We start from the raw sequence: 53,894 nt of genomic DNA on the forward strand, positions 1-53,894 counted from the left end.
GACGTTGTGCGCTGGATACTGGTGGCCTTCACCGGCGCGATCGCGGCGGGCGTGGCGGTGTGGATGACGCGCGAGCCCAAGGCGGGGGATCGCGCCGCGCTGGGCCTCGTGCTCGGCGGCGCGCTCGGCAACATCGTCGACCGCATCCGCTTCGGCTATGTCGTCGATTTCGCCGACCTGCACTTCGGCGAGTGGCGCCCGTTCCTCGTCTTCAACGTGGCCGATGCCGCGATCACGATCGGCGTGCTGATTCTGCTGGCACGCGCGCTGCTGATAAGAGAGAAGCCCGCCGATGGTTCGGAGAATGTCCATGCGTAAGTTCGCTGTCGTCGCCGCGGTCGCGGGTGCGATGCTGGTATCGGGTTGCGGCAAGAGCGGGTTCGACCGCGCCCGGCCGGACGAGTTCGCCGTCGCGCGTCAGGCGCCGCTGGTGATCCCGCCCGATTTCGCGCTGGTGCCGCCGCAGCCGGGCGCCGCGCGCACGCAGGGCGCCAACCCGCAGGCGCAGGCGCTCGACGCCCTGTTCGGCGCCGCGCCGCGCAGCGCGAGCGAGACGGCGGTGGTGGACCAGGCCGGCGGTACGGGCGCGGTGGCGCCCGGCATCCGCTCGCAGGCGGGCGACCCGCAGACCAACGTGATCGAGAAGGGGCAGACCACCCGCGATATCGTCGCCGCTCCCGAGGGCGACGGCCAGGGCGCCCGCGCGGTCGCCGGGTCCGCGGCCCCCGCCGCCGCGGCGACGCCGACGCCGTAAGCGGCGCAACCGGGCCGCGCCCCTCGGTCCGGCCCGGCGAAGCTGATCGGGCGAGGCCAGTCCTAGGCCGCCGTCCTTCACCGTCGACGGCGGCGCGTCAGCCTCGATCGCGCGCCGCGCGGAACGCCGCCAGCCCGCGCTCCAGGTCGGCGATCAGGTCCGCCGGCTCTTCCAGCCCGATCTGCAAGCGCACCAGCGGCCCGGCGAAATCAGGCGTGGTGACGGTGCGGTAGCGCGCCGGGTCGACCGGCAGCGCCAGGCTCTCGAACCCGCCCCAACTGTAGCCGATCCCGAAATGGTGGAGCGCGTCGATCAGCGCGGCTCGCGACGCCTCGTCCCCGCCGTCCAGCACGAAGGAGAACAGGCCCGAACTGCCGCGGAAATCGCGCCGCCACACCTCATGGCCCGGGCAGGAGGGAAGCCCTGGGTGAAGCACCTGCGCCACCTCGTCCCGCGTCTCCAGCCATCGCGCGATCTCCAGCGCGGCCGCGCCGTGCTGCTTCAGCCGCAGCGCCATGGTGCGCAGGCCTCGGCTGCCGAGCCAGGCGTCGTCGGGACTGACCACCTGCCCCAGCTGGAAGCTGGTGTCGCGCAGGCGGGCGAAGCGGCCCGGCGCGGCCGTGACCGCACCCAGCATCACGTCGGAATGGCCGACCACGTATTTCGTGCCCGCCAGCACCGCATAGTCGATCCCGTGCGCCATGGCGGGAAACAGCAGCGGCGTCGCCCAGGTATTGTCCAGCACCGTCGCCACCCCGCGCGCCTTCGCCGCGGCGACGATGGCGGGCACGTCCTGCACCTCGAACGTCAGGCTGCCGGGGCTCTCGAGAAAGATCGCGCGCGTGCGCTCGCCGATCAGCGCGGCGATGCCGCCGCCGATCATCGGGTCGTAGAAGCGGGTAGTGATGCCCATCCGCTTCAGCAGTCCCGTGGCCAGCGAGCGGGTGGGATCATAGGCGCTGTCGGGCAGCAGCAGCTCGTCCCCCGGCGAGAGGATCGCGAGCAGGGTCGCCGCGATCGCCGCCACGCCGGAGGGATAGAGGAACGTCCCCTCCGCGCCAGGCTCCAGTTCGGTCAGCGCGTCCGCCAGGCTCCACTGCGTCGGCGTGCCGCGGCGTCCGTAGAACAGGCGGTGGTGCGTGTCGCGGCCGGCCGCCGCGCGCAACTGCGCAACGTCGTCGTACAGGATCGTGCTCGCGCGCCACACCGGGGTGTTGACGATCCCGCCGGTCCATTCGCGGCGGCGGCCCGCGGCGACGACCTTGGTCGCGGGGCTGGGTTCGTCCGTCATGCGTTCCCCGTCGCCTTGGGCGTGGCGGGGTCCGCGCCCCACTCGCTCCAGCTGCCGTCGTAGACCGCGGCCTCGTGGCCGAGCAGGTGTGCGCCGAACGCCAGGACGCTCGCCGTGATGCCCGAGCCGCACGTCATCGTCATCGGCCGGCTCGTGTCCACCCCTGCCTCGGCGAAGGCGGCGGCCAGCGCCTCGCCCCGCTTCCAGTTGCCGTCCGCGTCGAACAGCCGCGTGTAGGGCAGGTTGCGCGAGCCGGGGATGTGGCCCGGCGCCACTTCGGGGCGGGGATCGGCCTCCGCACCGGTGAAGCGCGCGGTCGATCGGGCGTCGATCACCTGCTCCCCCGCGGTCAGGCGGTGCGCGACCGCGGCCTGGTCCACGATGCCCGCTCCCGCCGTACGCGGCGTCGCATGGCGGGGGGAGGGCGCGGCGGGGCCGCGCTCCAGCGGGCGCCCCTCCGCCCGCCAGCGCGGCAGCCCGCCGTCGAGGATCGCGACCTCGGCGAAGCCGAAGGCGCGCAGCATCACCCAGGCGCGCGCCGCCGTGTGATGGGGCGCGTCGTCGTAGAGGACGATGCGCGTGCCGTCGCCCAATCCCAGCTTCGCCATGCGGCTGGCGAATTGCGCTGCGCCGGGCAGCATCGACGGGAGCGGGGAGGCGGAGTCGGCGAAGGCGGCGAGGTCCAGGAACACGGCGCCGGGAATATGCCCCGCCTCGAACTCGGAGCGCGCGTCGCGCGGGGCGTCGCCGGGGAAGTTTGCGTGCAGGCTGGCGTCGGCGACGCGCAGGTCGCGCGCGCCGATCTCGCCGGCCAGCCAGGCGGGGGTGACGAGGGGCTCCATTCCCGCGGCATAGCGGGCGGGGCAGGACGCGTCATGCCTTTCGCGCGGCCGTCCGACCGCCTATTTGCGCCGGCATGACACCCAAGCACCTCGGCCAGACGAGCACGCTTCCCGCCTCTCCCGAGCAGGCGGTGCTCGATTACGTGCCCAATCCGCGGCCCGGCCACCCCTATCTCGTCCGGTTTACCCAGCCCGAGTTCACCTCGCTCTGCCCGGTGACGGGCCAGCCGGATTTCGCGCACCTGGTCATCGACTACGTGCCCGACGCCAGTATCGTCGAATCCAAGTCGCTGAAGCTGTTCCTCGGCTCCTTCCGCAACCATCAAGCGTTCCACGAGGATTGCACCGTCGGCATCGGCGAGCGCCTGTTCCGGGAGATGGCACCGACCTGGCTCAGGATCGGCGGATATTGGTATCCGCGCGGCGGGATGCCGATCGACGTGTTCTGGCAATCGGGTGCGCCGCCAGCGGGGGTGTGGCTGCCCGACCAAGGGGTCGCGCCGTACCGCGGGCGGGGTTGATCGACATCAGGCGTTCTGCGCTACCGCACTGCAACATGAACGCAACCTTTCGATAGGCCATCGGTTTTCCTTTGGAAGACAGCCGGAAGTGCATTCCGCGCTGCACCAGCGAAGGCGACGGGATGAGCACCACGGTTACGACGGATGGCGTCAAGCACATCGCATTGCTGGGGAACTTCCTTCCCCGCAAGTGCGGCATCGCCACCTTCACGACCGATACGTACCAGGCGCTGCGCACCCGTTTTCCGGACATGCAGGTCGATGTCTACGCGATGGACGACCATCCCGGCCGCTACGACTATCCCGCCGCGGTGGTCGCCGCCGTCGACCAGCATGACCGCGCCGCCTATGTCGAGGCCGGACGCGCCATCGCGGACAGCGGTGCGCAGGCGCTGTGGGTGCAGCACGAATATGGCATCTTCGGCGGGGAGGCGGGCGCGCACGTCCTGGCGCTGATCGACCGTGCCGGCCTGCCGCTGATCGTCACCCTCCACACCGTGCTGGAGAAGCCCAGTCCGCAGGAGCGATCGGTACTGGAAGGCCTGTTGCGTCGCGCCGGCCGGGTGATCGTGATGGCCGAGCGCGGACGAGACATCCTGCTGCGCACCTACGGCGTCTCGCCCAAGTCGGTCGCCGTCATCCCGCACGGCGTGCCCGACCGACCGTTCGCGCATCCCGATCTGTTCAAGGGCCGCTTCGGCTGGACCGGGCGTCGCGTCATCCTCACCTTCGGTCTGCTGGCGCCGGGCAAGGGCATCGAGACGATCATCCAGGCGATGCCCGCGGTGGTCGCGAAGCATCCCGACGCGATGTACGTCGTGCTGGGCGCGACGCATCCCAACCTCGTCGCGCACGAGGGCGAGAAGTATCGCGACGGGCTGAAGGCGAAGGCGGCCGATCTCGGCGTCGGCGACAACGTCGCATTCATCGACGCCTTCGTCGATCACGACGACCTGATCGACTATCTGCAGGCGGCGGACATCTACGCCACGCCCTACCTGAACCCCGCACAGATCACGAGCGGCACGCTGAGCTACGCCGTCGGCGTCGGCAAGGCGGTGATCTCCACCCCCTACGTCCATGCGACAGAGATCCTGGCGGACGGACACGGCGTACTGGTCGACTTCCGCGACGCGGAGGCGTTCGCGCGAGAGATCAACGACCTGCTCGGCAGCGATCGCAACATTTCCCGCCTGTCGGAGCGCGCCTACGCCCGCGGGCGCACGATGATCTGGCCGCGCGTCGCCGAGGAGGCGATGGAGGAGGTCGTCGCCGCGGTCGCGGCACGACCGCGCCGTATCGCCAGCCCCGCCGCCGCCGACAAGGTCCTGCCGCCCGACATCGCCGCCGTCGAGCGGATGAGCGACAGCACGGGGATGCTCCAGCACGCGATCTATTCCGTGCCGGACCGCCGCCACGGCTATTGCATCGACGACAACGCCCGCGCGCTGATGTTGATGACGGCGATGCCCGATCTCGATCCGACGGTGCGCGACAAGTGGACGACGATCTACGCCTCGTTCATTCAATACGCCTGGAATCCGGAAAAGCGCCGCTTCCGCAACTTCATGAACTTCGACCGCACGTGGTGCGAGGACGAGGGATCGGAGGATTCGAACGGCCGCACCATCTGGGCGCTGGGCGTCGTCGCGCGCGATGCGCACGAGGCGAAGCATCGCGACTGGGCGACGGCGATGTTCGATTCGACCGCCAGCCTGGCGCTCGACCTCGGATCGCCGCGCGCACAGGCGTTCGCCATGCTGGGCGCGGCGGCGATGCTGCAATCCTCCCCCGGCCACCGGCTGGCGACGGAGATACTGAAGCGCTTCCCCGATGAGCATCTTGCGCTGCTCGACGCGGCCCGGCGGCCGGAATGGGGCTGGTTCGAGATCGTGCTGGCCTATGACAATGCGCGCCTGCCCGAGGGGCTTCTGCGCGCGGGGCTGGCGCTGAACCGCGACGACCTGATCGCCTGCGGCCTCTCCACGCTGGAGTGGATCATGGAGAAGCAGACGGCGCCGCAGGGCCATTTCCGCGCGGTGGGATCGGAGAGCTTCGGCCGCGTCTACGCCGAGCCGCTGCCGTTCGACCAGCAGCCGCTGGAGGCGGTGGCGACGGTGGATGCCTGCGCCGCGGCCTATGACGCGACGGGGGACGACCGCTGGGTGGCGGAGGCGAACCGTGCCTATCAGTGGTTCCTCGGCGCCAACGACCTGGACCTGCCTTTGGCGACGCAGCGCGACGGCGGCTGTTTCGACGGGCTGATGCCCGGCGGGTTGAACCGCAACCAGGGCGCCGAATCGATCCTGGCGCTCCAAATGGCCTCGTGCGCGATTTCGGGGCTTTCGCATCGCGTAGGAAAAGTGGCAGGGGCGGACCCGCGTCGTCGGGCGGGCTGATCGGGTCCGCCGCCGCGACGCCTCGGGACGAACAAGCGCGGGGCCTTCCTTGGAACTGTTCAACCACCCGCTGCGGCTGCACGCGGACCCTTCGCGCGTCGTGGTGCGCCCGTTCCACATCGGATGGGTCAGCCAGGCGAACGGGATCAGCCGGTCGGAGCGCCTCATCAACGAGGTGCTCCAGATGACGCGCGAGCAGGCGCGCGATCAGCTGGACCTCGTTCTCAAGGATTTCGAGGCCCGCCATTGGCAGACGCGGCGCGTCTTCATGACCCGCTACGACGAGATCGCGGCGGCGCACGGGCTGGACGGCGACGCGATCGGCGACGAGAAGCGCCAGCTGATCGGCGCCTATTTCTGCCACGAGTACAGCTACGCCGCGGCCGCGCTGATGAACCCGAGTGCAGTGCCGCACTTCGACCAGTCGGGCATGCCGGAGGGATCGCAGCGCATCCTGATGTCGCTGCGCTCGGTAGGAGAGGGGCACATCTCCTCCGTCGCGTTCCGCGAGGGCATCATCACCTCGGCCAACGAGCTGAAGCTGGCGCCCGAGCCGCCGTTCGCCACCGCCGCCGACACGGTCGGAACCGGCGAGGACGAGGCGCCGGTCGGCCCCGTCACCGTCTATCGCCACCGCGACAGCACGCTGTCGGGGACCGTCATCTTCCCGATCACGCAGGCGCAGTCGAAGGGACTGGAAGACCTGCGTCTGGTGCAGTTCCGGCACGACGACGACGAGCTGGAGTGGCTGGGCACCTATACCGCCTACAATGGCGATACGATCCAGTCGGAACTGCTGCGCACCAAGGATTTCCGCGCGTTCGATCTGGTGCCGATGACGGGCAGCGCCAGCCGCAACAAGGGAATCGCGCTGTTCCCGCGCAAGGTCGACGGCCAGTACATGTCGATTGGCCGGCAGGACGGCGAGACGCTGTACCTGCTGAAGAGCGACCGGCTGAATCATTGGGACGAGGGGACGCAGATCCTGGCGCCCGAGTTTCCGTGGGAGTTCGTGCAGATCGGCAATTGCGGCCCGCCGATCGAGATCGACGAGGGCTGGCTGCTGCTGACCCACGGCGTCGGCGCGATGCGCAAATACTCGATCGGTGCCGCGCTGCTCGACAAGGACGATCCGTCGAAGGTGCTGGGACGCACGCGCGAGCCGATCCTGGCGGCGGCCGACCAGGACCGCGAAGGCTACGTGCCCAACGTGGTCTATTCCTGCGGTGCGATGCGCCACGGCGACCGGCTGTTCATGCCGTACGGGATCGCGGACAGCTCGGTAGGATTCGCCTTTGTTGAGATCGCGGAGATGCTGCGGGCGATGTGACGGGCGGGCGGCAATGTCAGTCCGACGCCGCGCGCCGCGTCCGTCGGTACAGCCACCACGCCAGCGCGACGTAGACGGCGAGGCCGACGACCAGTGCCGGCGTCTCGAATCCGTCGACCAGCGCCAGCGGCGAGTCGCTCCCGCTCTCGTAGACGATGCCGGCGAACAGGACGTTCCACAGGCTCTCGCCCACGATCATGCCCGTGGCGGTCAGCACGCCCAGCCGGCTCGCCGCTTCGGGATCGGGCGTGCGCGCGGCCCAGCGCTCGTACAGGTGGCCGACGATCGTGCCGACCACAACGGTCAGCGTCGCCCCCATCGGCAGGTAGATGCCGAGCCCCACGCCGAGCGGCGGCAACCGCATCCGCCCCAAACGGCCCAGTACCTCGTCCAGCACGATCACGCCCGCGCCCGTCGCCGCGCCCCAGCCGATCATCGCCCAGTTGAGGTCGCCGCCCAGCACCCCGCGCGCCAGCGCGGAGATCAGCGCGGCCTGCGGCGCGGGCAGCGCGTTCGCGCCCGCGTTCGGCATTCCGGCGAAGCCGAAGGACATGTAGAGCAGCTGGAGCACCGGCGGCACGACCATCGCGCCGAAGCAGACGCCGATCACCAGCGCCACCTGCTGCTTCCACGGCGTCGCGCCCACCAGCTGGCCGGTCTTCAGATCCTGCAGATTGTCGTTCGAGATGGTGGCGATCCCGAAGACGATGCCGGTCACGATCAGCGCGTAGGCGACCAGCGCCTCGGTCTGCCCCGCCTCGCCCCCGCGACCGAACCAGCCCACCAGCATCAGCGACGCGGCGATGACGGCGAGGATGCCGATGCCCGACACCGGTGAGTTGGACGCCCCGATCAGCCCGGCCATGTAGCCGCACACCGCCGCGATCACCAGGCCGATGACGGCGACGAAGAGCAGGCTGGCGGCCACCAGCAGCAGCGCGCTGCCCGCCAGCGGGCCGCCCGCCAGCACGGCGTGGAGCAGGAACGCGATCGGCACCAGCGCGGCCAGGCTGCCGCCCGCCACCGCCGCGACGGGCAGGTCGCGCTCCTCCAGCGCCAGCGCGTCGCCGCGTGCCACGCGCGAGGCGGCGAGCGAGGCGTTCAGCCCGCGCACCACCGGGCCGGCGATCCGCAGCAGCGTGTAGATGGCGGCGATGCCGATCACGCCCGCGCCGAAGAAGCGCACGTCGTCGCGGAAGACGCCCTGCGCCCAAGCGGCGACGTCGCCCGTCTGCGGCGCGGCTGCGGTGAGGACCGGCAGCACGATCCACCAGCCGATCGCGATGCCCAGCAGGATCGCCATGCCCGCCGACAGGCCGATCAGGTGCCCGGCGCCGAGCAGCGCGAAGGACAGGCCGCCGATCACCCCGGTCGCGCCCGGTCCCACGCGGAAGAACGCCGCCGCCTCCGCCGCGGCGAGGCGCGTCTGCGTCAGCAGCGCGAAGGCGGCGGAGGCGGCGGTGCTGGCCAGGATCGCGCGCAGGCCCTTGGCGCTCTGCGCGCCGCCGTGCCGGCTCTCCTCGCCGATCTTCAGGACCTCCGCCGCCGCGCGCCCTTCCGGAAAGGGCAGCGTGCCGTCCACCACCAAGGCGCGGCGCAGCGGCACGGAGAACATGACGCCCAGGATCCCGCCCAGGGCGGTGATCGCCGCCGTGGTGACGAAGGGGAAGCCCCGCCAGTAACCGACCATCACCAGCCCGGGCAGCACGAAGATGATCGCCGCCAGCGTGCCTGCGGCGCTCGCCACGGTCTGCACGATGTTGTTCTCGAGGATCGACGAATCGCGGAACGCGCGCAGCACCGCCATGGAGATGACCGCGGCGGGGATCGACGTGGCGAAGGTCAGCCCGATCTTCAGGCCGAGATAGACGTTGGCCGCGGTGAAGACGAGCGTGATGGCGCCGCCCAGCAGGATGCCGCGAAGCGTGAGTTCGAGAGGTCTGGCCGTCATGCGCGTCTGCATGGCACGGCGCGGCGCGCTGAAACAGGGGCTGTGCGAGGGCGGGTGGCCGGTCCTTCTGTCCAAGGGCCTGATGCGGGGGGCGGCGACTGCTCCCGTCGCCTGCCCCCTGCCGCTGCCGGGTCGACCGGCGCATCCTGTCCCGCGAACGTATCTTTTCTTATGGCGCTCGCCGTAGAGCAAAGCCGGGCCAAAAAAAAGGGCCGGCAGAGCCGACCCGGGAAGTTTTTAGGAGAGGATGCCTGAAAGGCCCGATCCTTGTGCATCGCAGCAATTGCGATCGCAAGTGCAATGTAATCGGTTGCAGATTGCGTTTTGTGCAATCGTGCGGTGTCTCGACTCCGCGACAGCGGAAGCCTAGCCAGCCCGGCGAACGAGGAGGCAGGAATGGGCGGGACGGGTTCACGGGCACTGCGCATCGCGCTGGCGGGGTTGGGGACGGTGGGCGCAGGAGTGATCCGCGTACTGGACACGAATCGCGAGCTGATCGCCAGGCGCGCCGGTCGGCCGATCGAGGTGGTCGCCGTCACCGCGCGCGACCGCACGAAGGACCGCGGCGTCGACCTGGGGCGCTTCGCGTGGATCGACGACACCACCCGGCTGGCCGAGGCAGAGGTGGACGTGGTGGTCGAACTGGTCGGCGGTTCGGATGGCCCCGCACTGGCGCTGGCGCGCGCCACGCTGGCCGCGGGGAAAGGCTTCGTCACCGCCAACAAGGCGATGCTGGCGCATCACGGGCTGGAGCTGGCCGAGGCGGCGGAGGCGGCGGGCGTGCCGCTGAAGTTCGAGGCGGCGGTCGCCGGGGGCATCCCCGTCATCAAGGGCCTGCGCGAGGGGGCGGCGGCGAACGAGCTGGCGCGCGTGACCGGCATCCTCAACGGCACCTGCAACTTCATCCTCAGCAAGATGGAGGCGGAGAAGCGCGACTTCGCCGACGTGCTGGCCGAGGCGCAGGCGCTGGGCTTCGCCGAGGCGGATCCGTCCTTCGACATCGACGGGGTGGATGCCGCGCACAAGCTGGCCATCCTTGCCAGCCTTTCGTTCGGCACGAAGCCTGCCTTCGATCGCGTCGGCATCGGCGGTATCCGCCACATCCTCGCCGCCGACATCGCGGAGGCGGCGGCGCTGGGCTATCGCGTGCGGCTGGTCGGCGTGGCGGAGGCGGGGGCGCACGGCCTGTTCCAGCGCGTCCACGCGCATCTGGTACCGCAGGACCATCCGCTGGCGCACGTCACCGGCGCGACGAACGCGGTGGTGGCCGAGGGCAATTTCGTCGGCCGCCTGCTGTTCCAGGGGCCGGGCGCAGGCGAGGGCCCGACCGCCAGCGCGGTGGTGGCGGACCTGATCGATATCGCGCGCGGGGAGGCGGGGCCGCCCTTCGCCATGCCCGCCGCGGCGCTGGCGGACGCGGGCGAGGCGGACGGCAGCGATCGCCGCGGGCGTGCCTACCTGCGCTTCGCCGTGGCCGACCGGGTCGGCGTGCTGGCCGAGATCGCGGCGGCGATGCGCGACGCCGGCGTCTCGATCGAGAGCCTGATCCAGCGCGGCGCGACCGCCGACGGCAGCGTGCTGGTGGCGATCGTCACGCACGAGGGGCCGGAGCGCTGCGTGGCGCAGGCGCTGGAACGGTTGCGCGGCTCGCAGAGCCTGACCGGCGAGCCGTTGTGGATGCATATCTTGGGGTGACGGGGCAGCCGAGGTCGCCCGCGAACGGCTAGGGAGCGACCCGCCCGCTCGTGACCGGCTCCGACAGGTCGATCGCGACCCGCTCGCCCGCTGCCGGCTTGCGCTTGCCCAGGCTCTTCGCCCCTTTGGCCACGTCGCGCACCAGCAGGAAGGGGTTGGTGGCCTCCCCCGCCTCCTCGCAGCAGCTGTTCGGCGCGACCAGCTTCTGCACGCCGCGGATCAGCGCGGTGCCCATGCCGAACACGTCGATCCCCGCCTGGCATCCGCCGACGCTCGCGGCGCACGGCGTCGCCTCCGCGTTCAGCGCGCCGACGCCGTCCGCCCGCGGGTTCACCGCAGTGGGGAAGGGCGACACCGCCTCCGCCGGCAGCGGCAGCGCCTGTTCGGGCAGCGGATCGGCGCACACGACGATCTCGTCCGCGGCACGCGTGCGCGTGCACGGCTGGCTCTTGACCGGGACGAGGATGGAGAACCGCTCGGGCGCGGACCCGGTAGAGGGCGGCGGAGCGACCGCCTGCAGTGCGAGGGCGAGGAGCAGCATGGGCACAACCCTGCGCCCCGTGGCACCGCGGCGTCAACGCCGGGTTAAGACGCGCCGGGTTATGCCGCGACCATGCTGTTCTCGCGCCTCTTCCGCAATCGCTACGCCGCGCTGCTTTGGGCGGGCGGCGTGTTGTGGTTCGCCTACGACGTGGCGGAGAACCTTTCGCGCATCCGCTGAGCGCTTGACTACGGCCGTAAACGATGTGACTACAGGCGTAGTCGGATCAGGAGCGAGTCGTGGCGGAAAACGCAAAGCCGGAACGGATCAGCGAGGCCGAGCACGCGGTGATGGAGGTGCTGTGGCAGGATTCGCCGCTCACCGCGCAGGACGTGGCCGAACGGGTCGATCCCGACCGCGCCTGGACCGCGGCGACCGTCAAGACGCTGCTCGGCCGTCTCCTCACCAAGCGCGCGGTCGCGCATGAGGTCGACGGGCGTCGCTATCTCTATCGCCCCGCCGTCGCGCGCGAGGAATATGTCGCGGGCGAGTCGCGCCGGCTGATCGACCGGCTGTTCGGCGGCAAGCTGACACCGCTCGTCGCGCACCTGGCCGAGCGGGACGAGATCAGCGCGGCCGATATCGCCGAGATCGAGGCGCTGCTGAAGGCGCTGAAACAATGATCTGCTGGATCGCCGAGGCGCTCGCCGCCTCCGCCGCGCTGATGCTGGCGGTGCTGGCAATGCGCGGTCCCGTGCGGCGCGCGTTCGGCGCGGAGCTGGCCTATGCGCTGTGGGCCATCCCGGTATTGCGCCTGCTCATGCCGCCCCTGCCGCAGGAGTGGCACGCCGCGGCCACCGCTCCCATCGCGGAGATCGGCCGGCAGGCGAGCGCGGTGATGATCGCACCGCTGAGTGACATCGCTACCCCGGCCGCCGGCGCGCCGGCCACCGACGCCGCCATCGCCATGGTGGAGCAGCCCGGCTGGCCCGACCTCCTGCCGCTCGTGCTCGCCGGCACGTGGATCGCCGGGGCGATGCTGTTCCTCGCGTGGCAGCTCGCCCGCTACGTCCGCTTCCGCATCGCACTGATGGCGCGGGCGGTCCCGCTCGACCGGCAGGGACGGGTCGCCATCGTCGAGAGCGCGGGGGCGACCGGGCCGCTGGCGTTCGGCATCGTCCACCGCGTCGTCGCCTTCCCGCCCGATTTCGCCGCCCGCTACGACGCCGACGAGCGCGATCTGGCGCTGGCGCACGAGCTGGGCCACCACGCCCGCGGGGACCTGATCGCGAACTGGATCGCGCTGGCGGTGTTGGCGCTGCATTGGTTCAATCCGGTGGCGTGGATCGCCTATCGCGCCTTTCGCGCGGATCAGGAGATGGCGAACGACGCCGGCGTCATGGCGCGGCTGGGGCCGGGCGCGCGCCACGCCTATGGCTGCGCGATCGTCAAGGCGGCGCACGGCCGCGCGCTGACCCCGGCGTGCCACCTGCACACGATCAAGGACCTGAAAGGGAGACTGAGGATGCTGGCACGCGGGCGCGCGTCGCGGACGCGCATGGTGGCGGGCGCCGCGGGCGCGATGGGGCTGACGGTCAGTGCGTTGGCGCTCACCGCGTCGGGCACCCAGGCCGCGGAGCGCGTGCGCGCGCGGGTGGAGAAGGCGACGGGGGTGGAGATCGCCGCGATCGATCCGGTCGCCGCGATCCACCCGGCAACCGCCGCCGTCGCCACCCCCGCCGCCGGCGCCCAGGGGAAGACGCGGGTGACGGTGAACCGCGACGGCCGCACCGAGACCTACGAGGGCGAGGCCGCGGACGCCTATCTCGCCGCGCATCCGCTCCCCGCGCCGCCGGCGCCTCCGGCCCCGCCCGCCGACGTCGCCGACCGCGACGGTTACCGCGGCGCGATGCCCGCCTTGCCGCCCGCCGTTCCCGCCGTGCCGATGCCCCCCGAGCCGCCGGTGGTGGCCGAGCGGAACTGCGGCAAGGGCGAGCGCGGCTCCGCCTTCGTCGTGGAGCGTCGCGACGGCGCGCGTTCGGTCACGGTGATCTGCACCGACAGGATCGAGGCGCATGCCCGCGCCGCCGCCCGTGCCGGGGCCAGCGCGCGGCTCGCCGCCGACCGCGCGCGCATCGCCGGCGAGCGCGCGCGCGTGGCCGGGCTGCGCGCGGGGCAGAGCGGCATGGCGACCGCGCTCGCCAGCCTGCGCGAGACCCGCCGCGCCATGGCCGCCAACCACGCCATTCCCGACGAGGATCGCGCCGAGGCCCTGCGCGAGCTGGACGAGGCGATGGACGAGGTGCGCCGCGAGCTGCACGACATCGGGCACGACTGAGCGGCGGGGCCGCGCGGCGCTTGCGCCGGTGCGGCGCGCCCGGCATGGCGGGGGGATGGACGAGACGCCCGCGCCGCCGCCACCGCCGACCGGTCAGGTGATCGTGCTGGAGCCCCTGGTCGCGCGCGTGCTGGCGCCCAATCCGTCGCCCTTCACCTACACCGGCACGCAGACCCATCTGGTCGGCACCGCCGACCTCGCCGTGATCGATCCCGGCCCCGCCGATGCGGCGCATCACCAGGCGCTGCTGCGCGCCATCGCCGGGCGGCCGGTGACGGCGATCGTCGTGACGCATCACCATCGCGACCATTCGCCCGGCACGCGGGCGTTGCAGGCGGCGACCGGCGCGCCGATCGTCGGCGCCGCGCCCGTCTTCCTCGCCGACGACGGCCCGCGTGCCGACGCCGCCTTCGACACCGACTATTCGCCGGACCGCGTGCTGATCGAGGGCGACACCGTGGCGGGGGAGGGCTGGACGCTGGCGGCGATCGCCACGCCCGGCCACACCGGCAACCACCTGGCCTTCGCGCTGCCGGAAACGGGGGCGCTGTTCTCCGGCGATCATGTGATGGGCTGGTCCACCAGCATCGTCTCGCCGCCCGACGGCGACATGGGCGACTACATGGCGAGCCTGGAGAAGCTGCTCGCGCGCGAGGATCGCGTCTACTACCCTGGGCACGGCGAGGCGGTGGAGCGGCCGCAGCGGCTGGTGCGCGGGCTCCTCGGCCATCGCAGGCAGCGCGAGGGGCAGATCCTGCGCCTCCTCGCCGATGTGCCGCGCGGCATCGCCGCGATGGTGGAGAAGATGTACGTCGGCCTCGATCCCCGGCTGCTTCCCGCGGCGGAACGATCGGTGCTGGCGCACCTGATCGACCTCGAACGCCGCGGCCGCGTGCGCCGCGACGGCGCGGTGTGGGTCGCCGCCTGACCAACACAGGTGTTTGTCCGCGGCGCCGATCGGGCGTATCGTGGTCGCCTGGTCGATGGGCAAGGGGGGCTTGCAATGGCGACACGGGCGATGACGGGCGCGCGGGTGCGCGCTTTTTCGGCGGAACGGCGGCTCTTTGTCGGCCTGGCGATCGCGATGGCCTTCACCATCGTCGCCGGCTTCTCGCTGCAATGGCTGATGGGACGGTCCAGCTTCACCGAGTCGCCGGCGCGGCTCCACGTCCATGCGATGCTGTTCATGGGATGGGTCGGATTGTACCTGGCGCAGACGCTGCTGGGGGTCGGGGCGGCCGGGCCGACATCGATCGCGCTGCACCGGCGGCTCGGCTGGATCGGTGCGGGCTGGGCGATCGTGATGGTCGTCGTCGGCGTCTACGTCACGGTGGGGATGGTCCGGCGCGGGGCGGTGCCGTTCTTCTTCACCCCCGCCTATTTCCTGTTCATGGACCTTCTCGCGGTGCTCGTGTTCGGCGGGCTGGTCGCGGCGGCGATCGTGCTGCGTCGGCGCACCGCGTGGCATAGCCGGCTGATGGTGTGCGCGATGGCGGTGCTGACCGGCCCCGCGATCGGGCGGATGGTTCCGGTGCCGCTGGTGATGCCGTGGGTCGGGCTGTCGGTGTTCGCCGTCGTCATCCTGTTTCCGCTGGCGGGCATGATCGCGGATCGCCGCCGGTACGGTACCCACCCGGCATGGCTGGCGGGACTGGCGACGCTGGCGGCGATGCAGCTCGCGATCGAGCTGCTGCCGCGCTCGGCGGCGGGGCTCGCCCTCTATCGCGCGGTCGCCGCCGGGTCGCCGGGCGCAGCGGTTGCACCCGACGCCTACCCGCCACCCCCCTGGGCGACGGCGCCGAGGGCCGGGTAGGGCGGCTGATCCCGCGCGCCGCCGATGCTGGCGCCTTGATCCCGGCGCCCCGCCGGGCCATCTGCGGCGCATGGAACAGCCGCTGAACCTCAAGGGCCTCGACCTGCGCGCCGAGATCGACCGCCTCCGCAAGGAGCGCAATGCCGTGATCCTGGCGCATTACTATCAGAAGCCCGAGTTGCAGGACCTCGCGGACTTCGTCGGCGACAGCCTGGACCTCAGTCGCAAGGCGGCGGAAACGGATGCGGACGTCATCGCCTTCTGCGGCGTCCGCTTCATGGCGGAAACGGCGAAGATCCTCTCGCCGCACAAGACGGTGGTCCTGCCCGACATGGACGCCGGCTGCTCTCTGGAGGACAGCTGCCCGCCCGAGCAGTTCGCCGCGTTCCGCGCGCAGCACCCGGATGCGATCGCGCTGACGTACATCAACTGTTCCGCCGCGGTGAAGGCGCTGAGCGACGTCATCGTCACCAGCTCCTCGGCGGAGAAGATCCTGTCGCAGATTCCGAAGGACCAGCCGATCATCTTCGGCCCCGACCGCAACCTCGGCGGCTATCTCGCGCGCAAGACGGGGCGGGACCTGATCCTGTGGCCGGGCGTATGCATCGTGCACGAGGCGTTCAGCGAGACGGAGCTGCTGAAGCTGAGGGCGCAGTACCCCGCTGCCCCGATCGCGGCGCATCCGGAATGCCCCGCGATCATCCTCGACCATGCCGATTATGTCGGGTCGACCCGCGGCATCCTGGAATACGCGCAGGCGATGACGGCGGACACGCTGATCGTCGCCACCGAACCGCATATCATCCATCAGATGGAGAAGGCGCTGCCCGGCAAGACCTTCATCGGCGCGCCGGGCGCGGACGGAAACTGCAATTGCAACATCTGCCCGTACATGGCGCTGAACACGATGGAGAAGCTGTACGTCGCGCTGCGCGACCTGGAACCGCGGATCGAGATCGAGGAGGACCTGCGGCTCAAGGCGAAGAAGAGCCTGGACGCGATGCTGGCCATGGCGAGCGCGACCCTGGGGCAGGGGGATCTGGGACCGGCCAGGGTGACGGGCGACTGACCTCGCTTCGACGTGATGGGGAGATGAAATGACGATGGCCATGCAGGGTGGAGTGCTCGCGCTCGCCATCGGATTGGCGATGCCGGCGGCGGCGCAGGACGCGAGCCTGTCCACGCGCGTGCCGCAGGCCCATGTCGATGCCTTCGTCAGGGACTGCGCCGTCAACGCGCCGATCGCGTCATGCACCTGCATCATCGGGAACCTGAACGACAGCGCGGACGGGCAGGTGTCGATGGACATGGTGGGCTTGATGCGGCTGAAGCCGCAGCCGTCCAAGCCGGACGTGCTCGCGCTGCTCAACCGCCACGGGCTGCGCCCCGGCCAGCTGACGTCTGCGCTCGAACGCGGGCAGAAGATCCTGGCCGCCCTCGCGCCGACCTGCGACTGACGCCCGCCGGAGCAGCCACGTCCTGTAGGCATCAAACCGACCGACGCGCGGGCGACGCGACGTCCGCTAGCGCGCCAGGCGCCCGTCCTCCAGCGCCGCCATCTCGAACGGGAACAGCACCTCGGGCTTTGGCGCCTTCACCTCCGCCGCCACCTCCGCTGGGGCGAGCGTGCGCAGCAGATGGCGGATCACGTTCCGCCGGGCGCGCTTCTTGTTGTCGGCGCGCACGCAGATCCAGGGGGCGAGCGGGATGTGCGTGCGCGTCAGCATGGCGTCGCGCGCGGCGGTGTAATCGTCCCACTTGTCCTGCGCGACCGCGTCCAGTGCGGAGACCTTCAGCGCTTTCAGCGGGTCGGTGCGCCTCCGCTCCAGCCGCTCCGCCTGCTCCTCCTTCGAGATGTCGAGCCACAGCTTGACCAGCGCGATCCCGCTCTCGACCAGCATCGCTTCGAACCCCGGCACATCCGCCAGGAACCGCGCCTGCTCCGCCGGCGTCGAGAAGCCGTTCACCACCTCCACGCCCGCGCGATTGTACCAGCTGCGGTTGAAGATCACGAGCTCGCCCGCCGCGGGCAGATGCGCGACGTAGCGCTGGAAATACCATTGCGACCGCTCGCGGTCGCTCGGCTTGGGCAGCGCGACGACGCGGGTGTTGCGCACCGACAGATGTTCGGTCACGCGCTTGATCGTCCCGTCCTTGCCCGCGGTGTCGCGCCCCTCCAGCACGACGATCGCGCGCGCGCCGCTCGCCGCCATGGCCTGCTGCATCCGCACCAGCCCCAGCTGGAGCGCGTCTTCCTCGGCGGCGTGATCGGACATGAATGCTCCTGCTTGTGACGGCCTGTGCCGACCGTTACGCACCTCGGTCATGAAACGTTTCATTGCGCTCGCGTTCCTGCCCCTTCTCGCCGCCGCCCCCGCCGCCGACCGCTACCTGTGGCTGGAGGAGATAGAGGGGCCGCGCGCGCTGGAGCAGGTGAGGGCGTGGAACGCCGAAACCGAGGCGCTGCTGACGAGGGATCCGCGCTACGAACCCGATCGCGCGCGCGCGAAGGCGATCCTCGACGACGAGGCGCAGATCGCGACGCCCGACGCGGTGATCGGCGACCGCGTGCTGAACCTGTGGCGCGACGCGAGGAACCCGCGCGGGCTGTGGCGCGCCTCGCCGCTCGACGCCTATGCCGCGGGCAAGCCGAAGTGGACGACGCTGATCGACGTCGATGCGCTCGGCAAGGCGGAGGGGCAGAGCTGGGTCTGGCACGGCGCGCGCTGCCTGGAGCCGGCCTACACGCGCTGCCTGGTCTCGCTCAGCCCCGGCGGCACCGACGCCGACACGGTGCGCGAGTTCGACCTGACGACGGGCAAGTTCGTCGCCGGCGGCTTCGTCCTGCCGCAATCGAGCCAGTCGGCGGCGTGGATCGACCGGGACACGCTTCTCGTCGCACGCGACTGGGGCGCGGGCTCGCTGGGTCGCACCGGTCGCCCGCGCATCGCGAAGGTGTGGAAGCGCGGCACGCCGCTGTCGGCGGCGACGACGGTGTACGAGCAGGACGCGGCGCGCACGCCGATCGGCGTCTCCGCGCTGGTCGACGCCACCATGCGGCGGCCGATGATCCGCGCGGGCAAGACGTTTTTCGACACCGACTATCTCTTCCGCGTCCCCTCGGGCCGCTTCGTTCGCCTGCCCGTGCCCGCGCGCGCCGACGTGGTGGACGTGATCGACGGTCGCGCCATCGTGCGCCTGAACGATGCCGCCGGCGGGCAGCCGGCGGGATCGCTGGTGGCCTATTCGCTGGCGGCGCTGGACCGCGGCGAGACGCCGCGCGCGGAGCCGGTCTTCGCGCCGTTGGCCAGCCAGGCGGTCGAGGAGGTGGAGGCGACCGACCGCGTCTTGTTCGTAAAGGTGCTGGACGACGTTGCCGGAAGGCTGCTGGCGCTATCGCGGGGCGCCGACGGGCGCTGGGTCCAGCGGTCGATCGCGCTGCCCGCGAACAGCACCGTGCACATCGCGGGCGTATCCGGCGGACGCGACCTCGCCTTCGTCACGGTCGAAGGGATGCTGACCCCGCCGACGCTCTACGCGGTTCCCGCCGCGGGTTCAGTGACGAAGGTCCAGTCGCTACCCGCGCGCTTCGACGCGCGGCAGTTCGACGTGGCGCAGCGTTTCGCGACATCCCGCGATGGCACGAAGGTGCCCTATTTTCTCGTCACGAAGAAGGGCGCGAAGCGGCCTGCACCAGCGCTGATCCACGCTTATGGCGGTTTCCGCAACGCGCAGACGCCGACCTATCTCACCGACCAGCCCTATCGCGCCGGCCCGCTCGCGCTCAGCTTCGTGGAGCGCGGCGGTGCCTATGTCCTCGCCAATCTGCGCGGCGGGGGCGAGTACGGCCCGCGCTGGCACGAGGCGGGAGTGCGTGAGAAACGGCAGAACGTGTTCGACGACCTGCACGCGGTCGCCGACGACCTGGTGCGCACCGGCGTCAGCGCGAAGAAGCGGATCGCCATCTCGGGCCGGTCCAACGGCGGCCTGCTGGTCGGCGTCGCGATGCAGCAGCGGCCGGACCTGTACGGCGCGGTGATCGCCGGATCGCCGCTGGAGGACATGCAGCGCTATACGAAGATGTCCGCGGGGGCGCTGTGGATCGACGAATATGGCGATCCCGACGTGCCCACAGACTGGGCGTTCATGCGCCGCTACTCGCCCTATCAGAACGTGAAGGCGGGCGTGCGCTACCCGCCGGTGCTGTTCTACCTGTCGACCAAGGACGACCGCGTCCATCCCGGCCACGCGCGGAAGCTGGCGGCGTTGCTGAAGCAGACGGGCAACACCGTCTACTATCACGAATATCTCGAGGGCGGCCACTCGGTCGGCGCGGACCACGCGGAAGACGCGCGGCGCGCGGCGCTGCTGCAGGCGTTCCTGGCGCGGGAGATCGGACCGTTGGACGAAGGCAGATAGACGCTCCGCTCTGGGCGGAGCGTGGCAGGCTATCCTGCGTCTGCTACCAGCACGTGCGTCCGTCGGTCGAGATGTTGATGTAGAGGAAGTTCCTCGCCTTGCCCGCCGTCTCCAACGCGTTCACGCCGTGGTAGCTGTTGTTCGAGCACGGAAAGAAGACGCCCAGGTTGGGCTTCGGCTTCAGCGTGGCGACCACGTCGACCAGCGCCGGCTTGGGATGCCGCTCGTGCTCGGCCGGCGACTTGTCGCTCTTGTGCGCGTAGATGTTCAACTCGCCGCCCTCGATGCCCTCTGCCTCCAGATCGCTGAAGTAGAGAATGAGCGAGCACAGACGGTTGCTGCGGTCGCAGTGCGGCGGCTTGGCGTAGCCGGCGAAGCTCTTCTCGACGTCGAGGCGGGTGAACAGCGTCGGGATCCTGTTCCGGTTCCGGCCGAGACCGTCGACGATCCTGCCGAGCCGTTCCCCGATCGTCTGCCGCGCCGTCAGCGTCGAGCGCGATTCGACCATGTCGCGCCGGTACGCGGCGGGATCCACCGTGATCGAGCAGCCCAGCCCGGCGAGATCGTCGCCGAACACATCGAGGAATGTCGTCACGAAGGCGGCGGAGTTGATATAGGCGTCCAGCTCGGCCCAGGCGGCGGAGCCGGCGACCAGCCGGTCGTAGGCGAGATCGCCCCGATAGATGTCGAAGCCGGTGCCGGCCCCCACCCGGCTTCCGGTCGCCCCCGTCTGCGAGAACTGATCCTCGAACGATGCGGATGTCGGGAAGTCGGCGCTCAGTCGCGCGAACAGATCAGGCGGCAGGAAGTCCATTTTGGCGACATGCGGAAATGGCGTCGCGACGACGTCCGAACGATCGATCTGAAGCACTGTCTTCCCCCCATCGTGCCCGGCATCGGACAAGATTCCCCGCTCGCAGGATTCTTCGGGCGAAGCATCGGGGTCAAGGGGTAACTGTCGGGCGGGTGGTCAGATCTTGGGACTCGCCGATCCGATGAATGCTGCCCATGTTGTCGGAAGCGCACCGCTGTTCGACTTCCCGACGTTACTGCTTTCCTTGAGAAATCATGATGATAAACGGATCGCAGCGCGATCCACGCTTCTTGTCGCGGGTGGATGCGCTCGGCAGCGCCAGGAGCGGCGTGATGACCGTCCGGTATCCACCACGCCGCGACCTTCCCGTTCTGGTGCGGCCGATGCCGCTCAGTCGACCAGTTCGACCGCGAGCGCCGTCGCCTCGCCGCCGCCGATGCACAGCGACGCGACGCCCTTCTTCAGACCACGATGCTTCAGCGCGGCGACCAGCGTGGTGATGATACGCGCGCCCGACGCGCCGATCGGGTGGCCGAGCGCGGTGGCACCACCGTGGACGTTGATCTTGTCGTGCGGGATGCCGAGGTCGTGCATCGCGAACATCGCGACGCAGGCGAACGCCTCGTTCACCTCGAACAGGTCGACGTCGCCGATCTGCCAGCCCGCCTTGTCCAGCAGCTTCTGGATCGCGCCCACGGGCGCGGTGGTGAAGGCGGACGGCTCCTGCGCGTGCGCGGCGTGCGCCACGATGCGCGCGACCGGCTTCTGCCCCTTCGCCGTCGCCACGCTCTCGCGCGTCAGCACCAGCGCGGCGGCGCCGTCGCTGATCGAGCTGCTGGTCGCCGCGGTGATCGTCCCGTCCTTGGCGAAGGCGGGCTTCAGCGTGGGAATCTTGTCGGGCATACCCTTGCCGGGCTGCTCGTCGGTGTCGACCGTCACGTCGCCCTTGCGGGTCTTCACGGTGACGGGGACGATCTCCTCGGCGAAGGCGCCCGACCTGATCGCCTCCTGCGCGCGGCGCAGCGATTCGATCGAGTAATCGTCCTGCGCCGCCCGCGTCAGCTGATACTCGTTGGCGGTGTCCTGCGCGAAGGTGCCCATCGCGCGGCCGGCCTCGTAGGCGTCCTCAAGTCCGTCGAGGAACATGTGGTCGTAAGCGGTGTCGTGGCCGATGCGCGCGCCGGAACGGTGCTTCTTGAGCAGGTACGGCGCGTTCGTCATGCTCTCCATGCCGCCCGCGACGATCAGGTCGGCGGAGCCCGCCGCGATCGCCTCCGCTCCCATGATGACCGTCTGCATACCCGAGCCGCAGACCTTGTTCACCGTGGTCGCCTGGACCGACTTGGGCAGGCCCGCCTTGATCGCCGCCTGCCGCGCGGGCGCCTGGCCGAGGCCGGCGGGAAGGACGCAGCCCATGTAGATGCGCTCCACGTCCGCGCCGTCGACGCCGGCACGCTCGACCGCCGCCTTCACCGCGGTGGCGCCGAGGTCCGTGGCGGAGACGTCGGCGAGCGCGCCCTGCATTCCGCCCATCGGCGTGCGTGCGTAGGACAGGATGACGACGGGATCGGTTGCCATGGTGCTCCACTCCGGATCGGTTATTAGGGGGTCGGTTATGCTGCGCTGCATCTAGATCATGGTCAGTCGCTTTTCAAACCGGGCCGAATTGCCGTGCATCAGCCGGCCTCCTACGCCCGCGTCCGTGCAAATCGTCGATCTTTTCAAATGGTACGCCGCCGCCAGCGGCACGATCGCGGCCTTCATGGTGTCGCTCGACTCGGGGCGCCGAGTGACAGGATGGGGGATGGTGCTGTTCGTCACCTCGTCCGTCGCTTGGATCACCGGCGCCTTCCTGACGAAGGACGAGCCGCTGGGCGCGCAAAATGTCGTGCTGCTCGGCATCAATTCCTTCGGCGTCTATCGCTACCTGATCCGCAAGCGCGGTGCCTGAGGCGCTCGCCTGGCCGCTCGCGCTCGCGCTGCTGGGCGCGGTGATGGGCAGCTTTCTGTCGACGCTGGCGATCCGCTGGCCGGCAGGGCGCGCGATGGGCGGACGATCGGCGTGTGACGGATGCGCGCGGCGACTGACCGCGATCGAGCTGGTGCCGGTGCTCGGCTGGATCGCGGGGCGGGGACGGTGCCGCACCTGCGCCGCCGCGATCGATCCGCGCCATCCGTCGTTCGAGCTCGGCTGCGCGGCGATCGGCGCGCTGTCGGGCGTGGTCGCGCCGGGGCCGGTGGGCGCGTCCGGCGCGGCGTTCGGCTGGCTGCTGCTGACGCTGGCGGCGATCGACGCGGCGGAGCTGTGGCTGCCCGACCCGCTGGTGCTGGCGCTCGCGCTGCTCGGGCTGGCGAGCGCGGCGGTGGCGCCACCCGATCTTGCAGCGCGACTGATCGGCGGCGCGGCAGGCTTCGCGTCGCTGTGGCTGGTGGCCGCCGGCTACCGCGCGGCGCGCGGGCGCGAGGGGCTGGGCGGGGGCGATCCCAAGCTGTTCGGCGCGATCGGGCTGTGGCTCGGCTGGCGGCTGCTGCCCGCGGTGCTGCTGCTGGCGGCCCTCGTCGGGCTGGGTCTCGTTCTCCTGCAGCGGTGGCGCGGGCGGACGGTCGCGGCCGACGACGCGGTGCCGTTCGGCGCGTTCCTCTGCGTGGCGGCTTACCCCGCGTGGGTCGCGATGGTAGGGGCGGGCGGATGATCGCCGTGCTGCTCCTCCTTGCGCTTCAGGCCGCCACGTCGATCGACGGGCTGCCGATCGGCGGCCTGCCGCGCCAGGCGCTGCCGGCGAGGGGGTGCGCCGCCTATCTGTTCACCACCGGCACGACGCGCACCTTCGCCGCGATGGCGGCGCCGACGTCGCTGCGCATCGCGGTGAACGGAAAGCTTGTGGACCTGCCGCGCGTCGCCGGCCAGGGTGCTGAGGTGCGCGGGCTGGCGCGGGAGGGCGAGTATCGTGTCGACGGCATCACCGCGCGCCTGTCGATGACGATCGTCGAGCGGCAGGACCTGGCGCAGGGCGCCGCAGTGACCGAGGCGGTGCTGACGCTGGAACGCGCCGGCAAGGACGCCGTGGCGGTCCCGCTCGCCGGACTGGTGGGCTGCGCGGCATAGCCAATCGCTCCGGTTCGTGCTTCAGTTGCCGATGACAACGCAACGGCGACGGGGAGAGGGCGGATGAGGGCTTTGCTGGAGGCGCAGCGCGCCGCGTTCATGGCGGCGCTGCCGGAGCCGCTGTCGGTGCGCAAGGATCGGCTGACGCGCGCCGCCGCGATGGTGGGCGACCATGCCGACCGCTTCTGCGACGCGCTGAGCGAGGATTTCGGCCACCGCAGCCGCGAACAGTCGATGATGACCGACATCGCCGGATCGATCGCGCCGCTGAAGCACGCGCTGAAGCACGTGGATCGCTGGGCAAGGGCGGAAAAGCGCAAGGTGCAGTTCCCGCTCGGCCTGCTTGGCGCCAGGGCGCGGGTGGAATACCAGCCCAAGGGCGTGGTCGGCGTGATCTCGCCGTGGAACTTCCCGATCAACCTGGTCATGTCGCCGCTGGCCGGCATCTTCGCCGCGGGCAACCGCGCGATGGTGAAGACCAGCGAGTTCACGCCCGCGACGTCCGCCCTGTTCGAGGAGGTGGTCGGCCGCTACTTCGCCGCGGAGGAGCTGGCGTTCGTGTCGGGCGGGCCGGAGGCGGGGAAGGCGTTCGCCGAGCTGCCGTTCGATCACCTGATCTTCACCGGCGCCACCGGGATCGCGAAGCATATCCTCCACGCCGCGGCGGACAATCTGGTGCCCGTCACGCTGGAACTGGGCGGGAAGAGCCCGGTGATCGTGGGCAGGGATGCCGATATCCGCCAGGCGACCGAGCGGGTGGCGATCGGCAAGATGCTGAACGCCGGGCAGATCTGCCTCGCGCCCGACTATATGCTGGTGCCGGCGGAGCAGCAGGCGGCGGTAGTCGAGGGGCTGAAGACCGCGGCGAGCGCGATGTACCCGACGCTGCTGTCCAATCCCGACTATACGGCGATCATCAACGACCGCCACCACCAGCGGCTGGCCGAGTGGATCGACGACGCCCGCGCGAAGGGCGCCACGGTGGAGGTGGTCAATCCCGCCGGCGAGGATTTCGCCACCGCGAACTCGCGCAAGATGCCGCTCCACATCGTCACCGACGTGACCGACGACATGACGATCATGCAGGAGGAGATCTTCGGCCCCGTGCTGCCGGTCCGCCGCTACGAGGCCGGGATCGATGCGGCGATCGCCGAGGTGAACCGTCGCGACCGGCCGCTCGCCGTCTATTATTTCGGCAAGGACGAGGGCGAGAAGCGCCGCGTGCTGGACCGCACCATCTCCGGCGGGGCGACCGTTAACGACGTGATCTTCCACGTCTCGATGGAAGACCTGCCGTTCGGCGGCGTGGGTCCGTCGGGCATGGGCGCATACCATGGACGCGACGGGTTCGTGACGTTCAGCCACGCCAAGGCGGTGTACCAGCAGCCGAAGATCGACGTGGCGAAGCTCGCCGGGCTGAAGCCGCCCTACGGCGCGGCGACGAGAAAGGCCGTGGCGGCGCAGATGAAGCGCTAGCGGCAGCAAAAAGCCCGGCGGTGGATCACCGCCGGGCCGCAGGAGACCGGACCTCAATGGGTAGAGGCGATCTCTTCCTTCAACTTCAGCTTCTGCTTCTTCATGTCGGCGATCGCGATCGAGTCGGGCAGCGGGCGCTGCGATTCGATGGAGATGCGCTCGTCGAGCACGGCACGCTTGGCCTCAAGGGCCGAGATGTGTGCAGACTGCATGGGCAGATGCCTCCTAAAGCGGTTGACGGGGTAGGGATTGAACCACGAACGCGTGAAAAAGTCGCGCAGGGAATTGCTTGGGCGCGGCCGATCGTCGTGTATGCGCGATGATGTGTGTTAGCGTTCGTTGCCGGCGCTCCGGCCCAGGGGGAACATGGACGAGGGAAAGATCCTGGCGCGGCTCAACCTGCTGCGGATCGAGCATCGCGACCTGGACGCGTCGATCGTCGCGCTGGGCGAGGGCGGGGCGCCCGACCAGCTGCGGCTGGCCCGGCTGAAGAAGCGCAAGCTGTCGCTGCGCGACGAGATCGCGCGGCTGGAAGACATGCTGATCCCCGACATCATCGCCTGATCCCAGCGGGCCGGGGGGGGCGCGCGGGATAAAGAGGGTTAACGCGCAGGTCGCATTGGAAACGTCGGCGCGGCTGTGGCATTCATCACCCCGTGCTGCCCGAAGAACCCACCACCCGCCTCCACGAGCGGCTGATCGACACCTTCTACGTCGATGCCATGCTGCTGGCCGACGAGGCGCGCAGCTATTTCGACGAGGGCGGGCGGATCGAGCGCGAGTCGCTCGCGCCAATGACGCGCGTGGCGTTCAGTTGCGAATCGCTGAAGGTGACGACGCGGCTGATGCACGTCATCGCCTGGCTGCTGACGCAGCGCGCGGTCCACGCGGGCGAACTGAGCCCGCAGCAGGCGCTGGAGCCGTCGCGCCGGCTGGGCGAGGCTCCGGTGACGGAGGCGGGGCTGCTCGACGTCCTGCCGCACCAGGCCCGCGCGCTGGTGGCGTCGAGCATCGAGCTCCACCGCCGCGTCGCGCGGCTGGACGAGGCGCAGGCCGGCGGGCCGCGCGCGGCGAGCCCGGCGCGCTCGATGCTCGACCGGCTGGCCACCGCTTTCTAGGGATTGCGCAACACTTCCGCCCGCCGTTCGACCTGAGCGCAGTCGAAGGCTACTCGCACAGCACCACGGGCGGCGGCAATCGTCGTCACGGCGGCCCGCAGCAGACCGCCGACAACGAAAAGGCCGGGTCATCGCTGACCCGGCCTCGTCCACGTCCTGCGTGGTTTTCCAATGGCGCGCCCGGAACGATTCGAACGTCCGACCCTCAGATTCGTAGTCTGATGCTCTATCCAGCTGAGCTACGGGCGCCCTTTGGAGCGGCGCTGTTAGACGGGCTTTTTTGATCGCGCAAGGGCGTTGCGTCGCTTTTCTGCGCGGCTTACGCCCGGCGGCGATGATGCGTCGTTCCGCTGTGCCCGCCCTTTTCTCCGCCGCGCTGCTGGCGGCGTGTTCCACCGCTGGCGACGGCGACTTCCCCTCGCTCGCGCCGCGACCGCAGGAGAAGCTGGGCTTCGCCGAACCGGAGGCGCCTCCCGCGGCGCCGGTGGCGGCGGACCCCGCGCTCGACGCGCGGATCGCTGCGGTGGCGCGCGACCGTGCGGCGGCCGACACCGCGTTCGACGCGGCGGCAACGCGGGCGGAGCGGGCGGCGGCACGCGCAGGGGCGCGGGGAAGCGACGCGTGGCTCGACGCGCAGACCGCGATGGGAGCGCTGGACGTGGCGCGCGGGCAGCAGCGCGACGCGGCCGACGCGCTGGAGGAGCTGGCGGCGGCGCGGGCGGGCGCGCTCGCACCGGAATACCCTCCGCTCACCCGCGCGCTGGCGGCGGCGCGTGCCGGGATCGAGGCGCAGACGCGCCGCGCCGACGCGATCGCGGCGCGGCTGCGCTAGGCGTCAGATACCCAGCCGAAGCGTCACACGCAGGTCGCGGCCGGCCAGGGGCGCGAAATCCTTCAGCACGCTGGCGTGGCGGCGCGCCTCCACGTCGAAGATGTTGTTCGCACTCAGCAGGATTGAGCGGCGATCGCCATCGCCCCACGGCCGGAAGGCGAGCGAGGCGTTGACCAGCGTGTAGCCGTCGGTCGCCGTCTCGAACGCCGCGGTGCGGTCCTGCTCGAAGGCGTGCTCCACCTCCACGCGCGCCGTGGTGGCGGGGCCGGCGGCCTCCACCGCGCCGAGCAGGCGAAGCGGCGGAATGCGGGGCACAGGTCCGCGGTCCACCACCGTCGCGCGGACGTAGTCGCCGATCAGCTCGGCCGTCAGTACGTGGCCGGCGACGGTGCCCAGCCGCAGGGCGGCATCAGCCTCCAGGCCCCAGTAGCGCGCGTCGGCCTGCTGGTACTGGAAGCAGGGAAGCTCGACCTCCTCGCCGCCCGCCGCTGCCTGGCACACCGCGCCGTCGACCTGCGTGTCGTAGATGAAGCCGTCGAACCAATTGTGATAGGCGGACGCGTCGAGGCTGAACGGCCCGCTGTGCGCGTGGAACGTGGCCTCCAGTCCCCAGCTCCGCTCTGTGCGTGCGTTCGGGTTGCCCAGCTCGTACGCCTGCGTGCCGGCGTGCGCGCCGTTGGAGAACAGCTCCTCCGCCGACGGAGCGCGCGCCGTGCGCGAGCCGTTCACGCCGATGCGGACTCCCTCGCCCAGCGCGTAGGAGGCGCCGAGCGAGCCGGAGAAGGCGTCGTAGCTGCGCGATCCGGCGAAGAAGCGCGGTGCGTCGGCGACGGGGCGCGCGGTGAGGCTGGTATGTTCGTAGCGGACGCCGCCTTCCGCGCGGAAATCGCCGAAGTTGAACTGCTGGAGGGTGAACACGCCGACCTGCTCGGTCTCGCTGGGCGGCAGGAACGCCTCCTCTCCGATCGCCTCGAAGTCGCGGCCGAGATATTGCACGCCGCTCGCCCCGGTCCAGCCGCCGCGGGTGGCCTGTACCACTTCCAGCCGGCCCTCGGTCCCCTTGTTGAGGAAGGTGGTGCCGATCGCGCCGTCCTCCTCCAGCTCGTCGTGGCGATAGTCGGCGTGGCCCAGCCGCAGCCGGATCGCGTCGAGCAGGTCGCCGCCGGTCTTCACCTCGGCGCGCAGGTCGACGCGGTCCTGCCGCACGTCCAGCCGCGGCGCCTCCGCCTCCTGTCCCGGCGCGATCGCGTAGCGGATCGGCACGCCGTAGAGGCTGTCGTAATGGCCGTAGGAAATGCCAAGCGAGCCACCGTCGGTGACCAGCGCGGCGCCGACCCCGGCCGTCCACGTCTCCACCGCGCTGTTCGGCAGGCGATCGCGCAGCTGCGTCGCGGGTACCAGTTCGGCGTCGCCGGTCGCCAGCGCTGCGGCGCGCGCCTCGCGCGACAGCACGTGCCCGCCGATGCGCAGGTCGTCCGCCTTCAGGTATGAGCCGTTGACGTTCACGACGAATCGCGGCCCGATCGCCACGTCGGCGGAGGCGGCGACGTTCCGCTGGTCCGCGGCGGAACCGTAGCCGGCGATGGCGTCGAGCCGATAGCCCGCCTCCGGCACGCGGCGCGGGATTCGCGCGTCGATGACGTTCACGACGCCGCCGACCGCGGACGAGCCGTACAGCAAGGCGACGGGACCGCGCAGGACCTCGATCCGCTCGGCCAGCAGGGGATCGATGACGACGGCGTGATCGACCGAGCTGCTCGCCGCGTCGAACGAGCCGATGCCGTCGGTCAGGATGCGCACGCGGTCGCCGGAAAAGCCGCGCAGGATCGGACGCGAGGCGTTGGGGCCGAAGGACGTGGCGGAGACGCCGGGCAGCCGCGCCAGCGTCTCGCCGATCGTCGGCCGCAGCTCGCGCGTCAGCGCCTCGCCGGACAGGACGGACGTGCCCTGCAGCACGTCGGTCTCCGACTGGCGGATCGGCGCGGTGACGATCAGGTCGTCGGAACGGTGCGCGTCGCGCGGGCGCGGGGCCTGCTGCGCCGCGGCGGGCGCGGGCAGGGCGAGCAGCGCGGTGGTGGCGAGCAGCAGGAACTTCATGACGCGACTCCGATCGACAAGGTGCTGCCGGCCGAATAGCGCAATGTTACATCATATCAAGTGGCGGGATGTTCTGCGCGCATCAGGCGCGCCCGCGCACCAGCAGCATCAGCACGCCGCCGATCAGCGTCAGCGCGGACAGCGCCGCCATCACCGCGCCGAAATCGTCCGGCGTCGCCAGCCACCAGGTGAGCAGCGGCCCGGCCAGCGCCGGCAGCGTGTTGGCGAGGTTCAGCAGGCCGAGATCGCGCCCGCGGTGCGCCGGATTGGGCAGCAGCTGCATCGCGAAGCCGGCGTGGAGCGCCAGGAAGGTAGCGGACCCGACCGCGTAGAGCGCGAACCCCGCCGCGCCCGCGTTCCAGTCACCTGCGCGGGCCATCAGCGCCAGTCCCGCCGCGCCGCCCAGTGCGGCGGCGAACAGGAACGGCTTGCGCCGACCGCTGCGGTCGGACCAGCGGCCCAGCAGCATCGCGACCGGCAGCGCCGCCGCGAAGGCGAGAGTCAGCAGGCTGCCCACCCGCGGCGCCAGCGCGGCGGACGACGCGCCGGCGACGATGCTGGAGAAGTAATAGAGGAGGTAAAAGGATTGCGCGTTGCCCGCCGCCTGCACCAGCAGCCGCGCGGCCCAGGCGATCGCCAGGTCGCGGCGCAGCAGCGGCACCGCGCCGGCGGGCGGGGCGGCGGCGAGCGGCCGCGCGCGCAGCGTCAGCAGCGGCAGCTGGCACAGCAGCGCCAGCGCCGCGACGACGGCCAGCTGCGCCGCCTCGCCGGCGCCCCCCGCCGCCACCAGCCCGGCGGAGACGGCGGCGGCCACCGGCGCGGCGAGGGCGAGCAGGCCGCCCGCCACGCCCTTGCGATCGTCGGGCACCTCCTCCGCCATCATCGCCAGCAGCGGCGCCAGCAGCGCGTTGATCGCAGCCTGGAACAGCACCACGGCGACGACGATCGCGACGGGTTCCTGCGCCAAGGCGAGCGTGGCGTAGGACGCGGCCGTCATGGCTCCGCCGGCCGCCAGCCAGCCCCGCCGCCCGCGCCCGCGCGCGACCGCGCGGTCGCTCAGCCAGCCGAAAAGGATATTCGACGCGCTCGCCACCACCGCTCCCGCCACCATACAGGCGGTCAGCACGTCCAGCCGCGCCGCGCCCGCGATCCGTTCCACCTTCAGCGGCAGCAACAGGGAGAGCAGCGGCAGATAGCCGATCACCGCGCCGCTGTAGGCGAGCGCGTAGGATGCGAGGAGGAGAGGGGTACGCACACGGTTCACGATGCGGTGCTACCGCGACGAGCGCGCAGGGAAAAGGCCGCGGCGCCCCCCGGCACCGCGGCCCGTTCTTCCCGAGATACGCCGGGAAAGGAGAAACGCAGGAAGCGGGTCAGGCGACCGCGGCGGTCGCGCCCTCGGGCTCGCGCAGCACGTAGCCGCGGCCCCACACGGTTTCGATGTAATTCTCACCCTCGCACGCCATCGACAGCTTCTTGCGCAGCTTGCAGATGAAGACGTCGATGATCTTCAGCTCGGGCTCATCCATGCCGCCGTACAGGTGGTTGAGGAACATTTCCTTGGTCAGCGTGGTGCCCTTGCGCAGCGACAGCAGCTCCAGCATCGCATATTCCTTGCCGGTCAGGTGCACGCGGGCGCCGTCGACCTCCACGGTCTTCGCGTCCAGGTTCACTGCCAGCTTGCCGGTGCGGATGACCGATTGCGAATGGCCCTTCGACCGGCGCACCACCGCCTGGATGCGCGCCACCAGCTCCTCGCGGTGGAACGGCTTGGTGACGTAATCGTCGGCGCCGAAGCCGAACGAGCGGACCTTGGAGTCCATCTCGTTGATGCCGCTGAGGATCAGCACCGGGGTCGTGACCCGCGCGGTGCGCAGCTTCTTCAGGACGTCGTAGCCGTGCATGTCCGGCAGGTTGAGGTCGAGAAGGATGATGTCGTAGTCGTAGAGCTTGCCGAGGTCCAAGCCCTCTTCACCCAGGTCGGTATTGTAGACGTTGAACCCTTCGGTGGCGAGCATCAGCTCGATCGCCTTGGCGGTCGTCGGCTCGTCCTCGATCAGCAGCACGCGCATCGGCCATCCCCTGTCCGCAAGCCGTAGCGACCACCCCTGGCGCGGCTCCGGTCTGAAACATTAACCATCGCCCATCTGAACGCAAAAGGTTAATTCGCGATTAATCCAGGGTTCCCGGCGAGTCGTCCTTTGGTCGAACCGCCGGCGCGCGCAGGGTGCCGCGGGCGGTGAACAGCGTCCGCTCGCGCGACCGTGGGATATCCTCTCCCAGCACTTCGCGCAGGTACAGGCTGCGCACCAGCGTGAAGCCGACGACCAGGATTCCGCCGGAGAAGAACAGCCCGAACACGCCGAACACCGCGCCCGTGCCGATGATCGCGAACAGGCTGAGCGCGGGCGGGATCGCGATGACGCGGCTGGTGACGAACGGCGTCACGAAGTTGGTCTGCACCACGCGCACCACGGCGAAGACGGCGAGCGCACCGAGCAGCGGCTGCGTCCCCTGCGTGGCGGCGAGGCCGAGCGCGGGCAGCATCGCGGCGATCGGGCCGACATAGGGGATGAACTCGCTGACGCCGGTCAGCAGGCCCAGCGCGGCCGGGGAGGGGACGCCGACGAACCAGAGACCCACGCCCACCATCACGCCCATCGACGTCATCTGGATCAGCTGCGCGCGCAGCCACAGCAGCAGCGTGCTGGCGACATCGCCCAGCGCATCCTCCACCGCCGCACGCTTGGCGGGCGGCACCATCAGCAGGAAGCCGCGCTCGTACACCTTCGGATCGACGGCGAAGAAGATCGCGCCGAACAGCACGAGGACGGTGTTGAGCAGCAACTCGCCCACGCCGCGCGCCAGCTCGCCGATGTCCTGCGCCACGCGGCTGCCCGCGAACGCCGCCTGCACCGCGTCGGCCACCTTCTCGCCCACGGGCGACTGCGACATATAAGCGTCGAGCTGGAGCACCAGCCCCGGCAGGCGTTCGACCAGCACGTTCACCTGGCTGCGGAACTCGACGCCGAACAGCCAGCCGAGGAAGCCGATGAAGCCCAGCACGGTGAGGATCGCCATCGCCATCGCGGGCCGCTTGGGCGCGCGCAGCTTGCCTTCGTAGACGTCGGCGATGGCGTGGATGGCGATGGCGACCAGGATCGACCCGAAGGCCAGGATCAGCAGGTGCTGCGCCAGGTAGAGGGCGGCGAGCACTGCGGCGATCAGCGCGATCCACAGCACGCGGCGGATGAACCGCGCGTCCGCCTCGTCGGGCGTCAGACGGTTCATCGGCGCGGGAAGGCGGATCGTTTCACGAGCGGCACAACGCGCGGAAGCGAAAAAGGGGGCAGCGAGACGATCGGGCTCCCGCGCAACTCACGGCTCCCCCAGCCAGGCCGCGCGGAAGCGACGCTGGCGCAACGAGGGTTTCGCGCCCGTCGCTTCCAGCGTCACCAGCTCCCATTGCGGGCTGGCGGTCGCGGTGACGGTCGCCTCGCGCTCGGCGCCGCGTCCGGCGAAACGCAGGCGGATCGTGCCCCCTGGCGCCAGCGCCGCAACCCGCGCGGCCAGCGCCCCCGCGCTTCCCGCCGGGCCGCCGTCCACGGCGAGGATGCGGTCGCCCTTGTCCAGCCCGGCGCGGTAGAGCGGCGTTCCGGGCGCGGGATAGGCGGCGACGCGCGGGCCGTCGGCGCTGTCCTCGAACCCCGTCTCGCCGATCCAGCCCGCTTGCGGCGCGGCACGGCGCAGCACCAGCCCCGCCTGCGCCAGCAGCGGCACGAGGTCGGGCAGGCGGCTGGCCGCGATCGTGTCGGCGAAGAAGGCGTCGGCGAACGCCTGGTCCTTTGTCACCGCGCCAAGCGCCAGCCGCAGGTCGTCGTTGCTGTAGGGCCGCTCGGTCCGCCCGTGGCTCTGCCACAGGTGGCGCATCAGGTCGTCCAGCGTCACGCCCTTGAACCGCTCACGCAGCGTGAGGTCCAGCGCCAGCGCGATGATCTGTCCGTAAGGGTAATAGGAGAGGAAGACGTGCGGCGCGGCGGGGTCGATCGAGACCGCGGCGTCGGCGAAGGGCGCGCGCAGGCTCATCTCCTGCGGCCCGCCATGCGCGCGCGCCGAACTGTTCAGAACATGGTCGAGCGTGCGCGAGGTGCCCGTCACCCATTCGTCCAGCGTGCCGACGCCCGACCGCCGGATCGCGAGCGGGCCGTAATAGTTGGTGAACCCCTCGGCGAACCAGAGCGACGGCGTGGGGTTCGCACGCGTGAAGTCGAACGGTTCCAGCTCGCGCGGGCGCAGCCGCTCGACGTTCCAGCTGTGGAAGAATTCGTGGCTGAGCGTCGACAGCGAGGGCTTGCCGCTGCCGGAGATCACGGTGGAATTGCGATGCTCCATCCCGTCGCCGGAGACCCAGGGCAGATAGTCGGCGAGGAAGGTGTAGGTGCCGAAATCATACCTCGCCGGCTCGCCGAACAGCGCGACCTGCGCGGCGACGATGCGGCGCGCCTTCGCGGCGAAGGCATCCGCCTCGGCGTCGGTCACGTCGGCGTGGAAGGCGATGCGGATCGTTCCGCCCGCGCCCGGCAGCGCCCATTGTCGCAGCCGATGCGCGCTCACCTCGATGGGCGAGTCCATCAGATATTGGAAGCTCGGCGCGGACCAGCTGCCGTCCGCCTCCGGCTTCAGCTGCGTGGCGACCTTCCAGCTCGGGTCCTGCCCGGTGAAGCGGACGCGGGCGGGGCGCGCGTCCTGCCCTTCGGCGAACAGGAAGGTGGCGGGCGCGTTCAGATGCGCGTGGCTGGCGTCGATCTGCGCGTAGGTGCCGTCGGCCAGGTCGCCGAACAGCGTGTAGGTGACGGCGACGGTGCCGTCGTGTGAGGGGATGGTCCAGCCATAGGGATCGGTGCGCGACAGCGCGACCGGCCGTCCCGCACCGTCCGTCGCGGCCACGTCGTACACGTTCTTCGCGAATTCGTGGATCGCGTAGCGGCCCGGCGAGGAGCGTGCCATGCGGACGCGCACCGGCCCCGCGGGCAGGTCGCGCCAGGTGGCGGTAATGCGCGCGCGATGGTGCACGGCGTCGTCCAGGCGGACGAAATAGTCGACCGGGGGCGGCGCTGCGGTCTGCGCCTGCGCGGTGCCGGCGAGCAACATGGCGGCGAGAAGTGCGAAACGCATGGATCAGCCCCTTCGTCGTGCCGGGCCAGTCCCGGCATCCACGGCGCCGCGCCCGATCACGCTGCGGGTGTGCGGCACCGTGGATGCCGGGACAAGCCTGTCCTGAGCTTCGCCGAGGGGCCCGGCATCACGATCAACCGGTGAAAAGCCGCCCGGCGGTCCGCCGGCGCCGCATCCCGTCAGATGTGGATCGCCCGCCCGTAGGCGCCGAGCACGCTCTCGTGCATCATCTCGCTCAGCGTCGGGTGCGCGAAGACGGTCTCCATCAGCTCCGCCTCGGTCGTCTCCAGCTGACGCGCGACGACATAGCCCTGGATCAGCTCGGTCACTTCCGCCCCCACCATGTGCGCGCCCAGCAACTCGCCGGTCTTAGCATCGAACACCGTCTTCACGAAGCCGTCCGCCTCGCCCAGCGCGATTGCCTTGCCATTGCCGATGAAGGGGAATTTGCCCACCTTCACCTCGTGACCCGCTTCCTTCGCCTTCGCCTCGGTCAGGCCGACGCTGGCGACCTGCGGGCGGGAATAGGTGCAGCCGGGGATGTTCCACGTCTCGAACGGATGCGGATTCTCGCCGGCGATCTTCTCGACGCACACGATCCCCTCGTGGCTCGCCTTGTGCGCTAGCCAGGGGGCGCCGGTGACGTCGCCGATCGCGTACACGCCCTCGACATTGGTGCGGCCATAGCCGTCGACCTTGATGTGCCCGCGCTCGGTCTCCACGCCCAGCGCCTCCAGACCGATCTCCTCCGTATTGGGGACGATCCCGATCGCGACGACGACGTGGCTGTAGTCCTCTGTCGCGGACTTGCCGTCCTTCCCCTTGATCGTCGCCTTGACCGACGAGGCGCCGGTCTCGATCTTCTCCACGCCCGCTCCGGTGACGATCCTGATCCCTTCCTTGGTCAGCCGCTTCTCCATGAACGCGCTGACCTCCTCGTCCTCGACGGGCAGGATGCGCGGCAGCATCTCGACGATCGTCACCTCGGCGCCCATGTCGTTGTAGAAGCTGGCGAACTCGACGCCGATCGCGCCCGATCCGATGACCAGCAGCTTGGTCGGCATCTCCTCCGGCACCATCGCGTGGCGATACGTCCAGATGCGCTTGCCGTCCGCCTTGGCGAAGGGCAGGTCGCGAGCGCGTGCACCGGTGGCGATCAGGATGTGCTTGGCGGCAAGCTCGGTGGTCCTGTCGCCCTGCTTGACGCTGAGTTTCCCCTTGCCGGTCAGCGTGCCGACGCCCTCGTGCACCGCGATCTTATGCTTCTTCATCAGACCTTTGACGCCGGCGTTGAGCTGCCCGGCGACCTTGCGGCTGCGATCGACGATCCTGTTGAGGTCGAAGCCGACATTCTCCGCCTTCAGGCCATAGTCCGACGCATGGGTCATGTAGTGATAGACCTCCGACGTGCGCAGCAGCGCCTTCGTCGGAATGCAGCCCCAATTGAGGCAGATGCCGCCCAGCCGCTCGCGTTCCACGATGGCCACCTTCATGCCCAGCTGCGACGCGCGGATCGCGGCGACATAGCCGCCGGGGCCGGAGCCGAGGACGATGAGGTCGTAGGTGTCAGCCACTGTCAGTCTCCGATAATCTCAGGCGTCGACCGGGCGGGGGCGCCGGTCGCGGTCGATGGCGACGAAGGTGAAATGCGCTTCCGTCACCTTGCGTGTCGTCTCGCGGTGGCGGTCGCGCGCGTGTGCCTCCACCGCGATGGTCATCGAGGTGCGGCCGACCTTCGCGACCTCGGCATACACGCTCACCTCGTCCCCGATGTGGACGGGCGACAGGAACTTCATCCCGTCCATCGCGATGGTCACCGCGCGGCCCTTGGCACGGCGCGCGGCGACGAGGCCGGCGGCCGAATCCATCAGGCTCATCAGCCAGCCGCCGAAGATGTCGCCATAGGCATTGGCGTCTGCCGGCATCGCGGTGACGCGCAGGGCAGGATCCCGCACCTCGCCCTCAGCCACGGCGCACTCGCCAGGCATCGCGCGCCGCCAGCGCCGCCACCGCGGCCATGGTGACGGCTCCGACCCACCAGATCGTCTCGCCGCCTTGCGGATAGCTCCATGCCGCGCCCTTGAAGACCAGCGCGGTGACGCCGAGGCCCAGCGCGCCCCAGGCGATCTCGCTGGTCACGGGATCGATCGTCATGCGTGCCACGCGGCCGGCCTCAGGCGAGCATCGCCAGCGGGTTCTCCACCAGCTCGCGGAACGCCTTCATCAGCTGCGCGCCGTCCGCGCCGTCGATCGCGCGATGGTCGAAGCTGCCGGTCGCGCTCATGATGCTGGCGACGCCCAGCGCGCCGTCCTCCATCACCCACGGCCGCTTCTCGCCCGCGCCGACCGCCAGGATCATGCCCTGCGGCGGGTTGATGACCGCCTCGAACTGCTTGATCCCGTACATGCCCATGTTGCTGATCGACGCGGTGCCGCCGGCGAACTCCTCCGGCTTCAGCTTCTTGTCGCGGGCGCGCGCGGCGAGGTCCTTCATCCGCGTCGAGATGCTGGATAGCGACGCCGTGTCCGCCTCGGTGATGACGGGGGTGATGAGACCCTCCGGCGTCGAGACGGCGACGGAGATGTCGGCGCGCGCGAAGGTGACGAGCTGGTCGGGCGTGAACATCACGTTGCACTTGGGCACCTGCACCAGTGCGACCGCCAGCGCCTTGATGAGCAGGTCGTTCACCGACAGCTTCACGCCGCGCGCCTCCAGTCCGGCGTTCAGCTCCGACCGCAGCTTCAGCAGCTTGTCGAGGCGCACGTCCACGGTGAGGTAGATGTGCGGAACCTGCTGCTTTGATTCGGTCAGGCGGCGCGCGATCGTCTTGCGCATGTTGCTGAGCTTGGTCAGCTCGTGCGGCACGTCGGGGATCGCCGCAGGCTTGGCGGCGGCAGGCGCGACGGCAGGCGCGGCGTCCTCCTTCGCGGCGGGAGCGGCGGCGGCCCCGGGCTTCGTACCCTCCACGTCGGCGCGCACGATGCGGCCGTTGGGTCCGCTGCCCTGCACGGCGGACAGATCGACGCCCTTCTCCGCGGCGATGCGGCGGGCGAGCGGGCTCGCCTTCACCCGCTCGCCGTCCTTGCGAGCAGGCGCCGGCGAGGGCGATGGGGCCGGCGCGGCGGCCTTCGCGTCGTCGGGCTTGCCGTGGTCGCGCACGTCCTCGTCCGCCGGCTTCGCCTCGGTGCCGGTCTTGTTCGGATCGGCGGGGGAGGGCTTCGTCTCGCTCTCCTTCGCGGCGGGCTCCGGCGTGCTCTCGCCCTCCTCGCCCTCCGCATTCAGCAGCGCGATCACCGCGCCCACCTTCACGCCGTCGGTGCCCTCGGCGACGACGATCTTGCCGATCGTCCCCTCGTCCACCGCCTCGAACTCCATGGTCGCCTTGTCGGTCTCGATCTCGGCCATGATGTCGCCGGACTTCACCGTGTCGCCTTCCTTCACGAGCCACTTGGCGAGCGTGCCCTCCTCCATCGTGGGGGACAGGGCAGGCATCTTGATCTCGATCGGCATCACGATCCTCGGGCATTCCTCGGGAAGCGGCGTCTCTCGCGTGCCGTAGCGGCGCGGTCAAGTGCGGGCCACCTTGCGCCCGCCCGGCACGGCGATAGGATCGGCGACGACATGCGCGTCTATCTCACCGTCATCGACGACACGCCGGAGGCTGAGGCGGCGCTGCGCTTTGCGGCGCGGCGCGCGGTGAAGACGGGCGGCGGGGTGGAAGTGCTGGCGCTGATCCCGCCGCAGGAGTTCATCGCTTTCGGCGGCGTGCAGGCGACGATCGAGGACGAGCAGCGCGAACATGCCGAGGCGCTGGTGGCGCGCGCGGCGGGGACGCTGCTGGAGGAATCGGGCCTGCGCCCGACGGTGACGGTGCGCGAGGGCGACGGGCCGAAGGCCATCCGCGAGATGATCGCCGCCGATCCGCAGATCGCCGCGCTGGTGCTGGGTGCCGCCGCGACCGGCGCGCCGGGCGACCTCGTCAGCCACTTCGCGGCGGAGGCGGGGACGCTCAGCGTGCCGCTGATGATCGTGCCGGGCGGGCTGGACCGCGAGGCGATCGACCGGGTGAGCTGAGGCCCCTCCGGTCGCGCGCGATCAGCAGCGGCACCCCTTGGTGTAGCGGCGGCCCTTGCCGCGATGCACCGCCTCGGCCTCGTACACCTCCTCGTAAGCGGCTGCGCCGCCCGACTGGACCGTGACGGTCGTCACCGTGGTGCCCGGCCAGTAGTAACCGTTGGCGATATAGCCGCCGCCCACCTGCGCGCTGGTGCTGGTGACGATCGTGCCGTCGGGAAGCACAGTGCTGGCGGGATAGGCGGCATAGGGCGGCGCCATCGGGGCGGGGGCGAGGGCGGGGCCGGGGGCCGCACCGTAATAGGTCGTGCCCGAGTAGGTCGTGCCGGCGTAATCGCCGCCGTAGCTGCCCTGTTGATAGGCCACCATCGGCGCGCCGGGTGCGGCATGGGGCCGGGCGTGGGGCTGGGGAGGCAACGGACGGGCGTGCGGCGGTGGGGGGGCATAGGACGCGCCGTAGCCGTCGTAGCGCGGCGCCGGCACCGGCGCGACGGGTACGCGCCCGCGGCGGTCCGACTTGTCGATGGCCAGGCCCGCCAGCGCGCCCGTGCCCGCGCCGATCAGCGCGCCGCCCAATCCTCCGCCGGTGATCGCCGCGCCCGCCAGCCCGCCGGCCACGGCGCCGATCGCCGCCCCGCCGGTACCGTCGTCGGCGTCGCGCGTCGGATAGGCGAGCTGCGGCGCCTGATCGTAACCGTAGCCGTCGTCGCGATAGCCATAGTCCGCGTCGGCCGCGTCGAACCGGTCCCAGCGCACGCCGCCCACCGTGTCGTAGACGGTGCCGCGCCCGTCGATCAGCACCGCGTCGTCATAGTAGCGCGACCAGGTATAGCCGAAGGGCGGCTGCGGCAGTCCGTATCCCGCCCAGTTGTTCACCGACCAGCCGGGCGAGACCCAATAGGCCGGCAGCACGTAACCGCGCGCGGGCCGACGATAGGCGCCCCAGCCCCCCGGCGCGCGCACGCCGCCCCACCAGCGACCGCCGATCCGCCCGCCCCAGCGCGGTCCCGTGGCGACGTGGCCACGGTTCCAGCCCGGCGTGCCGCGGTTCCAGCCCGCGCCCGCGCCGGCCTGTAGCGGCTGCGCATCGGCCACGCCCGCCGCGCCCAGCGCGGCGGCTGCCGAGACCAGCACCATCGTGGTCCGCATCGAAACTGCTCCCTGTTGCCCGTGCCCACCGCCCACGCGCTGCCGCCGGGCTCTGCCATGCGGAACGCCTACCACCCCGCCGAGATGCGGCGAAAGCGAGGGGCCAGTCCCGATCCGGGACAATCGGGACGGAGTACGGGAGGGGCGGTCAGAGCCGCGCAGCCAGGACCGCCATCAGCGCCTCGCACCCGGCCTCGTCGTCCGCGTCGAACCGGCCGGGGCGAGGGCTGTCGAGGTCCAGCACGCCGATCAGCCGATCGCCCGCGACGATCGGCACGACCAGTTCGGACGCGCTCGCCGCGTCGCAGGCGATATGCCCGGGGAAGGCGTGGACGTCGTCGATCCGCATCGTCCGCCGCTCGGCCGCGGCGGTACCGCACACGCCCTTGCCCAGCGGGATGCGGATGCACGCCGGCTTACCCTGAAACGGGCCGAGCACCAGCTCGCCGTCCACCATCCGGTAGAAGCCGGCCCAGTTCAGATCGGGCAGATACTGCCACACCAAGGCGGCGGCATTGGCCATGTTGGCGACAGCGTCGGGCTCGTCCGCGGTCAGCGCGTCGAGCGCCGCGGCGAGGTCGCGATAGAGCTCAGATCGGGAACCGGCGGCGATGTCGAAGGCGTACATGGTCGCGCAGGTAGGGTCGCCGCGGCCGGCGGGGAAGGGGAAACCGACGCCCTTCTGATGGGTTACTTCCCATTCGCCGTCGCGCTGCGCGTCCTGACGAAGGTTGGTTTTCCATGCTCGAACACGTTCCCCACTGGATCGGCGCCCTGCTGCGCGACGTGCGCGCCGGCCATGCGAAGCTGACGATCGTGCAGGACGGCGTGGTGCGCGATGCACCGGCGATCGAGCTGTCCAGTCCCGCGTTCGCCGACGGTGCGCGCCTGCCCGAGCGGTTCACCGCCGACGGAGAGGGCGTGTCGCCGCCGCTGGTGTGGGGCGAGGTGCCCGCGGGCACCGCGGCGCTGGCGCTGATCGTGGAGGACCCGGACGCACCCGCGCCCCAGCCGCTGGTCCACGCCATCGTCTACGGCCTGCCCGCGGGCGAGCGGCGGCTTGCCGAAGGGGCGATCGTCGCGGACGGCGACGGCGCGGCGGACGGGCGCGACGTCGGCCGCAACAGCTACCGGCGAGAGGGCTGGCTGCCGCCGGACCCGCCGGGAGGGCACGGCAGCCACGACTACGTCTTCCAGCTGTTCGCGCTGTCGGAGGCGCCGGACCTGGATCCGACGCCGGGGCGCAGCGCGCTGGTCGATGTGCTGGCCGGCCGTGTGCTCGCCGCCGGAATGCTGGTCGGCACCTACTCGCGCGACGAGCCGGCGCCGCTGTCGCCCGCGTCCTCGCTCGCTCCTGCGGGGTGAGACCGATCTCGAGATAGGATTGTAAGAAATGACAGGCTCTACGACTGGACAGGTCGGCGCCGAATGGCGAACATCGGCCAACTTCAAATGGATAGCTCCCGAATGAGCATTTCCTTCTACGAAATGCCGCCGGTGCCGTCCGACGAGGCGCGGCGAGAGGATGCAGTGGCGGTGTCGGGCGCGCTCGACGCTGTCGGCGACGCGTCGCTGTGCGCGCTCGTGCTGGAGGCGAAGGCGTTCCTGCGCGCGGACGTGGCGCTCGTCTCCATCATCCACGGCGACTATCAGCACATCATCGCCGCCGTCGGCCTGCCGCTCGGCATCACCAGCCGCCGCACGTCCTTCTGCGGTCACGCCGTCGCGTCGGGCGAGGACGTCTTCTGCGTGCCGGATCTCGATGCCGACCGGCGGTTCGCGGGCAATCCCCACGTCAACGGCGATCTCGCGCGCTATCGCTTCTATGCCGCGGCCGTGCTCCACGACGACACCGGCGCGGCGCTGGGCGCGCTGTGCGTGCTCGCCGACACGCCGCGTGCGGCGCTTGGCGGTGCCGAGCGGGCCACGCTGGTGCGGCTCGGTCGCGAGGTGGTGCGGCGTCTGGCGGATCTGCGCGACGAGTCCGCCGCCGCCTGATCCCGCGTCAGTCGAGCGCGACCCTGCCTCGCCCGGCCTTCACCGCGCCCCGGCCCTTCTTCGCGTCGACGCGCCGCGCCTTGGCCGCCTTGCTCGGTTTCGTCTTCACCCGCCGTGCCTCGCGCTTGGCCGCCTCGTCCAGCATCGCCGCCAGCCGCGCCCGCGCGTCCTGCCGGTTCGCCTCCTGCGTGCGATGGCGGCGCGCGGTGATGACCAGGGTGCCTCCCGCGGTCAGCCGGCTGCCCGCGATCACCTTCAGCCGGCGATAGCTCTCCGGCGGCAGCGCCAGCCGGAACACGTCGACGCGCAACTGGCAGGCGGTGGCCACCTTGTTGACGTTCTGCCCGCCCGGCCCGGTCGCGGCGAGGAACCGCTCCTCGATCGCGTCTTCGGGAACCTCAGCCACGGTCGAAGCCGAGCGCCGCGAACCGCGCCGGCCACGGCGCCTCCGCCGCAACCGGTTCCTTGCCCGCGCGCGGCACCGACAGCGACAGCGCGTGCAGCATCATCCCGCCGCTGTCGGCGCGCCCGTAGAAGGGATCGCCGGTCACCGCCGCGCCCAGCCCCTCCAGCGCGTGGACGCGGATCTGGTGGGTGCGTCCGGTCTCCGGCCGGAATTCGACCAGCGCGCGCCCGTCGTTCTCGCCGAGCAGCCGCCAGTGCGTCCGCGCGGCCTTGCCCTTCGGGTCGCCGCGCATCCGCCACCCGTGCGCGGCGCTGGACACCTTGGCGAGCGGCAGGTCGACCATGCCCTCCGCCGCGCCCGGCACGCCGTCGAGGATCGCGACGTAGCGCTTCTCCACCATCCCCGCCTCGAACGCCTGCTGGAACCGAGCGTGCGCCCTTGGATTGCGTGACAGCAGCAGGCATCCGCTGGTGTCGCGGTCCAGCCGGTGGACCGCGACCGGCCAGCGTCGGAAACCGAAGGTGAGGGAGGCGAGATGATTGTCGAGGCTGAGCGCGCCGTCGCGCGGGCGATCGACGGGCAGGCCCGCGGGCTTGTCCAGCACCAGCGCCTCGGCGTCGAGAAAGAGGACGTGTTCCTGCAGCATGATGCGCGCATCCTTGCCACCCGCGCGCGCGGGTGGAAAGCGCTGGCGGCGGCGGCGCTCGTCGTCGCGGCTCCGGCGCAGGCGCAATTGTGCGACGATCGCAACGCGCCGGTCGCCGCCGACGGACGCGCGCTGGGGCATCTGCCCTACGGAGACGTCGCGCCGGGCGAGCTCGCGTCGGTGGCGGCGGAAATGGCGGTCTCCGCCTGCGCGCTGCGGCGCGAGGTGCTGCCCGATCTGGAGCGGCTGCTGGCCGCCGCGGGCGGGCAGGTGCTGGCATTGTCGTGCCATCGCTCGATCGCGCGGCAGCAGGCGGTGTTCTGCGCCGAGCGCGCGACTGCCGCCGACACGCGCGCGCTGTCGGTCGCGCCGCCCGGGCACAGCGAGCACGCGACCGGCTACGCGCTCGACTTCGCGTTCCGCCCGCGCCTCAACGGCTGCGCCGATGCGGAGGGCTGCGTGGTGGCGAACCCCGGCTTCCGCTGGCTGGTCGCCAACGCGTCGCGCTTCGGTTTCGAGATGTCGTTCCCGGCCGGCAATGCGCAGGGGGTGAAGTGGGAGCCGTGGCACTGGCGCTGGGTGGGCGCGAGCGCCGGCGCCCCCGGTGCCGCCCGCGCGCGCGCCTTGTTCGCGCGGGCGCGGCGCGACTTTCCGGCCCAGCCGTCGGTGGATCCCGTGCCGCGCGTGGTGGCGATCGCCGCGCTGCCGGCACCGCCGGTCTACCTCCACGCGATCCCGGCGCCCGAGTGTCGCCGCGGCAAGTGCCGCGCACCGAAGCGGAAGCGATAATCGGCTCGGCCCTTACCGGGCGGGGCCGAAGCGGATGCGCGACGGCTTCGCTTCGACCACGCCCGGCACGAACGAAAGGCGAGCGCCCTGCCGGCGACCGGCGCTACTTCAGCTTCGCGGCGGTCTCGGCGATGCGCTTGCCCTGGTAGCGCGCGCCGTCGAGATCGACCTGGCTCGGCTGGCGGCTGCCGTCTCCGTCCGCCAGCGTGCTGGCGCCGTAGGGCGTACCGCCATGGACCTCCTTCACTCCCATCTGCCCCTGAAAGCCATAGTCCAGCCCGACGATCGTCATGCCGTGGTGCAGCAGGTTGGTGATGATGGAGAACAGCGTCGTCTCCTGTCCGCCGTGCTGGCTGGCGGTGGAGGTGAACGCGCCGCCCACCTTGCCGACCAGCGCGCCCTTCATCCACAGCCCGCCGGTCGTGTCCCAGAACGCCGCCATCTGCGACGGCATCCGGCCGTAGCGGGTGGGCGCGCCGACGACGATCGCGTCGTAGCCGGCGAGCGCGTCCGGCCCCTCGATCGTCGGGTGCGCGGTGTCCGCCTTGAACCCGGCGGCCTTCACCACCTCCGGCGGCGCGGTTTCCGGCACGCGGCGGATGTCGACCTCCGCGCCGCCGGCGCGCGCGCCCTCGGCGACGGCGTCGGCCATCTGCTCGATATGGCCGTAGGAGGAGTAATAGAGGACGAGGACCTTGGTCATGCTGATGCTCCCTTCGTGATCGGTCAGTTGGCGTCGACGAGGACCAGTTCGGCGTCCTCGATCGCGGTGATGGTGACGGTCTGCCCGCCGGACAGCGCGGCGCCGTCGCGCGCGGCGAACCGCTCGCCGTCGATCGTGATCGCGCCGGTGGCGGGGACCAGATAGGCGTGGCGACCCGCGCCCACTTCGTGCGTCACGCTCTCGCCCGCCTTCAGCGTGGCGCCCATCACGCGCGCTTCCGCGCGGATCGGCAGCGCGCCGTCGTCGCCCATGCCCGAGGCGAGGGTGACGAAGCGGCCCGAACGATCGCTTTTGGGAAAGGGCTTCGCGCCCCAGCTGGGATTGCCGCCCGAGGTGGTCGGCTCGATCCAGATCTGGAAGAGCGTGGTGGGTTCGTTCTCGAGATTGTACTCGGCGTGGCGCACGCCCGAACCGGCGCTCATCACCTGCACGTCGCCCGCCTCGGTGCGGCCGGTGTTGCCGAGCGAATCCTGGTGCGTGATCGCGCCGGAGCGGACGTAGGTGATGATCTCCATGTCGCGGTGCGGATGCGGGGGGAAGCCGCTGTTCGCCGCGATCACGTCGTCGTTCCACACGCGGATCGCGCCCCAGCCCATGCGGGCGGGATCGTGGTAATTGGCGAAGGAGAAATGGTGGCGTGCGTCGAGCCAGCCGTGATTGGCGTGGCCCAGCGTGTCGAAGGCGCGGCGCTGGATGCGGGTGTCGGTGTCGATCATGGCGCGAACTCCTGAAAACGTCTTGGACGCAAGATAGGCAGCGGCCCCGCGTGCGAAAACGGAAACGATTGAAACGGATCGTTTCACCACATAAGCTGACGGCATGGCACTTCCCGATCTCGAGGCCTGGGCGATCTTCGCCGCGGTGGCCGATGCGCGCTCCTTCAGCGGTGCCGCCGACGCGATCGGCGTCAGCAAGGCCACCGTATCCAAGGCGGTGTCCCGGCTGGAGACGCGACTCGGCCTTTCCCTGTTCCACCGAACGTCGCGCCGGCTGGCGCTGACGGAGGCGGGGACCGACCTCGCCGAGCGCGCCCGCGCGATGGTGGCGCAGGCGAACGCGGCGGAGGAGAGCGCGCGCGCCGGCGCCAGCGTCGCGGCGGGGCGCATCCGCATGGCCGTGCCGATGACCTTCGGCGTCACCAACGTCGCGCCGCTGGTCGCCGACTTCCTCGTCGCGCATCCGGCGGTGGAGATCGAGCTTCACCTGTCCGACGCGCGGGTCGACATCGTCGCGGAGGGATTCGACGTCGCGCTGCGCATCGCCGACCTGCCCGACAGCAGCCTGCGCGCGCGGCGGCTGTGCCGGATCGAGGCGCATCTGGTCGCCGCGCCCGCCTATCTCGCGGCGCACGGCACGCCGACCCACCCCTCGCAGCTCGCCGACCACCGGCTGCTGGGCTACACCAACATCACCGGCCCGTGGCGCTTTCGCGGGCGCGACGGCAGCGATTTCTCGATCCGCGCGCACGGGCCGCTGGCGGCGAACAGCGGCGACGCGCTGGTGCCCGCGCTGGTGCGGGGACTCGGCATCGCGCGGTTGCCGCACTTCATCGTCGGGGAGGAGCTCGCGGCCGGATCCCTCGTCACGATCCTCCACGACTGGTCGCCCGCGCCCGTCAGCCTGCACCTGCTGACGCCGCCCAGCGCGCTGCGCCCGGCGCGGGTGGAGGCGCTGATCGCGTTCATCGCGGAGCGGCTGCGCGATCCCGGCTGAGGTGGCGAGACACGAGTGATGCACTTGTGCCACAACGTGCGAATCTTCGCTGCAACTATCGCTGACGATCGATCGTTTCTGGTCTATGACGCAGGGGCGGGTGTCGCGCCGCGTGGGAGGAAAGGTCTTATCATGGTCGCTCGCAAGCGCTGGCGCACGAAGTGGCCTGCCATCGGTGCAAGCCTGCTGGCGGGCGGCGTGCTCGTCGGCTCGTCCGGTCTCGTCTCCTCGCGCGATCTCGCCGGGGCACGGGCCGCGGTAGGCCGCGCGGCGAGCGTGCTGACCGATCCCAGCGCGCTGTTCGCCACCCGCTCGCCCGGCATGCGCGAGGCGGGCGCGCTGTTCGACACCAAGCCCGGCTATGCGGGCGTGCCGGGCGTGGACACGCCGACCGAGCGGGTGCTGACGGCGATCCGCGACCGGACGCCCGTTTCCATCCCCGGCGAGGTCCCGGCGATCCCCGTCGATCTGGCACCGCCCGCGGGCGCGATTCCGTTCGTCTCCGTTCCTGCGGTGCCGGGCATCCCCGGTGACATTCCGCTGGTCGGCCTGCCCGGTCCCGGTGGCGGCCTCGTCGGTATTCCCGGCGGCGGCGGCGGCGGCGGCGGTGGGGGAGGCGGCGGCGGGGGCGGAGAGATCCCCGGCATTCCGGAGCCCGCCACCTGGGCGATGATGATCCTCGGTTTCTTCGGCATCGGCGCGGCGCTGCGGCGTCGGGTGAAGCGCCGCGCGGATGGGCTGGCGTAGCGTCGCGGCTGCGGCGGCGGGCCTGCTGCTGCTGGTCGCGGGCGGCAGCCTCCTCTTCGCCCCCCGCGCCGCGCCCGCCATCGACGCCGCCATCGCGGCCGCGCCTGCGCCGATCGACCAGCCCCGCGTCCGCTATCCCGCGGGACGTCAGCCCGTCCTGACCGCACCCGACGGCTCGCGCCGCGCGGTCGCCAGCCTGCTGAACGTGCGGCGGCGGATGCATTACGGCGACTATGCCTGGGACGAGGCTGGCGTCGCCCGCGGCCCCGTGTGGGTGCAGGTGGATCTCGCGCGGCAGATCCTCTCGGTCTTCCGCAACGGGGAGGAGATCGGGTCCGCGGTCGTCCTCTACGGCACCGACGGGAAGCCGACGCCCACCGGCGTGTTCCCCGTCATGCAGAAGGCGCGCGACCACCGCTCCTCGCTCTATGACGCGGCCATGCCGTTCATGCTGCGGCTGACCGGCGACGGCGTCGCGATCCACGCTAGCGACGTGCGCCGCGGCCGCGCCACGCACGGCTGCATCGGCGTGCCCCCGGCTTTCGCCGAGAAGCTGTTCGGCGTCGTCGATCGCGGCGACCCGGTGGTGATCCTGCCGGCAACTTCGCGGTCAACCGCCGCTTAACCACCCCGCGCAACCGCGCCGAGACCCTCCGCGGGCGAGAAGACCCTCCGTCGCCACGGAGGAGTTCGTTCCATGCCGCCCGTCTGCCGCCTGCTGCTGCCGCTCCTTGCCGCGCCGCTGCTGACCGGTGCGAGCGCGGGGATCGAGGAGCGGCTGCTGGCTCGCCACAATCAGGAGCGCGCCACGCGTCATCTGCCACCCATGCGCTGGAACCCCGCGCTCGCCGCCTCCGCGCGCGGCTGGGCGGATCATCTGGCGCAGCGCGGGGCCTTCTACCACGCGCCGGAGAAGCCGCGCGATCCGGAAGGGGAGAACCTGTGGGCGGGCACGCGCGACCGCTTCTCGCCGGAAGCGATGGTCGACGCCTGGGCACGCGAGAAGCGCTTCTACAAGCCCGGCGTCTTTCCCGACAACAGCACCACGGGCCGCGTCGCCGACGTCGGCCACTACACGCAACTGATGTGGCGTGCGACGCGCCAGGTGGGCTGCGCCACCGCGCGGGGCGCGCGCGAGGAGGTGCTCGTCTGCCGCTACAGCGAGGCGGGCAATTACCGCGGCGAGGTGGCATTCTGATCGGGCATCTCGCCGGGCGCGGCGTCGACCAGCAGGCGTAGCTGCTCCGCCGCCGTCTGCGCCAGCCAGGCGCGACGGTCCGCCAGGTCGCGTGCCTTGATCGCCGCATCGCGCGCCGCCTCCGCCTTCCGGCGCTCCGCCACCGCCACCCGCGCGTAGCCGATCGCGGCGACCGACAGCAGCGACAGGACGACGACCAGCATCGTGGACACGGTGGCGATCGCCACGACACGGTTGCGCTGGCGCCGGTTCTCGCGGTCGGCGAGCACGCCGTAGCCGATGCCGAGCAGCCCCGCGATCAGCTTCAGCTTCACCGCCCGCCGGTCCAGCTTCTGCGCGTCGGGCGCCAGCGGCTCCAGCGCGCGGGTGCGGTCGGTGGTGCCGTCGGCGTGGAGCGCGAAGCGCAGCGGCTCGGGAAAGCATTCCTGCTCCGCGTCGCCGGGCACCCCCCGCGCGATCACGGCGAAGACCGGGCGGTCGGGATGCATCGTCTTGAAGCTGCGGATCTCCTGATCGACCCAGGCCGAGCGCGCCGCGTGGGGCGACGCCACGACGATCAGCGCCGCCGCCTGTGCCAGCGCGCCGCGCAGCTTGGGCCCCAGTTCCGCCGCCCCCGCCAATTCGTCCTCGTCGCGGAAGACGGGACGCAGCCGCGCGGGCAGGGGGCCGTTGTCGCCCGCGGTGCCGACCAGCGCGCGCGGCAGGCGGTACGCTTCCAGCCCGCGGTGGAGCCGCCGCGCGAACGCCATGTCGGCGTGGCTGTAGCTGATGAAGGCAGCGTAGCGTGGCGCGCCGCTTTCCTGCGTTGGCGAGGGCGGCGGGCGAAGGCTATCGTCGCGACCAGACGACGATTCGCGAGGGGGCTCGATCATGCGTTCGCTTTCAACCGCGCGGCTGCCGGCGCTCGCCGCGCTGCTGCTGTCCGCCGCACCGGCCGCAGCGCAGGAGCCGCCGGCGGTCGACGCCTTCGCGCAGGCGATGGCGGCGCGGCAGGTGGCCGATTTCGCGCGCCGGCAGAAGGACGTGCGCGCCATGTTGACCGCCGCGGCGATGCTGCGCGAGATCCCGACGCAGGACCAGCCCGGGGCGGAGCCGGGCGGCTTTGGCGCCGCCGCCCTGTTCGCGGAGGCGCGTGCGATGGCGGGCGGCGACGCCCGCGTGCGGGCGGAGGTGGACTTCGCCGAGAAGGCAGCCCGCAGCCGCGGCGTCGTCGCTTCCGCGTTCGGCAAGGGGCTGGTACGCAGCGTCCGCGTGGTCGATCCGCGCGGCGCCTATCGCTTCACCGTCACCGCGGCGGGCGGCACCCCGCTGCGCGTCGGCGCGATCGGCGATGTCGGCACCGCGCTCGCGATGCGGGTGCAGGACGGGGCGGGGCGCACGCTGTGCCTGGACGACAATGCGGACTATGCGCCGGTCTGCCAGCTGACGCCGAAGACCGCCGGCCAGTATCGCATCGATATCCTGAACAAGAGCGGGGCGAGGAGCCGGGCGGTGATCCTGTCCAACTAGGAGCGCGCGCGGACGCGGCGAGACCATGGCCACGCGCCTATCGCCCGGTGTACAGTTCGGCCACCGACAGCCCGCCCGCGGCGCCAGCGGCGACCACCGCCTGCTTCAGCGGCGCGACGAGCCGTCCGGAGGCGCGCTGTCCCTCCACCGCGCGAAGCACCGCGCGCAGCGCGACGGGCGCCTGCGGCGTCAGCAGCGCGACGACGTGGTCGGTGCCGTAGGGCGGAGTGACGCGGTTCTCGATCAAGGGCAGGCGGGCGCCAGGCTCGATCCGGCCATCGCCTTCCTGTCCGCTGGGATAGAGCGCCTGCACCGTCCCGTCGGAGGCGAGGTTGAAGACGGTGAGGTAGAGCGACGCCCCCGTCGTCGACCCCGCCGCCGCCGCGGCGGTCACGCTGGCGTCGACCTGCGCGCCGGGGACGTAGCGCGTCCCGAACGCGCCCGGCCCCAGCGTCAGCCGCACGCGGGTCTCGTCCAGCAATGGGCGGAGCCGGTCGATCGTGTCCCACTTCTCCAGTACGCCGCGCAACTGCGCCGTCGTCGCCACATCCTGCGCCACCCGGTCGCCCGAACGGCGCAGCAGCACGCCCGCCGTCCGATCGTAAACGAAGTCCGCCGCCTCCGCGCGCGCGGCGACCCGCCAGGGCGCGCCCGCCGCCGCCAGCATCGGCTGCGCAGCTGGATCGGCGGCGAAGATCGCGGGCAGGGGCGCCGTTTCGGGGGGCGCCGCGGCCTCGACGCGGGCGAACAGCTTCAACCCCTCGCCTCCGGGCGGGATGAACGCCTGCGGTTCCTGCCGGTCGGCCGTAAAGGACCGGACCTGGGTGGCGACATATTGCGCCAGCTCACCCACCTCCACGCTGCCGTTGCCGTCGAGGTCGGCGGCCAGGCTGCGTCCGTCCGGCCCGCGCGTCGTCAGTCCCTGCTCCACGTTGTACGTCAGCAGCCCGCGCGGCGGGGCGCCCTCCACCGGCATGGGAAATTCCCACGCCAGCTGCTCGTCCCGCGCGGCGGCGAGGTAGATCAGATTGGGCAGGTCGGCGCGATCGACGGTCGTTCCGCCCGATCCGCCGAGGACGGCGGCGAAGCGTGGCGCCGGACGCGCCGTCAGCGTGAAATCGGCCTGCGCCGCGCGGAAGCCGAGGCGCGGCGTGAAGCGAAAGGCGCGGGCGTCGGCGGACCGGTTCAGCGTGCCCGAGTGGCAGGCGTCGGCCATCATCAGCACCTTGACGCTGCCCGGCACGTAACGCGATAGCCAGGCGTAGAAGTCCTTGTCGACGATGTAGCGTTCCGGATCGGCGGGGTCGAAGCGCGCGAGCGGCAGGAACTGGTCGCGATCGCCGTCCCGGGTGCCACGCACCGCCGCGTCCGCCTCGGCGCCGTGGCCGGAATAATAGAGGACGATCCAGTCGCCCGGCTTCGAGCGGAGACCGAGCGCGTGGATCGCCGTCTCGACGGTCGTTCGGGAAACCTGGTCGTTGCGCAGCACGGTGACGTCGCGCGCGCCCTCCGCGCGGACCAGCGTCTCCATCGCGGCAAGATCATGCTCCGGCCCGGCAAGGTCCTTCAGCATCGGCGACTCGAACTTCCAAACGCCGACCAGCAACGCGCGAGTCTCGGCTGCGACCGGCGAAACAAGAGCCGTAATAAAGAGCGATGCCGCCACGCCTGCGGCAAGACGCCTCCATGTGCTGCCCATGCCCCACCCCCATCTGCGATAGAATTGGAAATTTCTGCAACTTTACTCTCCCGGCGTTCGGGAGCAATCACGGCAGGTCTCGCGCGTTTGCACCGCGTTGACAATGGGGTTGAAGACGGGGGTCTGAAGGGAAACGCGATGCGGATTTCCGTGGGGGGACACGCGGCCGTCGTGGCGGTCGCGGGGGTGGTGCTCGCCGGCGCGGCACCGCTCGCGGCGCAGGTGACGCAGGGCGGCGAGCGCGGCGTGGTGGTGCTGCGCGCGCAGCCGCTGGCCGCCGCGGAGCCGACCTCGGCCCCCGCCGTCGTCGCGACGCCGGTGCCGCCGCCGATGCCCGGCGGGCCCGCGCCGTCGCCGATGTTCAAGCCGTGCCCGCGACCCTTCCCGGCGACGGCCGCGACGCTGGGCACGTCCGGCTTCGACAAGGCGGTCACGCGCGCGCTGAGGGCGAAGCCTGCGGTGGCGGTGGTGGATGTCGCCGCGCCGTTCGCGGTGGGCGACGCGCCACCCGCCGCGCTGACGCCGTGGCTGAGCCAGGTGAAGGCCAGCGGCGGCCTGGTCTCCGCCGACGAATATTGCCGCGATTCGCGTGGGATGTTCGGCTGGATCGGGCGGATGGTCCGCGCGGTGCGCGGCGTCTCCTACGCGGCCGCGGACGGCTATGACGCGGTGCTCCACGTGGATGGATTGGACCAGAAGGTGACGCAGGTCGAATTTCGGCGGCGCACGCCGTAATGCGCGGCGTCAGGCGTTTCGCCGCTCTGGTCGCGGCCACTCTGCTCGCGCTCGCCGCGCTGCCCGCGGGCGCGGCGTCGAAGGAGCCGCGGCTCGCGCTGGTGATCGCCAACGGCAGCTATGCGAACTTCCCCGCGCTGGGCGCCACGCACAGCGACGGCGACCGCGTCGCGGCGGCGCTGACGACGACCGGTTTCCAGGACGCTGCCGGGGGCAAGGTGACCGCGCGCCGCGACCTGACGCTGGCGCAGATGACCGCCGCCGTCGCCGCGTTCCGCGCGAAGCTGGCCGCCGCGGGGCCCGAGGCGTTCGGCGTCCTCTATTTCTCCGGCCACGGCGCGGCGCTCGGCAGCTACGGCGACGTCATGCTCCTGCCGGTCGATGCGGGCGCCGGCATGACCGCGGAGGCGGAGCGGCTCACCCGCGCGGCGCTGACCCGCGGCCTCTTGTCCTCGGGCGCGCGCAACCTGCTGATCGTGCTCGACATGTGCCGCTCGGTCGTCGACGTGCCGCCCCCCGCCGCGGGCAGCGACCCGGCGGTGCTGGCCACCGCCGTCGCGGGGCGGGGCGGAACGGTGGGCAGCAAGGGGCTGGCGCGGATCGTGCGCGACGGCCCGGGCGCGGCGCGACCCGACCAGGGCTATCTCGTCGCCTACTCGACCAGCGCGGACCAGGTCGCCTTCGACGACGGCGTGTTCAGCAAGGTGCTGGCGGAGGAGATCCGCCGCCCGCAGCAGTCGATCGCCGACGCGCTGAAGCGCACGTCGGACCGCGTCGCGCTGAAGCCCGGGCGCTATTTCCAGAAGCCGACGTTCGACTACGGCCTGCAGGGCGCGCCGCCGTGCTTCGTGTCCTGCGACGGCAACGCGGAGGGCCGCTTCTACGATTGCGCCAATTGCCCGTGGATGCGCGTGGTGCCCGCCGGCTCGGCGATGCTCGGCTCCCCCGCCACCGAGGCGAAGCGCGGCGGCGACGAGAAGGCACCGCGCGAGGTGGTGTTCGCGCGCCCTTTCGCGATGGGCGTGTACGAGGTGACGGCGGCGGAATGGGCCGCCTGCGTCCGCGACAAGGCGTGCCGCGGGATCGCCGGCTGGGCAAAGGAGAATCCCAATCCGCTGATTCCCGCCGCCGGGCTCAGCTACGAGGACGCGCAGGCCTTCGTGGCGTGGCTGTCCGTCCAGTCGGGCCTCGCCTATCGCCTGCCGACCGAGGACGAGTGGGAATATGCCGCCCGCGGCGGGGCGGGCACCGTCTTCCCGTGGGGTGACGCGATCCAGCCGTCCGACGCCAATTACGACCAGACGGAGAGCTATCGCGGCGGCGGCACCGCGCCGTACCGCGGCTATCCGGAGGCGGTGAACGCCTATCCGCCCAACGGCTTCGGCCTGTACCAGATGGCGGGCAACGTGTGGGAACTGACGCAGGGCTGCGACGACGCCTCCTGCCGCGCGCGCGTGGTCCGCGGCGGATCGTTCCAGAGCACGCCGTGGGAGTTGCGCGCCGCCAACCGCATGGGCGTGGGCGCGGCCAAGCGGCGCGACGACGCCGGCCTGCGGGTGGTGCGCGACTTGGCCGCGGACGAGGCGGGCTGATGCGTCACGCCCGTCCCGCGCTCGCGCTCGCCGCCGCCGGTCTCGCCACCGCCGTCGCCCCGACCGTGATCGCCGCCGATACGCCGCCGCACCGCGTCTTCATGACGGGCGCCGTGGCGATCGAACCGGCGGAATATGTGAAGCTGCCGAAGGAGCCGACCTACCGCGCCTTCACCCCCTACGGCGTCGACCTGTCGGACGAGTTCCCGCGGCCCGGCTATCAGGGGCAGCAGGCGAGCTGCGTCGCCTGGGCCACCACCTACGCCAGCAGCAGCTATTTCCACGCAGGGCGCCTGGGGCGCCGACCGGACAAGCCGGGCGAGCTGATGAGTCCCGCCTATATCTACAACAGCGTGCGCGGGCCGGGGAAAAGCTGCATGACGCCGCTGCGGCTCGCCGACGCGCTCGCCTTCCTGCGCGATCGCGGCGCGGTGTCCTACGCCGACTTCCCCACCGACGTGA

At 71.3% G+C, this 53,894-nt stretch carries 57 protein-coding genes and 1 tRNA gene (2 of these 58 cut by a window edge); 32 read left to right on the top strand and 26 right to left on the bottom strand.

From position 1 onward, the window contains the following. Together lspA and HBH26_RS09545 are read left to right on the top strand one after the other, a co-directional pair. Positions 1-318, top strand: partial view of a signal peptidase II gene (gene lspA / locus HBH26_RS09540; protein WP_168134370.1) — the 3' portion only. Its footprint begins 246 nt before the window's first position; the window shows 318 of its 564 coding nt (coding positions 247-564); its start codon lies beyond the left edge, outside the window; the stop codon is at positions 316-318. Then, positions 311-754, top strand: a complete 444-nt coding sequence (locus HBH26_RS09545) for a DUF3035 domain-containing protein (RefSeq protein ID WP_168134371.1) — start codon at positions 311-313, stop codon at positions 752-754. The genes lspA and HBH26_RS09545 overlap by 8 nt, the downstream gene beginning before the upstream one ends. A gap of 97 nt (positions 755-851) precedes the next feature. Here HBH26_RS09545 and metC read toward each other — a convergent pair whose 3' ends face one another. Both metC and HBH26_RS09555 read right to left on the bottom strand, forming a co-directional pair. After that, positions 852-2,045, bottom strand: a complete 1,194-nt coding sequence (gene metC, locus HBH26_RS09550; RefSeq protein WP_168134372.1) for a cystathionine beta-lyase — start codon at positions 2,043-2,045, stop codon at positions 852-854. Next, positions 2,042-2,887, bottom strand: a complete 846-nt coding sequence (locus HBH26_RS09555) for a sulfurtransferase (protein WP_168134373.1) — start codon at positions 2,885-2,887, stop codon at positions 2,042-2,044. Before HBH26_RS09555 ends, metC begins: the two co-directional genes overlap by 4 nt. A gap of 74 nt (positions 2,888-2,961) precedes the next feature. Between HBH26_RS09555 and queF the strand changes: the two genes are divergently transcribed. The 3 genes from queF to HBH26_RS09570 all read left to right on the top strand — a co-directional run bounded on the left by queF (position 2,962) and on the right by HBH26_RS09570 (position 7,137). Next, complete coding sequence (gene queF, locus HBH26_RS09560; RefSeq protein WP_168134374.1) at positions 2,962-3,408, top strand: preQ(1) synthase; 447 nt, start codon at positions 2,962-2,964, stop codon at positions 3,406-3,408. A gap of 122 nt (positions 3,409-3,530) precedes the next feature. Continuing rightward, positions 3,531-5,807, top strand: coding sequence for a glycosyltransferase family 4 protein (locus HBH26_RS09565; RefSeq protein WP_168134375.1), 2,277 nt, complete (start codon positions 3,531-3,533; stop codon positions 5,805-5,807). A 49-nt stretch (positions 5,808-5,856) separates the two neighbouring features. Further along, on the top strand, positions 5,857-7,137 hold the full coding sequence (locus tag HBH26_RS09570) for a glycoside hydrolase family 130 protein (RefSeq protein WP_168134376.1): 1,281 nt from the start codon (positions 5,857-5,859) through the stop codon (positions 7,135-7,137). A gap of 16 nt (positions 7,138-7,153) precedes the next feature. Here HBH26_RS09570 and HBH26_RS09575 read toward each other — a convergent pair whose 3' ends face one another. Continuing rightward, positions 7,154-9,088, bottom strand: a complete 1,935-nt coding sequence (locus HBH26_RS09575; protein ID WP_239024696.1) for an OPT family oligopeptide transporter — start codon at positions 9,086-9,088, stop codon at positions 7,154-7,156. A 396-nt stretch (positions 9,089-9,484) separates the two neighbouring features. Here HBH26_RS09575 and HBH26_RS09580 point away from each other — a divergent pair, with 396 nt between their 5' ends. Beyond that, on the top strand, positions 9,485-10,783 hold the full coding sequence (locus HBH26_RS09580; protein ID WP_168134378.1) for a homoserine dehydrogenase: 1,299 nt from the start codon (positions 9,485-9,487) through the stop codon (positions 10,781-10,783). A gap of 28 nt (positions 10,784-10,811) precedes the next feature. Here HBH26_RS09580 and HBH26_RS09585 read toward each other — a convergent pair whose 3' ends face one another. Next, on the bottom strand, positions 10,812-11,324 hold the full coding sequence (locus HBH26_RS09585) for a hypothetical protein (RefSeq protein WP_168134379.1): 513 nt from the start codon (positions 11,322-11,324) through the stop codon (positions 10,812-10,814). 239 nt (positions 11,325-11,563) lie between these two features. Between HBH26_RS09585 and HBH26_RS09590 the strand changes: the two genes are divergently transcribed. The 6 genes from HBH26_RS09590 to HBH26_RS09615 all read left to right on the top strand — a co-directional run bounded on the left by HBH26_RS09590 (position 11,564) and on the right by HBH26_RS09615 (position 16,872). Next, positions 11,564-11,947, top strand: coding sequence for a BlaI/MecI/CopY family transcriptional regulator (locus HBH26_RS09590; RefSeq protein WP_168134380.1), 384 nt, complete (start codon positions 11,564-11,566; stop codon positions 11,945-11,947). Then, entirely contained in the window at positions 11,944-13,602 is a 1,659-nt protein-coding gene (locus HBH26_RS09595) for a M56 family metallopeptidase (protein ID WP_168134381.1), read from the top strand. Before HBH26_RS09590 ends, HBH26_RS09595 begins: the two co-directional genes overlap by 4 nt. A gap of 55 nt (positions 13,603-13,657) precedes the next feature. Further along, positions 13,658-14,530, top strand: a complete 873-nt coding sequence (locus tag HBH26_RS09600; protein ID WP_168134382.1) for an MBL fold metallo-hydrolase — start codon at positions 13,658-13,660, stop codon at positions 14,528-14,530. Positions 14,531-14,605: 75 nt separating this feature from the next. Next, the gene (locus HBH26_RS09605; protein ID WP_239024697.1) at positions 14,606-15,415 is read left to right on the top strand and encodes a hypothetical protein; all 810 of its coding nucleotides are present in this window, start codon (positions 14,606-14,608) and stop codon (positions 15,413-15,415) included. A 70-nt stretch (positions 15,416-15,485) separates the two neighbouring features. Next, the gene (gene nadA / locus HBH26_RS09610) at positions 15,486-16,484 is read left to right on the top strand and encodes a quinolinate synthase NadA (RefSeq protein ID WP_168134383.1); all 999 of its coding nucleotides are present in this window, start codon (positions 15,486-15,488) and stop codon (positions 16,482-16,484) included. A gap of 28 nt (positions 16,485-16,512) precedes the next feature. After that, positions 16,513-16,872, top strand: coding sequence for a hypothetical protein (locus tag HBH26_RS09615; RefSeq protein ID WP_168134384.1), 360 nt, complete (start codon positions 16,513-16,515; stop codon positions 16,870-16,872). A gap of 66 nt (positions 16,873-16,938) precedes the next feature. Here HBH26_RS09615 and ppk2 read toward each other — a convergent pair whose 3' ends face one another. Further along, on the bottom strand, positions 16,939-17,691 hold the full coding sequence (gene ppk2, locus HBH26_RS09620) for a polyphosphate kinase 2 (protein WP_168134385.1): 753 nt from the start codon (positions 17,689-17,691) through the stop codon (positions 16,939-16,941). A gap of 49 nt (positions 17,692-17,740) precedes the next feature. Here ppk2 and HBH26_RS09625 point away from each other — a divergent pair, with 49 nt between their 5' ends. Beyond that, a complete protein-coding gene (locus tag HBH26_RS09625; RefSeq protein ID WP_239024698.1) occupies positions 17,741-19,834 on the top strand; it encodes a prolyl oligopeptidase family serine peptidase in 2,094 nt (697 codons plus the stop codon). Between the two features lie 43 nt (positions 19,835-19,877). On the opposite strand, the gene HBH26_RS09630 is transcribed toward HBH26_RS09625, so the two are convergent. Then, positions 19,878-20,648, bottom strand: a complete 771-nt coding sequence (locus HBH26_RS09630) for a 2OG-Fe(II) oxygenase (protein ID WP_168134387.1) — start codon at positions 20,646-20,648, stop codon at positions 19,878-19,880. A 390-nt stretch (positions 20,649-21,038) separates the two neighbouring features. Continuing rightward, positions 21,039-22,226, bottom strand: a complete 1,188-nt coding sequence (locus tag HBH26_RS09635; RefSeq protein WP_168134388.1) for an acetyl-CoA C-acyltransferase — start codon at positions 22,224-22,226, stop codon at positions 21,039-21,041. A gap of 184 nt (positions 22,227-22,410) precedes the next feature. Here HBH26_RS09635 and HBH26_RS09640 point away from each other — a divergent pair, with 184 nt between their 5' ends. From HBH26_RS09640 to HBH26_RS09655, 4 genes are all read left to right on the top strand, one after another. Further along, complete coding sequence (locus HBH26_RS09640) at positions 22,411-22,599, top strand: hypothetical protein (RefSeq protein ID WP_239024712.1); 189 nt, start codon at positions 22,411-22,413, stop codon at positions 22,597-22,599. Next, entirely contained in the window at positions 22,592-23,341 is a 750-nt protein-coding gene (locus HBH26_RS09645; RefSeq protein WP_338057313.1) for a prepilin peptidase, read from the top strand. The genes HBH26_RS09640 and HBH26_RS09645 overlap by 8 nt, the downstream gene beginning before the upstream one ends. Further along, a complete protein-coding gene (locus HBH26_RS09650) occupies positions 23,338-23,754 on the top strand; it encodes a hypothetical protein (protein WP_168134389.1) in 417 nt (138 codons plus the stop codon). Before HBH26_RS09645 ends, HBH26_RS09650 begins: the two co-directional genes overlap by 4 nt. A gap of 63 nt (positions 23,755-23,817) precedes the next feature. Continuing rightward, the gene (locus tag HBH26_RS09655; protein ID WP_168134390.1) at positions 23,818-25,230 is read left to right on the top strand and encodes a coniferyl aldehyde dehydrogenase; all 1,413 of its coding nucleotides are present in this window, start codon (positions 23,818-23,820) and stop codon (positions 25,228-25,230) included. Between the two features lie 53 nt (positions 25,231-25,283). Here the strand turns inward: HBH26_RS09655 and HBH26_RS09660 are convergent, their stop codons facing one another. Further along, a complete protein-coding gene (locus tag HBH26_RS09660) occupies positions 25,284-25,442 on the bottom strand; it encodes a DUF465 domain-containing protein (RefSeq protein WP_168134391.1) in 159 nt (52 codons plus the stop codon). 154 nt (positions 25,443-25,596) lie between these two features. Here HBH26_RS09660 and HBH26_RS09665 point away from each other — a divergent pair, with 154 nt between their 5' ends. Continuing rightward, positions 25,597-25,794 (top strand): YdcH family protein, encoded by a 198-nt coding sequence (locus HBH26_RS09665; RefSeq protein ID WP_168134392.1) that lies wholly within the window; start codon positions 25,597-25,599, stop codon positions 25,792-25,794. Between the two features lie 92 nt (positions 25,795-25,886). Beyond that, complete coding sequence (locus tag HBH26_RS09670; protein ID WP_420824986.1) at positions 25,887-26,348, top strand: DUF1465 family protein; 462 nt, start codon at positions 25,887-25,889, stop codon at positions 26,346-26,348. A 172-nt stretch (positions 26,349-26,520) separates the two neighbouring features. Here the strand turns inward: HBH26_RS09670 and HBH26_RS09675 are convergent. After that, positions 26,521-26,597 (bottom strand) — tRNA-Arg (locus tag HBH26_RS09675). An 85-nt stretch (positions 26,598-26,682) separates the two neighbouring features. On the opposite strand from HBH26_RS09675, the gene HBH26_RS09680 reads away from it, so the two are divergent. Then, entirely contained in the window at positions 26,683-27,180 is a 498-nt protein-coding gene (locus HBH26_RS09680) for a hypothetical protein (RefSeq protein WP_168134393.1), read from the top strand. 3 nt (positions 27,181-27,183) lie between these two features. On the opposite strand, the gene HBH26_RS09685 is transcribed toward HBH26_RS09680, so the two are convergent. From HBH26_RS09685 to HBH26_RS09725, 9 genes are all read right to left on the bottom strand, one after another. Next, positions 27,184-29,277, bottom strand: coding sequence for a TonB-dependent receptor domain-containing protein (locus HBH26_RS09685; RefSeq protein ID WP_168134394.1), 2,094 nt, complete (start codon positions 29,275-29,277; stop codon positions 27,184-27,186). A gap of 82 nt (positions 29,278-29,359) precedes the next feature. After that, positions 29,360-30,541 carry an MFS transporter gene (locus HBH26_RS21035; RefSeq protein WP_338057314.1) on the bottom strand — a complete coding sequence of 394 codons (1,182 nt, stop codon included), beginning with the start codon at positions 30,539-30,541 and terminating at the stop codon, positions 29,360-29,362. Positions 30,542-30,650: 109 nt separating this feature from the next. After that, on the bottom strand, positions 30,651-31,349 hold the full coding sequence (ctrA, locus tag HBH26_RS09695) for a response regulator transcription factor CtrA (protein WP_168134395.1): 699 nt from the start codon (positions 31,347-31,349) through the stop codon (positions 30,651-30,653). A gap of 100 nt (positions 31,350-31,449) precedes the next feature. Further along, positions 31,450-32,568 carry an AI-2E family transporter gene (locus tag HBH26_RS09700; protein ID WP_168134396.1) on the bottom strand — a complete coding sequence of 373 codons (1,119 nt, stop codon included), beginning with the start codon at positions 32,566-32,568 and terminating at the stop codon, positions 31,450-31,452. Between the two features lie 87 nt (positions 32,569-32,655). Beyond that, positions 32,656-34,452: a M61 family metallopeptidase gene (locus HBH26_RS09705; RefSeq protein ID WP_168134397.1), complete on the bottom strand. Its 1,797-nt coding sequence runs from the start codon at positions 34,450-34,452 to the stop codon at positions 32,656-32,658. Positions 34,453-34,631: 179 nt separating this feature from the next. Next, positions 34,632-36,026: a dihydrolipoyl dehydrogenase gene (gene lpdA / locus HBH26_RS09710; protein ID WP_168134398.1), complete on the bottom strand. Its 1,395-nt coding sequence runs from the start codon at positions 36,024-36,026 to the stop codon at positions 34,632-34,634. A gap of 18 nt (positions 36,027-36,044) precedes the next feature. Beyond that, positions 36,045-36,377, bottom strand: coding sequence for an acyl-CoA thioesterase (locus HBH26_RS09715; protein ID WP_239024714.1), 333 nt, complete (start codon positions 36,375-36,377; stop codon positions 36,045-36,047). A gap of 37 nt (positions 36,378-36,414) precedes the next feature. Next, entirely contained in the window at positions 36,415-36,606 is a 192-nt protein-coding gene (locus tag HBH26_RS09720; RefSeq protein WP_168134400.1) for a hypothetical protein, read from the bottom strand. 19 nt (positions 36,607-36,625) lie between these two features. Then, a complete protein-coding gene (locus tag HBH26_RS09725; protein ID WP_168134401.1) occupies positions 36,626-37,963 on the bottom strand; it encodes a pyruvate dehydrogenase complex dihydrolipoamide acetyltransferase in 1,338 nt (445 codons plus the stop codon). A gap of 111 nt (positions 37,964-38,074) precedes the next feature. On the opposite strand from HBH26_RS09725, the gene HBH26_RS09730 reads away from it, so the two are divergent. Beyond that, positions 38,075-38,527: a universal stress protein gene (locus HBH26_RS09730; protein WP_168134402.1), complete on the top strand. Its 453-nt coding sequence runs from the start codon at positions 38,075-38,077 to the stop codon at positions 38,525-38,527. A gap of 21 nt (positions 38,528-38,548) precedes the next feature. Here HBH26_RS09730 and HBH26_RS20415 read toward each other — a convergent pair whose 3' ends face one another. Further along, the gene (locus tag HBH26_RS20415; protein WP_209308455.1) at positions 38,549-39,676 is read right to left on the bottom strand and encodes an RcnB family protein; all 1,128 of its coding nucleotides are present in this window, start codon (positions 39,674-39,676) and stop codon (positions 38,549-38,551) included. Positions 39,677-39,824: 148 nt separating this feature from the next. Further along, positions 39,825-40,304 (bottom strand): GAF domain-containing protein, encoded by a 480-nt coding sequence (locus tag HBH26_RS09740; protein ID WP_168134403.1) that lies wholly within the window; start codon positions 40,302-40,304, stop codon positions 39,825-39,827. A 113-nt stretch (positions 40,305-40,417) separates the two neighbouring features. On the opposite strand from HBH26_RS09740, the gene HBH26_RS09745 reads away from it, so the two are divergent. Both HBH26_RS09745 and HBH26_RS09750 read left to right on the top strand, forming a co-directional pair. Beyond that, entirely contained in the window at positions 40,418-41,041 is a 624-nt protein-coding gene (locus HBH26_RS09745) for a YbhB/YbcL family Raf kinase inhibitor-like protein (protein ID WP_168134404.1), read from the top strand. Positions 41,042-41,143: 102 nt separating this feature from the next. Beyond that, positions 41,144-41,674, top strand: a complete 531-nt coding sequence (locus tag HBH26_RS09750; protein WP_168134405.1) for a GAF domain-containing protein — start codon at positions 41,144-41,146, stop codon at positions 41,672-41,674. A 7-nt stretch (positions 41,675-41,681) separates the two neighbouring features. Here HBH26_RS09750 and arfB read toward each other — a convergent pair whose 3' ends face one another. Together arfB and HBH26_RS09760 are read right to left on the bottom strand one after the other, a co-directional pair. Next, on the bottom strand, positions 41,682-42,080 hold the full coding sequence (arfB, locus tag HBH26_RS09755) for an alternative ribosome rescue aminoacyl-tRNA hydrolase ArfB (protein WP_168134406.1): 399 nt from the start codon (positions 42,078-42,080) through the stop codon (positions 41,682-41,684). Further along, positions 42,073-42,726, bottom strand: a complete 654-nt coding sequence (locus HBH26_RS09760; protein WP_168134407.1) for an RluA family pseudouridine synthase — start codon at positions 42,724-42,726, stop codon at positions 42,073-42,075. The genes arfB and HBH26_RS09760 overlap by 8 nt, the downstream gene beginning before the upstream one ends. Here HBH26_RS09760 and HBH26_RS09765 point away from each other — a divergent pair. Continuing rightward, positions 42,712-43,515 carry a M15 family metallopeptidase gene (locus tag HBH26_RS09765; protein ID WP_338057315.1) on the top strand — a complete coding sequence of 268 codons (804 nt, stop codon included), beginning with the start codon at positions 42,712-42,714 and terminating at the stop codon, positions 43,513-43,515. The genes HBH26_RS09760 and HBH26_RS09765 overlap by 15 nt on opposite strands. A gap of 103 nt (positions 43,516-43,618) precedes the next feature. Here HBH26_RS09765 and wrbA read toward each other — a convergent pair whose 3' ends face one another. Next, the gene (wrbA, locus tag HBH26_RS09770; RefSeq protein ID WP_168134409.1) at positions 43,619-44,218 is read right to left on the bottom strand and encodes an NAD(P)H:quinone oxidoreductase; all 600 of its coding nucleotides are present in this window, start codon (positions 44,216-44,218) and stop codon (positions 43,619-43,621) included. 23 nt (positions 44,219-44,241) lie between these two features. Continuing rightward, complete coding sequence (locus HBH26_RS09775; protein WP_168134410.1) at positions 44,242-44,955, bottom strand: pirin family protein; 714 nt, start codon at positions 44,953-44,955, stop codon at positions 44,242-44,244. Between the two features lie 103 nt (positions 44,956-45,058). Between HBH26_RS09775 and HBH26_RS09780 the strand changes: the two genes are divergently transcribed. From HBH26_RS09780 to HBH26_RS09795, 4 genes are all read left to right on the top strand, one after another. Next, the gene (locus HBH26_RS09780; RefSeq protein ID WP_168134411.1) at positions 45,059-45,952 is read left to right on the top strand and encodes a LysR family transcriptional regulator; all 894 of its coding nucleotides are present in this window, start codon (positions 45,059-45,061) and stop codon (positions 45,950-45,952) included. 132 nt (positions 45,953-46,084) lie between these two features. Beyond that, positions 46,085-46,699, top strand: a complete 615-nt coding sequence (locus HBH26_RS09785) for a PEPxxWA-CTERM sorting domain-containing protein (protein ID WP_168134412.1) — start codon at positions 46,085-46,087, stop codon at positions 46,697-46,699. After that, positions 46,686-47,324 carry a L,D-transpeptidase family protein gene (locus HBH26_RS09790; protein WP_168134413.1) on the top strand — a complete coding sequence of 213 codons (639 nt, stop codon included), beginning with the start codon at positions 46,686-46,688 and terminating at the stop codon, positions 47,322-47,324. The genes HBH26_RS09785 and HBH26_RS09790 overlap by 14 nt, the downstream gene beginning before the upstream one ends. Before the next feature lie 72 nt (positions 47,325-47,396). Next, positions 47,397-47,897 carry a CAP domain-containing protein gene (locus HBH26_RS09795; RefSeq protein ID WP_168134414.1) on the top strand — a complete coding sequence of 167 codons (501 nt, stop codon included), beginning with the start codon at positions 47,397-47,399 and terminating at the stop codon, positions 47,895-47,897. Here the strand turns inward: HBH26_RS09795 and HBH26_RS09800 are convergent. Beyond that, positions 47,873-48,769 (bottom strand): toll/interleukin-1 receptor domain-containing protein, encoded by an 897-nt coding sequence (locus tag HBH26_RS09800; RefSeq protein WP_168134415.1) that lies wholly within the window; start codon positions 48,767-48,769, stop codon positions 47,873-47,875. The genes HBH26_RS09795 and HBH26_RS09800 overlap by 25 nt on opposite strands. Here HBH26_RS09800 and HBH26_RS09805 point away from each other — a divergent pair. Next, positions 48,768-49,406, top strand: a complete 639-nt coding sequence (locus tag HBH26_RS09805; protein WP_168134416.1) for a hypothetical protein — start codon at positions 48,768-48,770, stop codon at positions 49,404-49,406. The genes HBH26_RS09800 and HBH26_RS09805 overlap by 2 nt on opposite strands. Positions 49,407-49,443: 37 nt before the next feature. Here the strand turns inward: HBH26_RS09805 and HBH26_RS09810 are convergent, their stop codons facing one another. Beyond that, a complete protein-coding gene (locus tag HBH26_RS09810; RefSeq protein ID WP_239024699.1) occupies positions 49,444-51,012 on the bottom strand; it encodes a caspase family protein in 1,569 nt (522 codons plus the stop codon). A gap of 231 nt (positions 51,013-51,243) precedes the next feature. Here HBH26_RS09810 and HBH26_RS09815 point away from each other — a divergent pair, with 231 nt between their 5' ends. The 3 genes in view from HBH26_RS09815 to HBH26_RS20685 are tightly spaced (each overlapping or abutting the next) and all read left to right on the top strand, a layout consistent with a single transcriptional unit that may run on beyond the window. Continuing rightward, positions 51,244-51,840 (top strand): hypothetical protein, encoded by a 597-nt coding sequence (locus HBH26_RS09815; protein ID WP_168134418.1) that lies wholly within the window; start codon positions 51,244-51,246, stop codon positions 51,838-51,840. After that, on the top strand, positions 51,840-53,432 hold the full coding sequence (locus HBH26_RS09820) for an SUMF1/EgtB/PvdO family nonheme iron enzyme (RefSeq protein WP_168134419.1): 1,593 nt from the start codon (positions 51,840-51,842) through the stop codon (positions 53,430-53,432). Before HBH26_RS09815 ends, HBH26_RS09820 begins: the two co-directional genes overlap by 1 nt. Further along, positions 53,432-53,894, top strand: partial view of a C1 family peptidase gene (locus HBH26_RS20685; protein ID WP_168134420.1) — the 5' end (the start) only. The gene runs 1,103 nt beyond the window's last position; the window shows 463 of its 1,566 coding nt (coding positions 1-463); it begins with the start codon at positions 53,432-53,434; the stop codon falls past the right edge of the window. The genes HBH26_RS09820 and HBH26_RS20685 overlap by 1 nt, the downstream gene beginning before the upstream one ends.

The sequence above is a fragment of the Sphingomonas corticis genome (assembly GCF_012035195.1).
GTDB classification, from domain to species: Bacteria; Pseudomonadota; Alphaproteobacteria; order Sphingomonadales; family Sphingomonadaceae; genus Sphingomonas; species Sphingomonas corticis.

What these genes read in the sequence shown, in the direction of transcription:
- HBH26_RS09750 (WP_168134405.1), top strand. Translation starts at nt 41,144, where the DNA reads ATGAGCATTTCCTTCTACGAAATGCCGCCGGTGCCGTCCGACGAGGCG.
- HBH26_RS09635 (WP_168134388.1), bottom strand. Translation starts at nt 22,226, where the DNA reads ATGGCAACCGATCCCGTCGTCATCCTGTCCTACGCACGCACGCCGATG.
- HBH26_RS09575 (WP_239024696.1), bottom strand. Translation starts at nt 9,088, where the DNA reads ATGACGGCCAGACCTCTCGAACTCACGCTTCGCGGCATCCTGCTGGGC.
- HBH26_RS09595 (WP_168134381.1), top strand. Translation starts at nt 11,944, where the DNA reads ATGATCTGCTGGATCGCCGAGGCGCTCGCCGCCTCCGCCGCGCTGATG.
- HBH26_RS09555 (WP_168134373.1), bottom strand. Translation starts at nt 2,887, where the DNA reads ATGGAGCCCCTCGTCACCCCCGCCTGGCTGGCCGGCGAGATCGGCGCG.
- HBH26_RS09630 (WP_168134387.1), bottom strand. Translation starts at nt 20,648, where the DNA reads ATGGACTTCCTGCCGCCTGATCTGTTCGCGCGACTGAGCGCCGACTTC.
- HBH26_RS09730 (WP_168134402.1), top strand. Translation starts at nt 38,075, where the DNA reads ATGCGCGTCTATCTCACCGTCATCGACGACACGCCGGAGGCTGAGGCG.
- HBH26_RS20415 (WP_209308455.1), bottom strand. Translation starts at nt 39,676, where the DNA reads ATGCGGACCACGATGGTGCTGGTCTCGGCAGCCGCCGCGCTGGGCGCG.
- HBH26_RS09715 (WP_239024714.1), bottom strand. Translation starts at nt 36,377, where the DNA reads ATGCCGGCAGACGCCAATGCCTATGGCGACATCTTCGGCGGCTGGCTG.
- HBH26_RS09685 (WP_168134394.1), bottom strand. Translation starts at nt 29,277, where the DNA reads ATGAAGTTCCTGCTGCTCGCCACCACCGCGCTGCTCGCCCTGCCCGCG.
- HBH26_RS09615 (WP_168134384.1), top strand. Translation starts at nt 16,513, where the DNA reads ATGACGATGGCCATGCAGGGTGGAGTGCTCGCGCTCGCCATCGGATTG.
- HBH26_RS09785 (WP_168134412.1), top strand. Translation starts at nt 46,085, where the DNA reads ATGGTCGCTCGCAAGCGCTGGCGCACGAAGTGGCCTGCCATCGGTGCA.
- nadA (WP_168134383.1), top strand. Translation starts at nt 15,486, where the DNA reads ATGGAACAGCCGCTGAACCTCAAGGGCCTCGACCTGCGCGCCGAGATC.
- HBH26_RS09705 (WP_168134397.1), bottom strand. Translation starts at nt 34,452, where the DNA reads ATGCGTTTCGCACTTCTCGCCGCCATGTTGCTCGCCGGCACCGCGCAG.
- HBH26_RS09800 (WP_168134415.1), bottom strand. Translation starts at nt 48,769, where the DNA reads ATGATCGAGCCCCCTCGCGAATCGTCGTCTGGTCGCGACGATAGCCTT.
- wrbA (WP_168134409.1), bottom strand. Translation starts at nt 44,218, where the DNA reads ATGACCAAGGTCCTCGTCCTCTATTACTCCTCCTACGGCCATATCGAG.
- HBH26_RS09605 (WP_239024697.1), top strand. Translation starts at nt 14,606, where the DNA reads ATGGCGACACGGGCGATGACGGGCGCGCGGGTGCGCGCTTTTTCGGCG.
- HBH26_RS09580 (WP_168134378.1), top strand. Translation starts at nt 9,485, where the DNA reads ATGGGCGGGACGGGTTCACGGGCACTGCGCATCGCGCTGGCGGGGTTG.
- HBH26_RS09815 (WP_168134418.1), top strand. Translation starts at nt 51,244, where the DNA reads ATGCGGATTTCCGTGGGGGGACACGCGGCCGTCGTGGCGGTCGCGGGG.
- queF (WP_168134374.1), top strand. Translation starts at nt 2,962, where the DNA reads ATGACACCCAAGCACCTCGGCCAGACGAGCACGCTTCCCGCCTCTCCC.
- HBH26_RS09775 (WP_168134410.1), bottom strand. Translation starts at nt 44,955, where the DNA reads ATGATCGACACCGACACCCGCATCCAGCGCCGCGCCTTCGACACGCTG.
- metC (WP_168134372.1), bottom strand. Translation starts at nt 2,045, where the DNA reads ATGACGGACGAACCCAGCCCCGCGACCAAGGTCGTCGCCGCGGGCCGC.
- HBH26_RS09795 (WP_168134414.1), top strand. Translation starts at nt 47,397, where the DNA reads ATGCCGCCCGTCTGCCGCCTGCTGCTGCCGCTCCTTGCCGCGCCGCTG.
- HBH26_RS09625 (WP_239024698.1), top strand. Translation starts at nt 17,741, where the DNA reads ATGAAACGTTTCATTGCGCTCGCGTTCCTGCCCCTTCTCGCCGCCGCC.
- HBH26_RS09780 (WP_168134411.1), top strand. Translation starts at nt 45,059, where the DNA reads ATGGCACTTCCCGATCTCGAGGCCTGGGCGATCTTCGCCGCGGTGGCC.
- HBH26_RS09640 (WP_239024712.1), top strand. Translation starts at nt 22,411, where the DNA reads ATGGTGTCGCTCGACTCGGGGCGCCGAGTGACAGGATGGGGGATGGTG.
- HBH26_RS09720 (WP_168134400.1), bottom strand. Translation starts at nt 36,606, where the DNA reads ATGACGATCGATCCCGTGACCAGCGAGATCGCCTGGGGCGCGCTGGGC.
- HBH26_RS09660 (WP_168134391.1), bottom strand. Translation starts at nt 25,442, where the DNA reads ATGCAGTCTGCACACATCTCGGCCCTTGAGGCCAAGCGTGCCGTGCTC.
- HBH26_RS09790 (WP_168134413.1), top strand. Translation starts at nt 46,686, where the DNA reads ATGGGCTGGCGTAGCGTCGCGGCTGCGGCGGCGGGCCTGCTGCTGCTG.
- HBH26_RS09700 (WP_168134396.1), bottom strand. Translation starts at nt 32,568, where the DNA reads ATGAACCGTCTGACGCCCGACGAGGCGGACGCGCGGTTCATCCGCCGC.
- ctrA (WP_168134395.1), bottom strand. Translation starts at nt 31,349, where the DNA reads ATGCGCGTGCTGCTGATCGAGGACGAGCCGACGACCGCCAAGGCGATC.
- HBH26_RS09600 (WP_168134382.1), top strand. Translation starts at nt 13,658, where the DNA reads ATGGACGAGACGCCCGCGCCGCCGCCACCGCCGACCGGTCAGGTGATC.
- HBH26_RS09650 (WP_168134389.1), top strand. Translation starts at nt 23,338, where the DNA reads ATGATCGCCGTGCTGCTCCTCCTTGCGCTTCAGGCCGCCACGTCGATC.
- HBH26_RS09740 (WP_168134403.1), bottom strand. Translation starts at nt 40,304, where the DNA reads ATGTACGCCTTCGACATCGCCGCCGGTTCCCGATCTGAGCTCTATCGC.
- HBH26_RS09820 (WP_168134419.1), top strand. Translation starts at nt 51,840, where the DNA reads ATGCGCGGCGTCAGGCGTTTCGCCGCTCTGGTCGCGGCCACTCTGCTC.
- HBH26_RS09665 (WP_168134392.1), top strand. Translation starts at nt 25,597, where the DNA reads ATGGACGAGGGAAAGATCCTGGCGCGGCTCAACCTGCTGCGGATCGAG.
- HBH26_RS09725 (WP_168134401.1), bottom strand. Translation starts at nt 37,963, where the DNA reads ATGCCGATCGAGATCAAGATGCCTGCCCTGTCCCCCACGATGGAGGAG.
- ppk2 (WP_168134385.1), bottom strand. Translation starts at nt 17,691, where the DNA reads ATGTCCGATCACGCCGCCGAGGAAGACGCGCTCCAGCTGGGGCTGGTG.
- HBH26_RS09655 (WP_168134390.1), top strand. Translation starts at nt 23,818, where the DNA reads ATGAGGGCTTTGCTGGAGGCGCAGCGCGCCGCGTTCATGGCGGCGCTG.
- HBH26_RS09545 (WP_168134371.1), top strand. Translation starts at nt 311, where the DNA reads ATGCGTAAGTTCGCTGTCGTCGCCGCGGTCGCGGGTGCGATGCTGGTA.
- HBH26_RS09805 (WP_168134416.1), top strand. Translation starts at nt 48,768, where the DNA reads ATGCGTTCGCTTTCAACCGCGCGGCTGCCGGCGCTCGCCGCGCTGCTG.
- HBH26_RS09745 (WP_168134404.1), top strand. Translation starts at nt 40,418, where the DNA reads ATGCTCGAACACGTTCCCCACTGGATCGGCGCCCTGCTGCGCGACGTG.
- HBH26_RS09565 (WP_168134375.1), top strand. Translation starts at nt 3,531, where the DNA reads ATGAGCACCACGGTTACGACGGATGGCGTCAAGCACATCGCATTGCTG.
- HBH26_RS09760 (WP_168134407.1), bottom strand. Translation starts at nt 42,726, where the DNA reads ATGCTGCAGGAACACGTCCTCTTTCTCGACGCCGAGGCGCTGGTGCTG.
- HBH26_RS09585 (WP_168134379.1), bottom strand. Translation starts at nt 11,324, where the DNA reads ATGCTGCTCCTCGCCCTCGCACTGCAGGCGGTCGCTCCGCCGCCCTCT.
- HBH26_RS09680 (WP_168134393.1), top strand. Translation starts at nt 26,683, where the DNA reads ATGATGCGTCGTTCCGCTGTGCCCGCCCTTTTCTCCGCCGCGCTGCTG.